Annotated in this window: 47 protein-coding genes and 1 riboswitch (2 of these 48 running past the window's edge); of the genes, 9 read left to right on the plus strand and 38 right to left on the minus strand. The window is 37.8% G+C overall.

What is annotated here, in order from left to right; translation table 11 throughout:
* The 10 genes from CRS_RS16695 to CRS_RS16740 form a co-directional block, all read right to left on the minus strand.
* Positions 1-812, minus strand: partial view of a M28 family peptidase gene (locus tag CRS_RS16695; protein ID WP_142725152.1) — the 5' portion only. Its footprint begins 175 nt before the window's first position; only the first 812 of its 987 coding nucleotides appear in the window; its start codon is at positions 810-812; its stop codon lies off the left edge, out of view.
* A 42-nt stretch (positions 813-854) separates the two neighbouring features.
* Complete coding sequence (scpA, locus tag CRS_RS16700) at positions 855-2,975, minus strand: methylmalonyl-CoA mutase (protein ID WP_142725153.1); 2,121 nt, start codon at positions 2,973-2,975, stop codon at positions 855-857.
* A gap of 138 nt (positions 2,976-3,113) precedes the next feature.
* Positions 3,114-6,128, minus strand: a complete 3,015-nt coding sequence (locus CRS_RS16705; RefSeq protein WP_142725154.1) for a reprolysin-like metallopeptidase — start codon at positions 6,126-6,128, stop codon at positions 3,114-3,116.
* Between the two features lie 136 nt (positions 6,129-6,264).
* Positions 6,265-8,367, minus strand: coding sequence for a prolyl oligopeptidase family serine peptidase (locus CRS_RS16710; protein WP_142725155.1), 2,103 nt, complete (start codon positions 8,365-8,367; stop codon positions 6,265-6,267).
* Positions 8,368-8,461: 94 nt separating this feature from the next.
* Entirely contained in the window at positions 8,462-9,139 is a 678-nt protein-coding gene (locus tag CRS_RS16715; RefSeq protein WP_142725156.1) for a hypothetical protein, read from the minus strand.
* Between the two features lie 76 nt (positions 9,140-9,215).
* Complete coding sequence (gene prfA / locus CRS_RS16720) at positions 9,216-10,301, minus strand: peptide chain release factor 1 (RefSeq protein ID WP_002983952.1); 1,086 nt, start codon at positions 10,299-10,301, stop codon at positions 9,216-9,218.
* A gap of 147 nt (positions 10,302-10,448) precedes the next feature.
* A complete protein-coding gene (locus CRS_RS16725) occupies positions 10,449-11,759 on the minus strand; it encodes an APC family permease (protein ID WP_142725157.1) in 1,311 nt (436 codons plus the stop codon).
* A gap of 7 nt (positions 11,760-11,766) precedes the next feature.
* Positions 11,767-14,211, minus strand: a complete 2,445-nt coding sequence (locus tag CRS_RS16730; RefSeq protein WP_142725158.1) for a TonB-dependent siderophore receptor — start codon at positions 14,209-14,211, stop codon at positions 11,767-11,769.
* A gap of 88 nt (positions 14,212-14,299) precedes the next feature.
* Positions 14,300-14,405, minus strand: a riboswitch (SAM riboswitch).
* A 90-nt stretch (positions 14,406-14,495) separates the two neighbouring features.
* Positions 14,496-17,333 (minus strand): alpha-amylase family glycosyl hydrolase, encoded by a 2,838-nt coding sequence (locus CRS_RS16735; RefSeq protein WP_142725159.1) that lies wholly within the window; start codon positions 17,331-17,333, stop codon positions 14,496-14,498.
* Between the two features lie 189 nt (positions 17,334-17,522).
* Positions 17,523-19,601 (minus strand): T9SS type A sorting domain-containing protein, encoded by a 2,079-nt coding sequence (locus CRS_RS16740; protein WP_142725160.1) that lies wholly within the window; start codon positions 19,599-19,601, stop codon positions 17,523-17,525.
* Between the two features lie 152 nt (positions 19,602-19,753).
* Between CRS_RS16740 and CRS_RS16745 the strand changes: the two genes are divergently transcribed.
* Positions 19,754-20,626, plus strand: a complete 873-nt coding sequence (locus tag CRS_RS16745) for a helix-turn-helix domain-containing protein (protein ID WP_142725161.1) — start codon at positions 19,754-19,756, stop codon at positions 20,624-20,626.
* Positions 20,627-20,718: 92 nt separating this feature from the next.
* On the opposite strand, the gene CRS_RS16750 is transcribed toward CRS_RS16745, so the two are convergent.
* Positions 20,719-21,003 carry a hypothetical protein gene (locus CRS_RS16750; protein ID WP_172617096.1) on the minus strand — a complete coding sequence of 95 codons (285 nt, stop codon included), beginning with the start codon at positions 21,001-21,003 and terminating at the stop codon, positions 20,719-20,721.
* 93 nt (positions 21,004-21,096) lie between these two features.
* The gene (locus tag CRS_RS16755; protein WP_142725162.1) at positions 21,097-22,704 is read right to left on the minus strand and encodes a fumarate hydratase; all 1,608 of its coding nucleotides are present in this window, start codon (positions 22,702-22,704) and stop codon (positions 21,097-21,099) included.
* 224 nt (positions 22,705-22,928) lie between these two features.
* On the opposite strand from CRS_RS16755, the gene fumC reads away from it, so the two are divergent.
* Complete coding sequence (fumC, locus tag CRS_RS16760; protein WP_142725163.1) at positions 22,929-24,323, plus strand: class II fumarate hydratase; 1,395 nt, start codon at positions 22,929-22,931, stop codon at positions 24,321-24,323.
* Positions 24,324-24,397: 74 nt separating this feature from the next.
* Here fumC and CRS_RS16765 read toward each other — a convergent pair whose 3' ends face one another.
* The 12 genes from CRS_RS16765 to CRS_RS16820 all read right to left on the minus strand — a co-directional run bounded on the left by CRS_RS16765 (position 24,398) and on the right by CRS_RS16820 (position 36,361).
* Entirely contained in the window at positions 24,398-25,438 is a 1,041-nt protein-coding gene (locus CRS_RS16765; RefSeq protein ID WP_142725164.1) for a porin family protein, read from the minus strand.
* Positions 25,439-25,467: 29 nt separating this feature from the next.
* A complete protein-coding gene (locus tag CRS_RS16770) occupies positions 25,468-26,076 on the minus strand; it encodes a hypothetical protein (protein WP_142725165.1) in 609 nt (202 codons plus the stop codon).
* A complete protein-coding gene (locus CRS_RS16775; RefSeq protein WP_142725166.1) occupies positions 26,063-26,623 on the minus strand; it encodes an RNA polymerase sigma factor in 561 nt (186 codons plus the stop codon). Before CRS_RS16775 ends, CRS_RS16770 begins: the two co-directional genes overlap by 14 nt.
* Positions 26,624-26,981: 358 nt before the next feature.
* Entirely contained in the window at positions 26,982-27,920 is a 939-nt protein-coding gene (locus CRS_RS16780) for a Dyp-type peroxidase (RefSeq protein WP_142725167.1), read from the minus strand.
* Positions 27,921-27,938: 18 nt separating this feature from the next.
* Complete coding sequence (locus tag CRS_RS16785) at positions 27,939-28,655, minus strand: ABC transporter ATP-binding protein (RefSeq protein ID WP_142725168.1); 717 nt, start codon at positions 28,653-28,655, stop codon at positions 27,939-27,941.
* A 3-nt stretch (positions 28,656-28,658) separates the two neighbouring features.
* Positions 28,659-30,125, minus strand: coding sequence for a DUF5687 family protein (locus CRS_RS16790; protein WP_142725169.1), 1,467 nt, complete (start codon positions 30,123-30,125; stop codon positions 28,659-28,661).
* Between the two features lie 75 nt (positions 30,126-30,200).
* A complete protein-coding gene (locus CRS_RS16795) occupies positions 30,201-31,850 on the minus strand; it encodes a DNA repair protein RecN (RefSeq protein WP_142725170.1) in 1,650 nt (549 codons plus the stop codon).
* Between the two features lie 146 nt (positions 31,851-31,996).
* Positions 31,997-32,902, minus strand: coding sequence for a DUF4835 family protein (locus tag CRS_RS16800; protein WP_142725171.1), 906 nt, complete (start codon positions 32,900-32,902; stop codon positions 31,997-31,999).
* A gap of 36 nt (positions 32,903-32,938) precedes the next feature.
* The gene (coaBC, locus tag CRS_RS16805) at positions 32,939-34,144 is read right to left on the minus strand and encodes a bifunctional phosphopantothenoylcysteine decarboxylase/phosphopantothenate--cysteine ligase CoaBC (protein WP_142725172.1); all 1,206 of its coding nucleotides are present in this window, start codon (positions 34,142-34,144) and stop codon (positions 32,939-32,941) included.
* A 122-nt stretch (positions 34,145-34,266) separates the two neighbouring features.
* Positions 34,267-34,590 (minus strand): DNA-directed RNA polymerase subunit omega, encoded by a 324-nt coding sequence (locus CRS_RS16810; protein ID WP_027378789.1) that lies wholly within the window; start codon positions 34,588-34,590, stop codon positions 34,267-34,269.
* Positions 34,591-34,632: 42 nt separating this feature from the next.
* Positions 34,633-35,628, minus strand: a complete 996-nt coding sequence (locus CRS_RS16815; protein ID WP_142725173.1) for an outer membrane protein assembly factor BamD — start codon at positions 35,626-35,628, stop codon at positions 34,633-34,635.
* 103 nt (positions 35,629-35,731) lie between these two features.
* Positions 35,732-36,361, minus strand: coding sequence for a TetR/AcrR family transcriptional regulator (locus CRS_RS16820; protein ID WP_142725174.1), 630 nt, complete (start codon positions 36,359-36,361; stop codon positions 35,732-35,734).
* 97 nt (positions 36,362-36,458) lie between these two features.
* Between CRS_RS16820 and CRS_RS16825 the strand changes: the two genes are divergently transcribed.
* The 4 genes from CRS_RS16825 (at position 36,459) to CRS_RS16840 (ending at position 39,062) form a co-directional block, all read left to right on the plus strand.
* On the plus strand, positions 36,459-37,085 hold the full coding sequence (locus CRS_RS16825; RefSeq protein ID WP_142725175.1) for a TatD family hydrolase: 627 nt from the start codon (positions 36,459-36,461) through the stop codon (positions 37,083-37,085).
* Positions 37,078-37,803 (plus strand): ThiF family adenylyltransferase, encoded by a 726-nt coding sequence (locus CRS_RS16830; RefSeq protein WP_142725176.1) that lies wholly within the window; start codon positions 37,078-37,080, stop codon positions 37,801-37,803. Before CRS_RS16825 ends, CRS_RS16830 begins: the two co-directional genes overlap by 8 nt.
* Positions 37,803-38,174 carry a ribonuclease P protein component gene (gene rnpA / locus CRS_RS16835; RefSeq protein ID WP_142725177.1) on the plus strand — a complete coding sequence of 124 codons (372 nt, stop codon included), beginning with the start codon at positions 37,803-37,805 and terminating at the stop codon, positions 38,172-38,174. The genes CRS_RS16830 and rnpA overlap by 1 nt, the downstream gene beginning before the upstream one ends.
* A 279-nt stretch (positions 38,175-38,453) precedes the next feature.
* A complete protein-coding gene (locus CRS_RS16840; protein ID WP_142725178.1) occupies positions 38,454-39,062 on the plus strand; it encodes a DUF4126 domain-containing protein in 609 nt (202 codons plus the stop codon).
* A 37-nt stretch (positions 39,063-39,099) separates the two neighbouring features.
* Here the strand turns inward: CRS_RS16840 and CRS_RS16845 are convergent, their stop codons facing one another.
* The 13 genes from CRS_RS16845 to CRS_RS16905 all read right to left on the minus strand — a co-directional run bounded on the left by CRS_RS16845 (position 39,100) and on the right by CRS_RS16905 (position 54,168).
* Positions 39,100-41,079, minus strand: a complete 1,980-nt coding sequence (locus CRS_RS16845; protein ID WP_142725179.1) for a hypothetical protein — start codon at positions 41,077-41,079, stop codon at positions 39,100-39,102.
* A gap of 1 nt (position 41,080) precedes the next feature.
* Positions 41,081-41,632 carry an LptE family protein gene (locus CRS_RS16850; protein WP_142725180.1) on the minus strand — a complete coding sequence of 184 codons (552 nt, stop codon included), beginning with the start codon at positions 41,630-41,632 and terminating at the stop codon, positions 41,081-41,083.
* Positions 41,622-42,326 (minus strand): hypothetical protein, encoded by a 705-nt coding sequence (locus CRS_RS16855; protein ID WP_142725181.1) that lies wholly within the window; start codon positions 42,324-42,326, stop codon positions 41,622-41,624. The genes CRS_RS16850 and CRS_RS16855 overlap by 11 nt, the downstream gene beginning before the upstream one ends.
* 13 nt (positions 42,327-42,339) lie before the next feature.
* Positions 42,340-43,632, minus strand: a complete 1,293-nt coding sequence (locus tag CRS_RS16860) for a sigma-54-dependent Fis family transcriptional regulator (protein ID WP_142725182.1) — start codon at positions 43,630-43,632, stop codon at positions 42,340-42,342.
* Positions 43,633-43,668: 36 nt separating this feature from the next.
* Positions 43,669-44,466 carry a tetratricopeptide repeat protein gene (locus tag CRS_RS16865; RefSeq protein WP_142725183.1) on the minus strand — a complete coding sequence of 266 codons (798 nt, stop codon included), beginning with the start codon at positions 44,464-44,466 and terminating at the stop codon, positions 43,669-43,671.
* Complete coding sequence (locus CRS_RS16870) at positions 44,438-44,887, minus strand: hypothetical protein (protein WP_142725184.1); 450 nt, start codon at positions 44,885-44,887, stop codon at positions 44,438-44,440. The genes CRS_RS16865 and CRS_RS16870 overlap by 29 nt, the downstream gene beginning before the upstream one ends.
* Before the next feature lie 78 nt (positions 44,888-44,965).
* Positions 44,966-46,402: a tRNA (N6-isopentenyl adenosine(37)-C2)-methylthiotransferase MiaB gene (gene miaB / locus CRS_RS16875; protein ID WP_142725185.1), complete on the minus strand. Its 1,437-nt coding sequence runs from the start codon at positions 46,400-46,402 to the stop codon at positions 44,966-44,968.
* Between the two features lie 83 nt (positions 46,403-46,485).
* Positions 46,486-47,211 carry a hypothetical protein gene (locus CRS_RS16880; protein ID WP_142725186.1) on the minus strand — a complete coding sequence of 242 codons (726 nt, stop codon included), beginning with the start codon at positions 47,209-47,211 and terminating at the stop codon, positions 46,486-46,488.
* Between the two features lie 17 nt (positions 47,212-47,228).
* Positions 47,229-47,675, minus strand: a complete 447-nt coding sequence (locus tag CRS_RS16885) for a hypothetical protein (protein ID WP_142725187.1) — start codon at positions 47,673-47,675, stop codon at positions 47,229-47,231.
* Between the two features lie 163 nt (positions 47,676-47,838).
* Positions 47,839-49,572 (minus strand): thiamine pyrophosphate-dependent enzyme, encoded by a 1,734-nt coding sequence (locus CRS_RS16890; RefSeq protein WP_142725188.1) that lies wholly within the window; start codon positions 49,570-49,572, stop codon positions 47,839-47,841.
* A gap of 240 nt (positions 49,573-49,812) precedes the next feature.
* Positions 49,813-51,015, minus strand: coding sequence for a diaminopimelate decarboxylase (gene lysA / locus CRS_RS16895; RefSeq protein ID WP_172617097.1), 1,203 nt, complete (start codon positions 51,013-51,015; stop codon positions 49,813-49,815).
* A gap of 259 nt (positions 51,016-51,274) precedes the next feature.
* A complete protein-coding gene (locus CRS_RS16900; protein ID WP_142725190.1) occupies positions 51,275-52,498 on the minus strand; it encodes a PolC-type DNA polymerase III in 1,224 nt (407 codons plus the stop codon).
* Positions 52,499-52,641: 143 nt separating this feature from the next.
* Positions 52,642-54,168 carry a helicase HerA-like domain-containing protein gene (locus CRS_RS16905; protein ID WP_142725191.1) on the minus strand — a complete coding sequence of 509 codons (1,527 nt, stop codon included), beginning with the start codon at positions 54,166-54,168 and terminating at the stop codon, positions 52,642-52,644.
* A gap of 343 nt (positions 54,169-54,511) precedes the next feature.
* Between CRS_RS16905 and CRS_RS16910 the strand changes: the two genes are divergently transcribed.
* Together CRS_RS16910 and CRS_RS16915 are read left to right on the plus strand one after the other, a co-directional pair.
* Positions 54,512-55,921, plus strand: a complete 1,410-nt coding sequence (locus CRS_RS16910) for a rhodanese-like domain-containing protein (RefSeq protein ID WP_142725192.1) — start codon at positions 54,512-54,514, stop codon at positions 55,919-55,921.
* Between the two features lie 19 nt (positions 55,922-55,940).
* Positions 55,941-56,240 carry a co-chaperone YbbN gene (locus tag CRS_RS16915; protein WP_142725193.1) on the plus strand — a complete coding sequence of 100 codons (300 nt, stop codon included), beginning with the start codon at positions 55,941-55,943 and terminating at the stop codon, positions 56,238-56,240.
* Positions 56,241-56,285: 45 nt separating this feature from the next.
* Here CRS_RS16915 and CRS_RS16920 read toward each other — a convergent pair whose 3' ends face one another.
* Positions 56,286-57,038, minus strand: a complete 753-nt coding sequence (locus tag CRS_RS16920) for a nitrilase family protein (protein WP_142725194.1) — start codon at positions 57,036-57,038, stop codon at positions 56,286-56,288.
* Between the two features lie 221 nt (positions 57,039-57,259).
* On the opposite strand from CRS_RS16920, the gene CRS_RS16925 reads away from it, so the two are divergent.
* Positions 57,260-57,671: the 5' portion of a DUF6646 family protein gene (locus CRS_RS16925; RefSeq protein ID WP_142725195.1), read on the plus strand. 29 nt of this gene lie beyond the right edge of the window; 412 of the gene's 441 nt are visible here — the first part of the coding sequence; the start codon lies at positions 57,260-57,262; its stop codon lies beyond the right edge, outside the window.

A 57,671-nucleotide genomic window follows, 5' to 3' on the forward strand; every position in this document is an offset into this window, starting at 1 on the left:
AAATCCATTCCTGCCACAAATTTGGGGGCTGAGAAAGTTTCTGTTTTTATCTGTTCTGACCCTTTAAAATTTTCAATGAAATTTTTTACAAACGGACCTGCGCCACTGAATTTTTTGACCAAAGTAATAAAATCTCCTTTATCGCCATAGAACCAAGAAAGAAACCCTATAGGAAAACCCTGAGAACCTTTTTCGTCACGGAAATAACCTATCATTTCTACACTGCCCATTCCATACACGTCGATCTTGTTATCCTTTAAATATTTTGCATGGACATAGCTTCCCATATTTTCTGTTCTGAAATAAGGTGGTTCTTCCAACGTGTACGCAACTAGATCTACCCTGTACTTCAGCTTCTGCCCTTTCAGCATTCTTGCCAGTTCCAGGAGGGCAGTAACTCCGGTTGCGTTGTCGTCTGCTCCCTGCTGGTCTCCGCAAACATCATAATGCGCTCCAATAATAATCCTTTTGGTATTTTCTGTCCCGAAGGAAGTAATGACGTTTTTGTAGACTTTTCCGTCTACTTTATATTCCTGAAAAGAGGTACTGTCACCATAAGCAGCAAAGGTTTGATGAATGTAGTCTGCAACGGCATTAAGCTGATCAATATTTTTATGATTCCTGAATTGTGGAGTTTGGGTAAGTGCTGTTAAATGCTTTTTTACCAAAACGGTGTCTGCTACAACCGGAGAGCTTTGTGCTGATAGATTATTCTTCCCCGAACCTACCAGAAAGAAACATATAACAATAAATAAGCCTACGAGAAGAAGTATTTTTTTCCTCGTAGGCTTTATAATTTTTTTCAGATTCATAGTTATGTTTTAATTTCCGTGCTGAAATTAAAACTTTTCTATTTATTTCTCTAAAAATCTTTCCAGAATTTCTACGGCACATTTCGGAAGATTGGTTCCAGGTCCGAAAATAAAGTCTGCACCGTTAGCATACAGGAATTCATAATCCTGCTGTGGAATTACACCTCCTACAACAATGGTAATATCATCTGCTCCCAATTTGGATAATTCTTCCACAACCTGCGGCACCAATGTTTTGTGTCCTGCAGCCAATGAAGATACTCCTAAAATGTGGATATCATTTTCTACAGCCTGTTTAGCTACTTCCTCCGGTGTCTGGAACAACGGAGCCACATCTACGTCAAATCCCATATCTGCAAATGCTGTTGCTACCACTTTAGCTCCCCTGTCGTGCCCATCCTGTCCCATTTTAGCAACCATTAATCTTGGACGGCGTCCTTCCTCTTCTTCAAATTTCTGAGTCAGATGAAGAGCTTTTTCAAAATATTCGTTTTTACCGGCATTCATTGCGTATACCCCAGAGATTGTTTTAATATTAGCTTTGTATCTTCCAAAGGTTTCTTCCATAGCATCACTCATCTCACCAAGAGTAACTCTCCTTCTTGCCGCTTCGATGCATAATGCCAGAAGATTTCCTTTTCCTGTTTTTGCGCTTTCACGGATCTCATTCAGGATCTGCTCAACGGCTTCAGGATCTCTTTCTGTTTTAATCGTATTCAGCCTTTCGATCTGTTTTCTTCGAACTTCTGTGTTGTCAATATCTAAAATTTCTATCTGGTCCTGCTTCAGTGAGGATTTGAATGAATTCACACCGATAATAAACTCTTCTCCGCTATCAATTTTAGCCTGTTTTTTAGCGGCAGCTTCCTCAATTCTCATTTTCGGAATTCCGGCTTCGATAGCCTTGGTCATTCCTCCTTCCTGTTCTACCTCATCGATGTATCTCATTGCTTCTTCAATCATCTGCTGGGTAAGGCTTTCTACAAGATTACTTCCGCCCATAGGATCTACCACATCACATATTCCGCTTTCCTGCTGAAGAATGATCTGTGTATTTCTTGCAATCTTTGCCGAATAGTCTGTAGGTAGCGCAATAGCTTCATCCAGGGCATTGGTATGGAGGGACTGCGTTCCTCCTAATGCTGAAGATAAAGCTTCAATAGCTGTTCTTGTAATATTATTAAAAGGTTCCTGCTCTGTCAGAGACCATCCTGAAGTCTGAGAGTGTGTTCTCAATGCCAGAGATTTTGGATTCTGAGGATTAAACTGTTTCAAAAGAGTTGCCCAGATGTATCTTGCAGCACGCATTTTAGCTATTTCCATGAAATGGTTCATCCCGATTGCCCAGAAGAATGATAACCTTGGTGCGAAATCATCAACATTCATTCCTGCTTTGATTCCGGTTCTCACATATTCAAGACCGTCTGCCAGAGTGTAAGCCATTTCGAGCACTGGAGTAGCACCAGCTTCCTGCATATGGTATCCGGAAATAGAGATAGAATTGAATTTTGGAATGTTTTGCGAAGTATATTCAAAAATATCTGCAATGATCTTCATGGAAGGTGCCGGCGGATAAATATAGGTATTCCTTACCATGAATTCTTTCAGAATATCATTTTGAATGGTTCCTGAAAGCTGCTCCTGCTTTACACCCTGCTCTTCTGCAGCTACGATGTAGAAAGACAAAATAGGAAGTACAGCACCATTCATGGTCATAGATACTGAAATCTGGTCTAACGGAATTTCATTGAAAAGAATTTTCATGTCTTCCACTGAATCAATGGCAACCCCCGCTTTTCCTACGTCTCCTACCACTCTTGAGTGATCAGAGTCATACCCTCTGTGCGTTGCTAAATCAAATGCGACTGAAAGTCCTTTCTGACCGGCAGCAAGGTTTCTTCTGTAAAAAGCATTGGATTCTTCAGCAGTAGAAAATCCGGCATATTGGCGGATCGTCCAGGGTTTCTGTACATACATCGTAGAATATGGTCCTCTCAGATAGGGCTCAATTCCCGGAGAAGTCTGCGTTAAGGATTCATCTTTAACATCTTTTTTCTCATAGGATGATTTGAGTTCAAGCCCGTCTTTTTCAAAGTTATAAATCTCTTTTTCATGAGGTGATACACTAAAATCCGGTTTTTTCACAGAAATTGTCTTTCGCATTCCAATTATTTTTGTCCCCGTAAAGTTAATTTTTTTGAACGAAACATGAAACTTCTGTTAACATGCTGTTTTTCTATGTTTTAGTAAAAGAGAAAGGCCGGGCAAATGCCCGGCCCTTCTTATTGGTAAATAGTCTGCTTATTTTTTGATAAGCTTCGTATTGTAGGTATTTTTGTCATCTTTTATCGTGATCACATACATACCTTTGATTAATGAAGCAACATTGATTCTTTGTCCGTCAATCTGTCCTTCCTGAGCTAATCTTCCGTCAGCAGTATAGATTTTATAATCTGCTTTTCCTTTAAGATTCTTCACTTCTACGAAAGTATCCGCTGGATTCGGGTAAATTGAAATTTCAGATGATTTTACATCTTTTGTTTCATCCACAGCAAGATTATCTGTTATCTTCACAGAAAAATCTTTGAATGACCCCTGAGAGATAACCCCACCTCCCTGTACAGGAACTGATGGACTTCCACATGGACCGGTAGCAGCATTAAAGAAAGTATTTGCTACTCTCATCCTCAATAATTTATCTCCTGTATATGCAGTAGTAGGAACAGTAAATACAATCGTTCCTGTATATTGACCGCTTGAAGGAGGAATAGTTGTTTTAGAGCCTATTTTCTCTGAAGCTTCAAAAACTCCATTTCTGTTAAAGTCGATCCAAACTTCCATTCTGTCATTATACCCTGCTGTATTACCAACATTGAAATAAGATAACGTATACTGTGTTCCTTTTGTTAAATTAACTATTTTCGTTGCGTCTTCAGTAAAATCCTGATACGTACTGAAAATCGTTTTATATGTTAATTGAGAATAAGCCAGGTTAGCTAAGTTTAACTGGGCTAAGCCACTGTTAAAGCTGAAACTTGCAAAGCTATTTCCACCTGTTGTCATTAAACAATAATCTGAACCAGTTCTCAAACCTTTTGTTTTGAATGTATAAGTAGAAGAGAATGCTCCAGGTACTGTATTCACTACTGCAGCTACCTGAACTTCATAGTTTGTTTCATCTTCAAGAGAATTCAATAATATAAAATTAGTGGTACTTGTAGCATTTGTCCAGTTTGTTTCCCCCAATTTTCTATATTTAACAGCATAAGTAGCCCCTGGGACACTATTCCATCCGATAGTAGCAGATGTTTTTAAGATTTCTGTTGCTATTGAACCCACTCCTGTTGGAGCATCTGTCGTTGAAGTTGGAGCAGCTCCCACTATAATTTTAGGAGATACAGCATAGAATACATTACCAATAGCTGAAATTCTCAATTTAATAGGACCTGTTAATCCAGAAGGCATTTGTGCTGTATAACTTCCTGTATTAGGAGTAGAAGCTACAAGTTCAGTCCATGTTGATCCATTGACAAGATCTGTCGTATATTCGATCTTTACATTAGCTACATTATAAGGTGCAGTATTGGTATTAGCTACATCCCATGAAATTGTATTGGCTGCATTATTATATAATGTTTTGCTATCAATAAGACCATTAAATTTGAAAGGACCGTCATTTGTAACTGTTACAGTAGTTTCAGCGGATACAAGCATTGGCGTAGTAGCATTCTCATCTCTAACTGTTACTGCATATTTAAGTACTCTTGGAATATAAGAAACTGTTTCCCATTTAGTCTTATCAGTTAAAGATCCTCCCATTACTATTGGAAGGCTTGGGAAATACCTCCTTCCACTTGCAGTACCAAAATAAGATCTTGTTAAAGCTCCCTGAGCATTATATCCCCAACCGCTGTCTCCTGAGATTGAATTATAAGAGTCAACACTGTCATATTGTTCCCATGTATATTTAACAGGATCATTATCTGTAGCTGTAGCATCAAGATAATACGCTGTTCCTTTTGGAATACTGTAGGTAGGAAGAAGTGAAATTACAGGAGCTGTATTCGTAGTTATATTTTCTGAGGTTCCACATCCAGGCTTGCTGTCTAAACTATTAAGAACCTGATTAATAGAGGAGTAATGAAAATAAGCATCAGTATAAGCCTGAACATTATCTCCGGTAATTCCGGCATATCCCATGATAGTAGTTCCCCCTCCCGGTTCTATATTTACTCCGGAACCTTCTGAAACGTGCGAAAAAGTATGGTTGCCTCCCAACTGATGTCCCATTTCATGAGCCACATAATCTATATCAAAAGAGTCTCCAACCGGGTTTGTATTCTGTGTGAATGCAGATCCTTTTGCTAATGAAGTTGTAGTGGCGGGATCAACACATGTAGAGCCTATTGAACCAGCATTACCGTTACCTCCTGCAGCATTGAAAACATGCCCCATATCGTAATTAGCATTTCCTACCGTGTTTGTTAAAGTTTGCTGAAGCTGTAAATTTAAGTTTCCTGTGTAAGGATCTGTTGCAGGGTCAAGGAATATGATATTAGGTAAATCCTGAATGATCAGCTTAATGGCAAAATCTTTTTGAAAAATACCATTCACACGGGTCATCGTAGCATTCATCTGAATAACGGTGTTTGTGATTCCTCCAGCCGGATCAAATTTCTTTGTATATTCTCCTGTGGTAGACAGTGCTAATCTATAAGTTCTGAATTTGGTACTTGCCGGTCTGTTCGTAATTCCTACATTAGAAAGACTTTTTTTTCCGTTGAATTCTAATGATTTTATATCCTTAAAGTTCTTTTCTTCTGTAGTACATTCGAATCCATGATCTCCAGCAGCTCTTTCAGTTTTATAAAAAACCCCATAAACCTGTTTATCTGCGGTAATGGGTTCTATGAACTGAAATTTGCCATCTTTGATAATCATAGACTGCAACTCAGTAGGTGCAGTACTGAACCTTACATACTTACCCGGATCATCAACTCCTACCCCAACATAAGATCCTAGCTGGTACCTGTCCGCCATTGATTTTTCAACAACGGGATCACTGTATACTGCAAACTTTTCAATTTTCCCTTCTGCGGTAGGTAAAGAAACAATAACAGCCTGTGCACCTTTTCCTGTTTCTACAGCATTTTTTAAAACATCTCTTAAAGACTGTAAATCCAACCTATAAGAATACTGTACCTGTACCTCTTTTCTGATTTCAGATGTTTTTTGTGAGGCTGGCAGCCACCTCTGTGCATTGAAACTGGAAAACCCAGCCGCCAGTGCACAAACCAGTAAAATTCTTTTTTTCATAATTACTTAATTAATTTAGAATTAATAAACTTTAAATATCCGCCATAAAAATAAGAATTATAAACACAATAGAGCAAAAAAAACGACTAATTTTAAATAAAAAAAGCCGTTTTTTTGAATATTATATTTTTTATTTTTATTTTTTTATTCCCATCTCATACAATGCAAATGATATAAGATCTGCATTTTCACTGATCACCTGATCTGTTGATCTTCCAGCTCCGTGGCCTGCATTCTTTTCAATTCTCAGCAAAATAGGATTCTTACATGCCTGCTTTTCCTGCAGCTCTGCTCCAAACTTAAATGAGTGAGCCGGCACTACCCTGTCATCATGATCACTGGTGATGATCATTGTTGACGGATAACAAGTTCCTGCTTTTACATTGTGTACCGGAGAATAAGATTTAAGGTATTCGAACATTTCTTTGCTGTCTTCTGCAGTACCATAGTCGTAAGACCATCCTGCTCCGGCAGTAAATTTATTATACCTCAACATATCCAGAACTCCTACTCCCGGAAAGGCTACTCTCGCAAGGTCCGGCCTCATTGTCATTGTTGCTCCTACCAGCAATCCTCCGTTTGACCTTCCTGAAAGTGCCATATATTGTTTTGAAGTATAGCCTTTATTTTGAAGGTACTCTCCGGCTGCGATAAAGTCTTCAAAAACATTTTTCTTCTGCTGTTTTGTTCCTGCATCGTGCCATTTCTTACCATATTCTCCTCCTCCACGGATGTTTGGAACAGCATAAATACCACCATTTTCCATCCAGATAGCGTTGACTACAGAGAATGACGGCTGAAGGCTGATGTTGAAACCTCCATAAGAGTAAAGAATAGTAGGATTTTTACCGTCCAGTTTAGTTCCTTTCTTATAGTTGATCATCATAGGAACTTTTGTACCATCTTTTGAAGTATAGAATACCTGTTCCGAAACATAATCATCCGGGTTAAACTTCACTTTTGGTTTCTGATAAACTTCAGATTTTCCTGAATCTACATTGAATTTATAAGTAGTTCCCGGGGTAATATAATTACTGAAAGAGTAATAAACATCTTTCTCTTTCTCTTTTCCTCCGAATCCTGAGATATTTCCTTTACCGGGAAGTGTAATTTCTCTGACCAGTTTTCCTGTCTTATCAAATTGCTTCACCTGGTCTATCGCATCAATCATATAGGTTGCAAAGAAATACCCTCCACCAGAAGAAATCCCCAATACATTTTCAGTCTGCGGAATCACATCCTTCCATGTGGCAGGAGCTGGATTGCTTATCGTTGTTTTTACAAGACGCATATTAGGAGCATCTTTATCAGTAAAAATAAAGAGATCATCTCCCTGTGTATCAACAATACTGGCATTGATATCAAACCCATTGACAATCTGCACAAAGTCTCCTCCTTTTTTAAGGTCTTTGATATACAATTCATTTCCGTTTGTAGCATTAGCCGCAGAAATGATAAGGTATCTCTGATCTTCAGAAACTCCGGCGCTTAGATACCTTCTTGGTGTTTTATCTCCTCCGAAAATCAATTGATCTTCAGATTGTTTTGTACCCAGTTTATGGAAGTATACTTTATGCTTATCCGTCATTCCGGAAAGTACAGTTCCTTCTTTCGGTTTGTCATAGCTTGAATAATAGAATCCTTCATCCCACTGCCATGAAATCCCACTGAATTTTACATCCACGATTGTCTCATCGATCTGTTTTTTGGTAATTGCATCAATGATAATGATCTTATTCCAGTCACTTCCTCCTTCAGAAATAGAATACGCTGCAAGATTTCCTTTTTTGTTGAATGACAGATTGGAAAGAGAAGTAGTTCCTTTTTCTGAAAATTTATTAGGATCTAAAAACACTTCCGTTGCATTGGTTTTGCTATGGGTTCTGTATAACACAGACTGAGCCTGCAAACCATCATTTTTATAATAATAGGTATAGTCTCCTTCCTTGAAAGGTGCTGAAATTTTCTCGTAATTCCAGATGTCTTTCAACTGGCTTTTAATTTTATCCCTGAACGGAATTTTAGAAAGATAATTCTGGCTGTAGGCAACTTCTTCATCTACCCATTTTTTTGTAGCTTCAGAATCATTTTCCAGATCTCTGAAAGGATCAGAAACGGCAGTTCCGAAATAGGTATCTGTCTGGCTTCCTTTTAATGCTTTAGGATAATTCATTTTCTGAGAATAAAAAGATGCTGAAAATAACACTCCAGCAGTTAACAATATAGGTTTAAAATTCATACTGATCGGTTTTTCTCAAAAATACGTAAAGTATGTGAAATAAAAAAAGTCCCTTTAAATCGGGACTTTCTATTCTTTATAAGCATGGCTTCAGTTATTCATTTGCTCCGAAACTTTCAAAGTAGAAATCGGTAAGGTTGGAAACAATTTCATCCGGACTGCCATTCCAATAATATATTTTACCGCCTTCCTTCAGCTCATATAGATTAAAATTCTGATCGGTGATTACTGTTTTATCAGCATTTTTAAAATCCTGAGCTGCCTGAATCAAATATTTTTTCAGATCTTCAGCCTTTACTTTCTTCATATCTCCTTTAGGTCCGGATGTCAGCTTTGCCGGTACCTGAAAGCTTACGGTATAGCTTATTTCTGCAATTTTTTCCCCTTCGAGATATTCATTAGGAACAACTTTTACATTTTTAACGGTCAATTTTCCATTCTTAAAATTCCCGAACATGGCAATGAAATAGTCTTCCGCTTCTTTTTTACATGCTGAAGCAGTCGCTTTAGGAAAAGCAGAAAGGAAATTCTCAACACTGCCGTTTATCATTTCCTGTGAAGTTTCTTTAAAATCTACCTGATATGCATTCTGCCCTTCTACAGTAGGTTTTAAATAATCATTTAGCTTATTCAATGCTGTTTCATCATTATTGACGAAAGTTCCGAAGAACAGTTCAAACGCTTCTTTAGGTTTCTTAACCTCAGTCTGAGCACTGAGAAGCTGTCCCATCATAGTAAGAAGCAACACTAAAATAATTCTGTAGTTTTTCATAGTTTATATTGTATTTAGTATTTGAAAAAATACAGCCCCTGAAAAATCAGAGGCTGTGTTTTATTTATTTCGATTGTTAGTAATTTTCTTCTTCCCCCTTCATCTTTTCTGCATTTTCTGCCATGATTACGGCATCAATCATTTCAGAAATATCTCCATTCATATAAGCATCAAGGTTATACATGGACTTATTGATTCTGTGGTCTGTCACTCTACCTTGCGGGTAGTTGTATGTTTTAATTTTTGCTGAACGGTCTCCTGTAGATACCATTGTTTTTCTCTGAGCGGCGATATCTCCCTGAACTTCCTGAAGTTTGATGTCATATAGTTTAGCACGAAGCATTTCCATTGCCAGTTCGCGGTTAGCCAGCTGAGAACGAGCCTGCTGACACACTACTACAAGTCCTGAAGGCTTGTGGGTAAGCTGAACTTTCGTTTCAACCTTGTTTACGTTCTGCCCTCCAGCACCACCTGAACGTGAAGTCTGCATTTCAATATCTGCAGGATTAATCTCTACATCCACTTCTTCAGCTTCCGGTAAAACCGCTACCGTAATTGCAGAAGTATGTACTCTTCCCTGAGATTCCGTTTCAGGGACACGCTGTACACGGTGAACGCCGGATTCGAACTTCATAATCCCATAAACACCCTCACCTTCTACCTTCATGATCAATTCCTTATACCCTTTTGCCGCTTCATTAGAGTCTGTTACTTCATGTCTCCATCCTTTTGCCTTGAAATACATGGTATACATTCTGTAGATATCTTCCACGAAAATAGCAGCTTCATCACCACCTGTTCCCGCACGTAATTCTACGATAACGTTTTTGTCATCAGCAGGATCTTTAGGGATCAGCAATACTTTCAGCTCTTCTTCCAGTCCCGGGATTTTAGCCTGGGCTTCCAGCTTTTCTTCTTTAGCAAGATCTACCAGATCTCTGTCTGAACCATCTGCGATGATTTCTTCAGATTCTGCGATACTATCTAAAGCACCTTTGTACTGATCGTAAACTCTTACAATTTTCCCCAAATCACTATATTCTTTGTTCAAAGAAGAATATCTTTTTTGGTCTGAAATGACATCAGGCTGTATAATAAGGTCTGCAACCTCATTATATCTTTGTTTTATAGCTTCTAATTTTGGAATTAATGATTTAGACATTGTAGAAATTTTGTGGGTGCAAAGATAAGAATTATTAATTCAAAATTAAAATTCCGAATCAGCATAAATTTTTGAGCATTAGGGGGAAAGGAGATGAAACGGCAAAAAGGCTGAATATCCAATTTGTTAATTCCCCTTTCTGCATCATTAGGATTGAGTCTGAGATCCTTTAGAAAGTCTTCTGTCAATCAGATATAAAATAATTCCTACTGCGATAATTCCCAGTCCGATCAGGCTTTCTTTAGGATTATGAATGAATGTAAAATAAAGAATATACATACTGAACAACAGAAAAACTGCCGGAAAAATGTGGAAAGCATTCGACTTAAAGATTTTTCTGTCTTTTTTCTTCAGAAAGAATACGGTAGAAATAGCCAAGCTTGCAAAAAGCTGTAAAATAAAGGCTGTATAGACAAAAATTTCTTTAAAACTGCCGGTTAGAATAATAATAGCTGCAATGACGGCATGGGCGAAAATAGCTCTTACCGGAATTCCCTTTGCATTGCCCACTGACAATGGTTTCCAAATGGATGTATGTTTTGCAAAAGCCTGTGTTAATCTTGATCCTACCCACAGATAACCACTGATGGTTGCAATAAGCTGCAGAGCAATAAAAATATTGACGATCTTTCCAAAAGCAGGTCCCAGCATGTTGACAGCCGCTTCTCCCATCACATCTTCTTTTCCTGCCAATTGACTTACAGGAGCATGTTTCAGCATAATATAATTCACCAGAATATAGCTTACCGTCACAAAAACAGTTCCTATAATCAAGGATTTTGGAAGGTTTCTCTGAACTTCTTTTATCTCTCCTGCAATATAAGATGCAGAGTTCCAGCCTGTATAGGAATAGGTGACAAATACCAGCGATGTAGCAAATGCCGGAAGCATAATCTCATTCTTCCAGCTGTCACTGAAATTCAGGCTGTTGCCGATTTGTGGTGAATCTGCAAGCCCAACTCCCAGAATAATCAGGATAACAATAAAAGCTATTTTAATGAAAGTGAAAAAGTTATGAAACCGGCTGGATGTTTTCAGGCTGAATGATAATGTAACTGCAACCAGAAAAATGGCAGCAATCGCAAAACTGTTTCCGAAAGAATAATCGAATACAGAAAGATATTTTGACATAGCCAAGGCTGCCAAAGCTACAGGAGAAGAAAATCCTATGATCAGCGAAATCCAGCTTATAAGGTACCCAAACAACGGATGATAAGTTTCTTTAAGATAGATAAAATCACCTCCGTTTCCTTTAAAATGTGAGCCCAATTCAGCATAGCAAAAAGCCCCGAACAGAGCAAGGACTCCTCCAATGATCCATAGCAGGAAAATACTGTAGGTATTGGTAATATCGGATAGCTGAAACCCCAGGGTGGTAAAAATCCCTGTCCCGATCATATTGGAAACAACAATAGCTGTGGCTGTTTTCCAGCCTATCTGATGTGAGGTGGTACTCATTTAATGATTAAAAATTAAAATTAAGTCTTCCGAAGAAATAATTCCCCAGCGTTCCCATCTGAACCGGCGCATATTTAAATACTCCATAATATGAATTTTCATAAATCTGACGATCCGGGAAAACATCGAATACATTATTGGCTCCTACCGTAAAATTGATACTCTTAGTGATATTATAACCAACACTGATATCTGTAACTACCTTTGGTGAGAATTCCTGCACTCCTCCAAATGGATAGCCGTCTCTTATTACTTTACCAAAATAGGTATTTCTCACGAGAAAATTAAACTTCCCGATTCCATAATTTAGCCCTAATGAAGCTTTTGTTTTGGGAGACAGTGTTTCAATGATATTGATCTGATCCGGTCCAAAAAATTCATTCTGAGGGGTTCCCAGGTTTTCCGGAAAATGGAAATTTGTGATTTTCGTTTCTGTATAGTTTCCGGCAAGATTGATATTTAATTTTCCATTGCCAAGAATCCAGTCATAGGTTACTACGACATCTACTCCTTTCGTTTCGGTATCAATAGCATTGGCAAAGAATCTTCCGCTTTCTACCTCATTTCCCTGTCCTACTACCGCTGGATCTGACAATCTTGGGTCTGTTATATTTCCAGTAATAACGATTCTGTCTTTTACTTTAATGATATATCCATCTACGGTTATCAACAGTCCTTTTACAGGGTTTAAAGTAAATCCGGCACTTCCGTTTACAGAGGTTTCCTGCTTAAGTTTATCAAATCCAAGAATTTCAGCGGCTTTGCTGTCATTACTAAAAATTCCTTTTGTAACAATCTTCTCGCCGGAAGTAGAAATATCCGCATAAGAGTTATTAAAATACTGCTGCTGAAGGGAAGGAGCCCTAAATCCTGTTCCCACTGCTGCTCTTACTGCATAATTTTTTATAAACTCATATCGTACAGCCAGTTTTCCATTCAGAGTATTTCCGAAATCTGAATAATTTTCAAATCTCGCAGCAGCATCAATATTCAGTTTTTTATCCAGATCATAAGAAACATCTGCATATACAGCTGTAGAACGCCTGTCTTTTTTCAATGCATTATTTGGAGAAAACCCGATAAAGGATTGAGATCCGCCCGCACCCAACACCGTTGCTCCTTCAGTGGCAATGTTTCCATTGATGTCATATTGGGAATAAGAAGCTTCATCACCGGCTTTGATCTGGTATTGTTCAAACCTGAATTCTCCTCCGAATGCGATGTTGAAACGGCTTATATTTTTGGAAACATCGAGGTTAACCGTATTTTGAAGAAAGCTGTGCGCGCCGGCGTAAAAACGTGTGGGTGATTTTGCCCCAAGTGAAGCATTATTGGTATTGTTTACATTATAATTGAAAGTATTACTTCCAAAGGTATTGCTAAGATCAAAAAGCCAGTCATTGGCATTATATTTTGCTCCCACAGCATAAGAAACATCATAGATCTGAGATGCCAGTGTGGGCTGAAAACCATTCGGGTAAATGGATGAAACGACATTAGATGTTTCGCTCGGAAGCCTTCTGAAACCAAAACCTCTTCCTTCTTTGATGCTGAAACCTCCGAAAGAATACAGTTTGAAGTTATCGTTGAAAGGATATTCCGAATTGAAAAATAACTGCCCCTGTCTGATCTGAGCATCCCCGATCTGAAAATTAAAATCGTCGCGGGTCAATCCTCTTTTTTGAATTTCGGCATCATCCGCAGCTCTGGCCGCATCGGGATCATCTGCAAATGCATAAGCAAAATTATTCCCAAAAATATCCAGGTCATGATTTTGTGTTCTTGTTGTCTTTCCTCTGTGGCTTAACTGCAGTGAAAGGTTAATATAACCGTCTTTCTTTCCTAATGAAGTTCCGTAGTTGGCTCCTGCCTGATAAGTATCACCATCGTTTCTTCCGCTTAATCCGTAAGTAAGGCTTGCCGAAGCTCCGGCATTTTTCTTAAGAATAATATTGATCACCCCTGCAATGGCATCAGATCCATATTGTGCAGCAGCTCCATCTCTTAAAACTTCTATTCTGTCAATTGCAATCACGGGAATAGTACTTAGGTCTGTTCCTACAGATCCATTCCCTACTGTATTCTGGTAGTTTACCAAAGAAGTAGAATGTCTTCTTTTTCCGTTAAGCAAAACCAAGACCTGATCAGGTCCCATGCCTCTCAGGGTTACGGGATCAATATGCTCTGTACCATCTGAAGCAGACTGCCTCACGGCATTAAACGATGGAATCACATAATTCAGAAGATCCTGAGCTGTCATCTGTGGAGCGCTTCTCTGGATTTTGTCAATATTAATCACATCTACCGGAACTGGTGTCTCCAGCTTTGTTCTTTTGACATTACGGTTTCCAACGATGACAATATCCTCAATCTGTTTTCCTTTCTCCTCGCTCTCCTGAGCAGCCACCAAAATTACTCCAAGCAGCAATACGGCTGTACTTAATTTTTTCATTTTTTTGCCAATTAATCATTTACTCCAACGGATTCTTCCGCAGACACACAAGACTTCAAGAAATGGAATTCATATAGAGTATTGATCTCACTTATCTCCCCCTTTGGGTTGGAATTAGCACCTTTACACTTCTGGAACCGTGCAGGTTGCTAAGGTTTCACGGGGCCAAATCCCTCCACCTTTCTTGATAAATCTACCGCAAAAGTAGACTATTTTTTTGAACTTACAAAAAAAGACAAATCTGCTGATCCGCAAATTTGCCTTTTTACTGTATTGTATTTATTTTATAGAATAATCATCTTTTGAATTACCATTCCTGTGTCTGATTTCAGCTGTACCAGATAGGTTCCTGCCGGATAATTGATTTTCACTTCGCGGATGCCATTTTCCTTTTCCAGTTTGAATGAACTCAACCTTTTACCAGTCATATCAAAAATGGAAATCTCTCCGTTTTTTGCTTGGTTGTAAATTAATTTAGCTGCCCCGTTCCGAATCGGATTATCTGCAATCAGAAGAGATAGCTTGTTAGCGGCATTGGTACCCGCTGTTGATAAAGCACCTGCATAATTACCGAAGATTCTGAACTCTCCCGGCTGCAGAGTGATTGGTGTTATTATAGAAACCACATTCAAAATACTGTCATCCATCAGATTCTGCCATTGACCCGTGTAAGGAAAATAAGGAATAACATTTTGTACAGAAGTAGCATAATTGGCCAATACCACTATATTTTTTATCCCTGTGGTAATAGCTGTATCATATAAATAAATCCTGGTGATCAGTCCGTTTGGATCATTTGCAAGATTATTGGATTCTATGCTGTAAGTTTTGGTTTTGAAAATCTGATGAGCATTTCTGATCGCGATAATTTTAGCCCATGTATCATACACAGCCTTTCTGTTCACATTGGTATCATATCCTAAAGTGAATGCAACAGGTTTTTCATCCGTTCTGCAACTACTGTTGATGGAGCCGTCCGCACATCTGTTGATGCTGAATTCATAACCTAATTCTCCAAACTGCCAGATCATTTTAGGCCCCGGAATGGTAAAGAAGGTTGCACCGAAAGTTTTCATTCTGTCAAGAGCTGTATTCAGGTTTTTAACATCATAACTTCCATTTACTGCACCGTAGGCAAGATTTTTAAACATCAGTCTTTCCTCATCATGGCTTTCTCCATAGCCTACAGCACTCATATTCGTAAAGCCGTGAAGGCTGTGATTCATACGGTCGTAGTTGCTGTTCTCCTTATATCCCATCGTATTCTGATTATAAGGGTCTGTCTGTTTATTCCAAAGCATAACACCTTTTCCTTCTGCTATTCTGTAGTTAGCCCATTGTTGTTCTTCTGCATCTGTTCCCAGATGTTCAAAGATCATGTAAGAATTTGGATCAATAGCCCATTGTCTGTCTGCATAGTGTTTCATAATATCCACTCTGTCCTGCTGATAAGCATTCGTACAGGCGTCATCATTTGCAGAGCAGCTTTGAGTGAATCCTTTGGTTAAATCCCAGCGGAATCCGTCTATATGATATTCAGTAAGCCATTGCTGAAGACATCTTTCAACGTAATATTGCGTTGAAGGACTGGTATGGTTAAAATCATTGAATACATTGTATGAATGCTTTGGAACCTGATTAAAGTAAGGATTATCCGGGGCTACATCGCCATAGCCATCACCATCCGGATCTATGTTCCAGAGCCTTACCAAAGGTGAACGTCCTGTAGCGTGGTTGAATGCCACATCGAGAATCACCGCAATCCCGTTCTGATGGCAGAGGTCTACAAATTCTTTGAATTTTTCGGGAGTTCCATAAGCTTTGTCCAATGCATAATGGAAAGAAGTATTATATCCCCATGAAAGGTTTCCGTCAAATTCCATGATGGGAAGCAGTTCTATCGCATTGATTTTTAAATTCTTTAAATAAGAAATTTTACTGATTAATGACTGCCAGTTCTTTTCCTGAGTAAAGTCTCTCAATAATAATTCATAGACAACCAGATTTTCTTTGGCCGGTCTTTGAAAATTGGCAACCTGCCAGTTATAAGCAGTCTGCCCTGTTTTAAATGTTGAAACTTCAAAACCCTGTCCGGCAGGAAATGCAGACAAGTTCGGGTAGGTAGCAGCAGAAATCCACTGATCATCATAAGAAGATAAAATTTGTGGTGAATAAGGGTCTGCTACTTTTCTCAGATCATTTGTCCTGTATTGGAAGGTGTAGAGCTGCTGAGGAGTCAAACCAATCAGTTCAATCCAGTACAGATCAGGATTAGCTGTATCTCTTTTCATTAAATACGTATCATTCACCATCCAGTTATTGAAGCTTCCGATGACATGGACAAAGTTTTTACCAGGAGCATATAAGGCCAGTCCTACTTTGGTCTGATCTGTCGGATGATAGTTGATTCCCTGTCTGATCCAGTTGGGTATTGCTTCAGAAACTACGTTTCTCGGGACTTGTAAAATAAATGTTGCAGCCTTAGAATTGGATCCCTGTGTGGCAACCAGCTCCATATTGGTATCCTGAGTAACGGTATAACTGTAGGAATAAGATTGTGAAGGCGTTGTTGCAGCATTGATAACAGTTCCGTTGGCTTTCAACTGAAATGTTGCGTTGACGTTGGTTGTCGCGGTGATATTGATAGAATTCCCTACCGGAACAGAGGTCAGGCTATTTGCCAGAGGATTGGTAAGGCTTAAGCTTAAAGTACCCACATTGACAAAAATATCAGGAGAAGTCTGATGTGATCCTGTTTTATCTTTTAATAAAAACCCAAACCTGCCGATTCCTGTTCTCCCAAAGAAAGCAGTTGGAGTAAAAGTAAGTGAATAGCTGTCTGTTGCAGCATTATAATTCAGCTTATTCAAATCGTTGGAACTGTTCCAGCTTCCATTGGTAGGACAATCCTGACTGTTCTGATAATTGGTATCAAACGACCAGCTCCAGATATAAATGGCGTTATTGGAAACTCCCCAGGCAGATTCGTCAATCTGATCTCCCGGAACGGTAAGCGTAATAGCATCAGATTCATTGAACGGATTGGGAGAAATCGTATAATTAATCTGCCCAAACACACCCATTGTAATCAGCAGAAAAACAACGGAATAAAATTTTCTCATGTCTTATTTTTTATCGAATATAGGATTAATTTTTGTTCATATTGACTATTTTTATTCAGTTCCCGGTAATATTGCCGTTTTCAGAAGAAAATAAATAAAAAAGACTCATGAAATTTTCATGAGCCTTCCAATAAAAGTAATTGTAATGAACTATTTTTTATAGGGCGAATATCTTACCATTCAATTGGATTAATCTTTTATAATCTTTTTAGAAACGATCTGTCCGTTCTTTAATTTTAATTCTACGATGTATAATCCTGAAGCAAATTCAGTCATGTTGATCTGATTGTCCGAAAATTGCACATTCATTCTTTGTCCTACCGCATTGATAATATTTACTTTGTCAATCCCTGAATCAGATTTAACCATAAGAATTCCTTTTGTAGGGTTAGGATAGATTCCCACCACATCATTTTTAAGTTTAATTTCTGATGTGCTCAAAGAAGATGTAGGTTTGATGCATCTTACTGATGATCCCTGTCCTCTCATGGCACCAGCCGACGGATTCGCAATTGTTGATCCGATATACAGATATTTTCCTCCTAAGCTTGACGTATCAGAGCTCCAGAAATATCCTCTTTGTCCTACAAAAGTAAAGTCACCATTACCTGAGCTTCTATATCCACCTGCCGGTAATTTAAGACTACTGTTATAAGCAGTTGCCGGATTGGAGATACCTTCAGCCCCTACTAAAGCTGACCAGTCTGCCTGAGAGGGCATTTTCCAATCTGCACCTATTGCTTTACAAGGATCTGCTCCGACCGATGCATTAACATCAGCAACAGAGACACCAGTCCATGTATCTCCGCTTGCAAAACCAGCCCACCAAGCCGGAGAGCCCGCAATATACCCCCCTCCTGTAGCGCCTGTCCCTTCAGGAGTATTCGGTGATGGAGCCTGTACTACCTGAGAGTTTCTCAGCTGGTGGCCATCATCCCATCTTCCCCACTGGAAGAGATCTCCATATGAATTGGCATCAGCTGCTGATGAAGCAACCTGTGTACTTCCCAGGTTCTGCTGAAGCCATATTTTTCCATCTGCTCCTCTTACGGTGGTATAAGCAACCTGCTGGCCGCGATACATAAAACTTACACAGCCTATATCACCTGTATTATTTCCGGGGTCTGTATTGCTGCATGTTTGTGGATTTAGGTTCAGAGAAATTCTTTTAACTTTTGTTGTATCATCGGAATACGCCAGAACCAGGTAATTTTGTGACTTATCTATGGCCAGATCGTTGTATTTTGCTTCACCATCTGAAACAAAGTCTCCCCCAAAAGGAATCCAGTTTTGTGAATCGTCTAACTTATAAACGGTATTTCTAAGGAAATTATCATTTTCAAAACGGCTGGCTACCACATATGGTGTTCCAGATCCGGTTACCGCCAGAGCAATGTGCTGAACTTTCCCATCTGAAAAGTTAGCATTTCCAACCTGGATCCAGGAGTTCCCGTCAAATTTTTTAACATTCAGTTTTTTTCCTTCTCCTGAATTTGAAACATAAGCTACATAAATCGTATTGGTTCCGTCCAAAGCGATATCAGCATTGTACTGCTCACCTGATGAAGCAGCATCTACAGCTCCTCCTCCTACCAGACTCCAATCTTGTAATGGGCCTGCATCTGTACTGTTCTGATAAACCTTTAAACCTCCGGAAACATTACATGTATAGATCATGTTATTGGTTCCGATAACCATTTCAGCAAATTCAGCACCTCCTGAAAATCCTGAATTTCCAACCTGCTCCCAGGCACCTCCAAAATATCGTTTTACTGTTCCGGAACCATAAGATCCATAAGTAAATATAATATTATCTGAAGATACTGCAGAAGCCTGGTAGTTCACAGCACTATCTGTAGCGTTAGGAAGCTGAGACCATAAAGATCCTGTAAACAGACGTACTTCCATTCCGGACCCAGGATAACTCAGCTGATTGGTATAATAAATACTGTTTCCGTTCGGGCTTACAGATAATGAATTGTAAGTGGCTATTCCAGTAGTTACTCCGGCAGTTCCACCCAAATAAGACCAGGAACTTCCGTTAAATTTCTGAACAGAACCCTTGGCTACAGAAACATCATAATAAGACAGATAGTAATTCCCCGAGTTATCAATAACAAGATTATTATAACCACTTCCCCCAGCAGATACATTCTGAACACCTCCTACATTCTCCCATTGCTGAGCACACAGAGAGCCTCCTGCGATGGTGAGCAGCGCTAATCCCTTACTGATTTTTTGTATTGCAAAATGTAAATCTCTAAACATACAAAATATTATTTTTAATTATTCTAAATTTAATTTAATTTTGCGCAAAAGTACCTCAGATTATTAATCCCAGGTTATCATTTTCGAACTTTTGATTATCCTACAGGGGATTTTACATTAAGTAGTTGTATCATAGCTGTAAAATATGCTGTATGAAAAAACCATTTAAAAGTGGACTGCTGTTCAGCTCCGAAGACATCAAAATCATTATGCAGGAAGACCTGTGTCCTGACCAATCTTTAAGATCTCATATACTGGAGGGAAAATCAAGCTTTAATCTTATTTTCCTGCTGAGTGATGATATCAGTTTAGAGGCTCCTGATTGCGGAACGAAGTTTTTATTCAGAAAAAACCAGTACATCTTGCATTATTCTCCAAAGGAAAGCACGGCTGAACTTTGGACAGAAAAAATAGAAATCCTGAAATATCTTCAGATTCAGATGAGTTATCAGTATATTTCTAACCTGATCAATCCGGAACTTAATCGTGAGAATGCTGAAATTCTTGAAAATATGGTCCTCAATCGTTTTCTATTCCTTCATAAAAACACGCCCCCTGAAATGACGGTTGAAATGCATATGATTGTAATGGAAATTGTGAGCAATACCAAGCGGGGAATCATGCAGAAATTATTGATTGAAGCCAAAATCATCAAGCTTCTTATTTTGGTATTTGAGCAGTTCAATGAGAAAAATATATTGGAATCCGTTCCACAGACTCCTGAAATGATCAGAAAATTCATTGATGAGAATTATCACAGGAATATAAAAGCGGAAGAGATTGGAAAATATATTGGGATGAATCAAAACATTATCAGAAAAGAATTCAAAGCCCGATACCATACAACAATCGCTCATTATATCTCAGAACTCAGGATGCTGAAAGCTAAAAAGTTAATCACCAATAAAGAAATAATGATCAAAGAAATCGCAATAGAATGCGGTTACGAATATCTGCAGAATTTTACAAGGGCATTCAAAAAGAAGTTTGGCATATCTCCTGAACGTCTGAGGAATAATAAATAAGAAAACCGCTTAAAAAATTAAGCGGTTTATATATGTTGTTTTGCTTTGATATTACTTTTTCAGAATTCAGGTGAAAAAGCAATGACAATCAATTAATGATGATGTCCGTGATCGTGAATGAAAGGTCCGTTTCCTTTAGGCTCGTTATAGATCACCTCTACCCCTTCCTGCTCAGTAATAAGCTTTCTTCTGATGTCTTCAGGATCAAAAGGCTTTACTTTTCCGAAATACTCTTTCAAACCTTCAGTTAGCCACATTGGGATTACTAATCCGAAGAACATAAAAATACACCAGAACCCTACTAAGAACATAGTAATGAAGAAAATAGTCCATAGGAACTGGTAGAACGGCCAAAATGCTGATAAAATCGTTATCATTCTCTTAAAGATTTTAGGCAAAAATAGAACTTTTTTCCTTTTTACACAAAAGATCAGCGTTCTATTTTGTTATTTATTTTAATTTTAAACTAATTAATGGGCAAGATCTGCGAAGAAATCGTTGCCTTTATCATCGGTAATGATGAATGCTGGGAAGTCTTTTACTTCGATTTTTCTTACTGCTTCCATCCCTAATTCAGGGAAGTCAACCACATCTACTGATACGATATTGTCTTTAGCAAGAATAGCAGCCGGTCCTCCGATAGATCCAAGGTAGAAACCTCCGTATTTGTTGCAGGCATTGGTAACATCTTTACTTCTGTTTCCTTTTGCCAGCATGATCATACTTCCGCCATGGCTCTGGAATTCATCTACATAAACATCCATTCTTCCCGCAGTAGTAGGTCCGAAACTTCCGGAAGCCATTCCTTCCGGAGTTTTTGCAGGTCCTGCATAATAGATCGGGTGGTTTTTAAAATATTCAGGCATTGGTTTCCCGCTGTCGATAATTTCTTTGATTTTTGCGTGAGCGATATCTCTTGCTACGATCAGTGTCCCGTTCAGTTTTAATCTTGTTTTGATCGGATACTTAGAAAGTTCAGCAAGAATTTCCGGCATTGGTTTATTCAGATTGATCTCCACTGCTTCTTCCAGATGTGGAGGCGTCTCTGGTAAGAATCTTTTCGGGTCCTGCTCCAGCTGCTCAAGGAAGATTCCATCTTTTGTAATTTTACCTTTGATATTTCTGTCTGCAGAACAGGAAACTCCCATTCCTACAGGGCAGGATGCAGCGTGTCTCGGAAGTCTGATCACTCTTACGTCATGCGTTAGATATTTTCCTCCGAACTGAGCTCCGATGGCACTTTCCTGGCAGATTTTCTGAACTTTAGCTTCCCATTCAAGATCTCTGAATGCCTGTCCGGCCTCATTTCCTTCTGTCGGAAGATTATCGTAATATTTTGCTGATGCTTTTTTAACAGCCGCAAGGTTGGCTTCTGCTGAAGTACCTCCGATTACCAACGCTAAGTGATAAGGCGGGCAGGCAGCTGTTCCCAGATCTGAAATCTTATCTTTGATGAATTCCTCAAGAGATTTTTCGTTCAATAAAGATTTCGTTTTTTGATATAGGAATGTTTTGTTGGCAGAACCTCCTCCTTTTGTTAAGAATAAAAATTCGTAATAATCTCCTTTTTTAGCATAGATATCAATCTGTGCAGGAAGGTTAGATCCTGAATTCTTCTCATCAAACATCGTCAAAGGAACAACCTGAGAATATCTTAAATTTCTTTTCTGATAGGTATTGAAAATCCCTTTACTCAGGTATTCACCATCATCTACTCCTGTATATACATTTTCTCCTTTTTTTCCCATTACAATAGCAGTACCGGTATCCTGGCACGAAGGAAGAGCTCCCTCAACAGCTACTGCAGCATTCTGCAAAAGGTTGTACGCAACGAATCTGTCATTATCGGTAGCTTCAGGATCATCAATGATTCTTCTAAGGCTTTCCAGGTGAGAAGAACGAAGCATGAAAGAAACATCTGCCATTGCTTCTTCTGCCAGTAATTCCAATCCTTTAGGATCTACTGTTAAAATTTCTCTGTCACCCAGTTTTTCAACCTTTACATAGTCTGATGTAAGCTTCTTGTACACCGTATCATCTTTCTGAATAGGATACGGATCCTGATATCTAAAATCCATTCAATTTTTGTTTGTACAAAAATACGCCTCCTTAAAAAAAATATGAGTAAAATCAGTCACTTAAATTGATATTTATAATGATTATAAATTGTAGGTTTCTGAGTTTATAAGTACCTTTATAGAAGCTAAATAAACAAAGCAAAAACATTATTTATTTCATTAAACATGAATAATGTCAACATTTTTTTGACTTAAAAATAAAGATCATACAAATTTCAACCACTATGAATTACAGAATAGAAAAAGACACCATGGGAGAAGTGCAGGTACCTGCAGATAAATTCTGGGGTGCACAGACAGAACGTTCCAGAAACAATTTTAAAATAGGACCTGAAAGCTCAATGCCGCATGAAATCATTGAAGCTTTTGCTTATTTGAAAAAAGCAGCAGCTTATGCCAATACCGATCTGGGAGTACTTCCTGCTGAGAAAAGAGATATGATCGCCAAAGTGTGTGATGAGATACTGGAAGGAAAACTGAATGACCAGTTCCCATTGGTGATCTGGCAGACAGGCTCCGGAACACAGTCGAATATGAACGTCAATGAAGTCATTTCGAACAGGGCTCATGTAAATAACGGAGGGACATTGGGTGAGAAGTCTGAAATTCATCCGAATGATGATGTCAACAAATCCCAGTCTTCCAATGATACCTATCCTACAGCCATGCACATCGCTGCTTATACAAAAGTAGTGGAAGCAACCATTCCTGCAGTGGAAAAATTAAAGAATACGCTGGCAGAAAAATCGAAAGCTTTCAAAGATATTGTCAAAATCGGAAGGACTCACCTGATGGATGCTACACCGCTTACACTTGGACAGGAATTCTCCGGATATGTAGCTCAGCTGGAATTCGGATTGAGAGCTTTAAAGAATACATTACCTCATCTTTCTGAGCTGGCATTGGGAGGAACAGCGGTAGGAACCGGCTTAAATACACCTAACGGATATGATGTAAAGGTGGCCGAATATATTGCTCAATTCACAAAGCATCCTTTTATTACGGCTGAAAATAAATTTGAAGCGCTTGCTGCTCACGATGCCATTGTGGAAAGCCACGGTGCATTAAAGCAGCTGGCTGTGTCTCTATTTAAAATCGCTCAGGATATCAGGCTAATGGCTTCTGGACCGCGTTCAGGAATCGGAGAGATTCACATTCCTGAGAATGAACCGGGTTCATCCATTATGCCTGGAAAAGTAAACCCTACTCAGAACGAAGCAATGACCATGGTTTGTGCTCAGGTTTTAGGAAATGATACTACCATTTCTTTTGCCGGAACTCAGGGGAATTATGAACTGAATGTTTTCAAACCGGTGATGGCGTACAATTTCTTACAGTCTGCCCAATTGATTGCTGATGCATGTCTTTCTTTCAATGAGCACTGTGCTGTAGGTATTGAACCGAATTATGAGAGAATTAAAGAGCTTGTAGACAAATCTCTAATGCTTGTGACAGCTTTAAATACCCATATCGGATATGAAAATGCTGCAAAAATTGCCAAAACAGCCCATAAAAATGGTACTACATTAAAAGAAGAAGCCGTCAATCTTGGATTATTAACCGCTGAACAGTTTGACGAATGGGTAAAACCTGAAGATATGGTTGGAAGTTTAAAATAATGATTTTATAACTGATACAATGCAAAACTCCGGGATCCTTTCCCGGAGTTTTGCGTTTTGCAATCAAAGTGTATTTAATCTAATCCGATGGCTAAGCCGAATATCAGCGCTTTATCATTATTAAAATAACCATCTTTAAAGAAGTTGCTGAAATCTTTCTTTACAAACAGGCTGAAGCTGTTATAGGAAACAGTAAACTGTGCTCCGTATACAAAAGGATTTACCTGATAGTTTCCCCGGTCTCTTCTTTCCCCATCATTATCTTTTACAATATTGTTGGTAGACATTTTTACGCCGCCATACACATTTGCCCCTATTTTAAATCCCGTATAATAACTACGGTACTGAATATCCATTCCTGCATTTTTAAGCTTGGAGAAATTATACTGTATTCCAAGAGGGACCATAATATATCCTGTTCTCAGCTTGCTTTTATCCAGGTTTTCATTAGCGTGGGCCAAAGCAACTCCCTGATCTGTATTTTTTGCAAAATACATATTATTATCTGTTCTGACTGTTCTCCATGAAAATCCCAATCCTGAAGTAATTGCCCATGGACTTGTTCTGCTGAGCTGATAATTCAGTTTCAGACCAAACTCCAGATTATTGGCATATCCGATATTTTTATCCAGTTCGTTATCCTGAGAACTGTTTGTCAATGTCATAATTCCGTAAGAGAAATATCCTGTAAAGCTCCTGCTTGGGCGGAATTTTTTTAACAGCTTTTCCTTGAGTTCTTCCTGCGAAGTCACATCAGTGTTCAAAAGGGAATACCTTACCTGCTTCTGAATCACATCATCCAGATCAAATCCCAGTTCTTCAATTCTTTTATCCATTTTCCCGGAATAACGGTCTGCTATCTGGGCCTTTTCTCTGTCAAATTCAGCTTTATCCAGATTTCTGGCCTGTAAAACCTTAAGCTCTTCTTCCATCAGTTTTTTTTCTTCCTGAATAATCGCATTGATTTTAGCGGCATATTCTTCCACTTTTTCTTTAACAATCGGGCTTACCTCAGTATCTTTTTTAGAAGACAGATTAATATTCAGTTTCTTTTGTGCATGGAACGATGCCGAAATAGAGCATAGCAATCCCATTACGATTAATTTCTTGATCATATTATTAATTTTTTATTTTTTCGGATAAATTATCTGGCATTCAGATCAATAGTAGTAGCCACATTACTCCCATCCTTGGTTTTTTCAATGACATCTTTATGTTCTACTGAAAAAAGAAGCGTGGATGGGTCTACATATTTCTTCTTTTTAACCGGAGTTTTTAAAGAATCGGCTTTTGCCATGAGTTTAGGATTAGAAATCTGGGTAATATCAAGTTTCTTTAAAGGAACAGTTTCTTTGGGAATGAGATTATCATGTCCTATTGCCACTGGAGAAATCACTTCTCCTTTATCTGGCGCAAGAGTTTTCTTTACCTCCTTTTTATTATTCTCTACCACCAGTGGAACATTATGCTGAACCGGATCTTTTTTGATTTCTTCTATAGTATTTTTTTCTGTTTTCTCTGCAACGACAGGCTGAATTTCTGAAGGCTGATTAAGAAAAAACAGAACAGCTCCCAAGCTTAATGTCAACATTAAGCATGCTGCCACTAAAAGCCAGTTTACCTTTGATTTGGAGCAATCATTACTGTTATGATGAAACTCAATTTCAGACCACAGATCTCTTGAAGGAGCAATTTCTCTCTCCTCAATCTGTTTTTTAATCTGAAATTCAATATGATCTTTAAACGTTTTCATTTTTCACTTTTTTTTGTTGTTGAAAGTAGATCTTTCTTAATTTTTCTTTTGCTCTGAACAGCTGTGTTTTGCTGACAGCAACTGAAATCTGCAAAGTCTCAGCAATTTCCTGATGAGAATATCCTTCCAGCACATACAGGTTAAAAACCATTCTGTAGGCATCAGGAAGCTGATCCAAAAGTTCCTGCGCATTAAAATCACAATCAACCTCGGATTCCTGAATGTCTTCATGAAACGATTGATTGATCTCATCCAGATAAAATACCGTTTTATGGCTTTTGATAAAATTCAGGCATTCATTGACAACAATTCTTCTTGCCCAGCTTTCCAGATTTGATTCTCCCCTGAAGCTTTCTATATGCTTAAAAATCTTACAGAATGCTTTAATAAGACAATCCTCCGCCTGATACAAATCGCTTACATAGCTTTTGCTTACACTCAGAAATTTCCTTACATTCTGTTCATAGAAAATCTTCTGTGCAGCCGGATCCTGTTTTTTCAGGAGGCTTAACAAATCATTCTTTTTATTTCCGAACAAAAGTTTCATGCTTATACTGTTTCTATACTAAAGACAATGAAAACAAAAAAAGGTTACAATTTTGATAAAAAATTTTATTTATAAATTTTAAAACTTTTCAGAATAGTTTAATTCGAATGATAAATAACGCAAAAAATTCATTTTCAAGGTGTATAATTTTAACACAGGTAAAGTTTACCAGATGAAATCTGCCCTGAAGCGTATGCTTAATTGCCGTCTTTGGCGGAAATTTCTTTGCTTCCTCAAAATGCACAGAAGTAAAATACATCTTCTCTGCGTTTTAACGATTCTGCCTTATTGATTGTAACAAAAAAGTTCACCTGCCCACTTTATTAAAAAAGCTGTCTGAATTAGACAGCTTTGCACTTTATCCTGAGAATTCATCAAGCATGTTTCTGGTAGGAACAAAGAAAAGCGTTCCGGTAACCGCTGTGCTGAAATCTAAAATTCTGTCATAATTTCCCGGTGGATCACCTATAAACATATTGGTCAGCATCTTTCTGGTTGTCGTAAATGTGCTTGCATAGGAAATAAAATAGGTTCCAAAATCATTGGTAGAGGGACTTCCGAAAGGCATATTATCTCTGACGATTTTCAATTCCTCTCCATTTTCACCTTCGATGTTGGCCAAAGCAATATGAGAATTTGCCGGTTTCACATCATCAGACATTTCAATATCATTTTCTTTAGATCTTCCGATTACTTTTTCCTGATCTTCTGTTGAAAGGCTTTTCCATGCATCCATATTATGAAGATATTTCTGAACGAAAAGATAACTCCCTCCTTTATACTGAAGGTCTTCATTTCCGATTTTTGCAAAATAATCACGGTCATCTCCATGCGGATTTTCCGTTCCGTCTACAAAACCAAGAATAGAGCGGGCATCCCAGTATTTGAATCCGTGAATCTCCAGAATGCTTTCTGCAACAGAACCCAGCAATTTGGATATTTCAACAGCCATATCAAAAATCAGACTTTTGTTATCTGCCCGTAAATGAAAGTGAAGGTCTCCGGGAGTAGAAACAGCAGTATGCTTTATACCTTTTATCTCTTCAAAGTCAACCAATTCCTTCGGCGGAGGGGTTGGAAGCTGCAGTTTCTTCCATGCTTCAGCACCAATTCCCATTACACAGCTTGCCCTGCTGTCCGGAAACCTGTTAAAAACCGAATTATTAAGGTTAAGTACCAATGCACATAACTGCTGAAATACATCTTTAAGCTTTGGATCCTCACGAAGTTTCCAGACCATAAAAATGGTATTGCTGTTAGGATAATCTGTGACGTTTTGTGATTCAATCGTATTCATACCTCTTTTTTTGTGGTATTAAATATCCGAAATTGCAACCTGATCTGCAAAATATTGCTCCAGATCTTTCAGGGTCTCGGGATTGGTCTGGATATCTTTTACCAGAAGACCTTTGTTCACGACAACAATTCTGTTACAGACTTCTGTTGTGTGCGAAAGATCATGGCTGGATATCAGGAATGTAACGCCATCCTGTTTTGATAATTCCTTAATCAGATTTTTAAGTTTAATCTGTGTAGATGGATCAAGGTTCGCAAAAGGCTCGTCAAGAATAATAATCTCGGGATTTCCAATAATCGCCCCCACAATTCCCACTTTTTTCTGATTTCCTTTTGAAAGATCACGAATGTATTTCCCGGATTTAAGGATCTCGCCGTTGAAAAAATCATGAAAAGGCTTCAGGAACTCATCTACAGAAGCTTTATTCTGACCTCTCAGCTCTCCGATAAAGTAAAAGTACTCTTCGGGTGTAAGGTAACCAATAAGAAAGGTATCGTCTACAAAGGCTGAAACTTTATTTTTCCAGGCTTCAGATTCATTGACTTTGATTCCATCGATACTTACAAATCCTGTAGTAGCCTGAATCAAATCCAGCATCAGACTGAAAAGCGTTGTTTTCCCGGCTCCGTTATTTCCCACAAGGCCAAATGTCTCTCCATTTGGAATTTCAAGATGTTCGATATTAAGAACAGCTGCTGTTCCGTATGTTTTGGATAAATTTTGTATGTTGATCATGACTTAAGCTTTATTTTTAAATGCATCAAGTGTGCTGTATTTTTCTTTTTTATAATGTTTTACGATGATATCGAAAATCTTTTCTCTCATAAAAAATCCGATAACTCCAATAAAGGCAATGCTTATCACTCCTCCTGTAATTCCTGTGAAATACTTTGCTAATGCAAATACACCCATGGGAAGAAGCATTTTTGGAATCAATAAGAGTATAGCCACCATATTAAAACTTCCTTTCTGCCCCAGTCTTTTCTCTTTAGAATTCAGATCAATCTGGGTTTTGTTGAAAGCTCCGGACCATAAGGTAAATTGAGAATTCACTCCAATATTGTATAATCCTGCCGCAAAAAATGTAATATATACCTCCCAGCCAAAGTATGCATAGCAAAGCGCTGCAATTATTGAAACTCCTGTCACAATATTCATCAGCCACCATTTTGCCTTTAAATATTCTTTATAGGGAACATTCAGCGTCATCATCAAAGGATAATATGAACTGTCAAAAGCAGGAACTCTTTGCCCAAAAAGAAACTGGAAGCCTCCCGTTACAAATAGGCCCATAAACATCATCATTGCCGGAGTTTTATACAGCGAAGAAGTAAACATCAGCAATCCATAGAACAGAAACATAAAGCTGCCCAGCAAAATACCTTTGGTCACTTTATTACGTCTCAGCATTTTAACATCATTATTGATAAATGTTCCGATAACGCCATACTTATTCAGGAAAGCAATGTTCTCTGTTTTTCCCACTGCTTTCTTAGCTTCAAGCCCCTGATCCAGATAAAATTCCTGACGAAGATAACGGAAACAAATCCACCACAACAAAACAAACAGAACAACAGGGATCAGTGCAAAGTAAGGTTTTTCATAGAAGCTGAAGAAAACAGATTCTGAGTAAGCCAGAACCGGAATGATTTTATAATATCCCAGACTTCCGATGATCACAAAGCAAACTCCTATGATAATGGCTAATGTCTCTTTCCCGTTGAAGAAAATATTGATAAAATTGTTCAGATAGAGTAATGCAATCACTCCAATAAGCCATACCAGTATTCCTACAATCTCATATCCATTGAATAACGCAATCAGTGAAAATGTGATAAAGAATAAGGAAGTCAGCCAGCTGAACGCGGAAAGGAAGGTTTTAGCCAGCATATAATTGACCAGTGTATTCTTTCTGATATTCATGGTAAGAAACGGTTTAATATTCTGTGTGGGGACTTCCTGCCAGAGATATTTAATTACCAGATCTATAATCCAGCCAACAATCATGAATTTTGATACTATCTTCAAAGGGTTTTGGTGCATCTCTTCCTGCACATAGAAAAAGGCAATAAACGCTCCGCCTATAAGACATCCAATAAAGTAAAGAATTCCTATGAAACGGAGAATTTTCATGGTCAGATTAATCCCTAAAGATGTACCACGAAAAAAGCTTTTGATTTCAAGCCTAAGGAACTTTAGAAACATATGTTAGTTTTTTTACATTAGTCAATATAATGTAAAATATGTTACATTTTTTTAAGAAAAAGTGTAATTTTATAATTATCCGATAAGTTCTTTTGCCTGGGCTAAAGCAGCTTCTGTAATTTTACTTCCGGAAAGCAGCTGGGCAATTTCATTCAGCTTTTCTTCGCTGTTCAAAGGAATAATAGTAGATTGAGTTCTGCCGGAAATATCCTGTTTCACCACCTTATAATTATCATTTCCTTTAGCAGCCACCTGTGCAAGGTGTGAAATAACGATCAGTTGCATATCTTCAGACATTTCACGCATAAGGTTTCCGATCTCTTCCGCTACTTTCCCGGAAACTCCGGTATCGATTTCGTCAAGAATCAAAGTGGGCAGCTCATCGCTTTCTGCAATGATTTTTTTTACCGCAAGCATTACTCTTGATCTTTCTCCTCCGGAAATAGCAGTCTGAATCGGTTTTAAAGGGAAGCCGGAATTGGCCTGAAACAGCAGCTGGATATTTTCTTTTCCAAACTGGTTGAACTCATCAGCATCCTGTAATTCTATATCCACTTTTGCTTTTTCCAACCCTAATTTCTTGAGAAGGCTTTCTGCTTTTTTGATAAAAACAGGAACATTTTTGTGCCTGTTCTTTGAAAGTTTTGCTGCAAGACCCTGAAGTGTTTTTTCTTTTTGGGAAATGTTTTCCTCTGTTTCTTCAATCTGTGACTCCAGCTCAGAAGCTCCTTTCTGATCTCCTGCCAGTTGATTCCTGATCTCGATCAGCTCATTCAGATCTGAAACGTTGTGCTTTAAGAATAAAGCATTTATTTTATTATTAAGATCCGTAAGATATATTAGATTCTCAGGATTAATTTCAACCTTTTCTGCCTGATGTTCCAATTCGGAAATAATGTCTTTAAGCTCTACAAAAGAGGTTTCAAGCCTTTCATCAAGCTCTGCAAAACCGGCAGAAACTCCGGAAATTCTGGAAAGCTTATTGGTAGCCTCATTAAAGAAGGACAGGATTCCTATTTCTTCCTGATGAAACCTAGATAAGATCTGGCTTATATTTTCGGAGATCATCCCGGCATTTTCCTGAACAGAAAGCTGATTCTGAATATCTTCATAATCAACATCATCAAGTTTCAGTTCTTCCAGTTCGTTAAGTAAGAATTCTTTATAATCGCTTTCTTTATTAGTTTCTGAAAGTTGGGTTTTCAGCTTTTTCAGCTGCAGTTTAAGGTTTTGAAAGTCAGAAAATTCCTGCTGATATTCTTCGATAATCTTTTTATTATCAGACAGCCCGTCAATAATTTTAAACTGATATTCTGATGTAAAGAGATTGGATGTTTCAAACTGGGAATGGATATCTATCAGCTGTGAGGAAAGTTCTCTGAGAATATCCAGCGTCACCGGCACATCATTAATAAATGCACGGGATTTCCCTGAAGGAAGGATCTCTCTTCGGATAATGGTCTGATGCTCATAGTCCAGGTCATTTTCAATAAAGAATTTCTTAAACTGATTGTTGAGAGAAAATTCGGTTTCCACTACGCTTTTTTCATCAGCTTTAGCGATAGATTTTACATCTGCTCTTTCTCCTAAAATAAGTCTCAGAGCACCTAGAATAATAGATTTACCCGCCCCGGTTTCTCCGGTAATAACCTGTAAACCATTTTTCAGTGATACTTCAAGGGTATCAATCAGGGCAAAATTTTTAATGTAAATTCTCGAAAGCATTGGTAATCCGGGTTATGGTCCAGTTTGAATTTGAATTGTAAAAATAAGTTTTTTTTTAATGAATTGAGAAAATGTTTTTAGGCTTTCTCTTCAATTTTATAATTGTTTTTTGTTTTACAATCCAAGTGATTTTATTGATCACAGCTTTACACCTTCCATTTATTCCACTTATTGTCAATATTTTTCGGGGAGAGAATAATCATCGTCTGTTTAAGATCATTCAGAATCAGGCCTCCGTTATTTCCGGAATTGAAAATATTAAAGATTTCATCACTTTTGGTGTCCATAAACAGGTTAAAGAAAAAAGCCTGCTGGAAGCTGTTTTCGTACATTTTGAGCTGCATCAGCGCATCAAAAATCACTTTTTTCCCAGCCGTCTGATCCTGATTAAAAAGATTATCCAGGCCTGCTCTGTGATAGGTATAGATTGTAGACCTTAACTGACTCCAGTTAGGGTTCATAATTTCGTTAATCAAAATAGAACGGCTTCTTGGCTCATTAATGGTATTCCAGCCTTCATAGTTTCTGTTTTGAGAATTCTGGGCAATCTGCTGTGCCTTTGCATACCATTGAGATCCTCCCATAGACTGGAAACTATCTGCATCGACTCCTAAAATAAGATAGATATAGAAACTGATCACATCAGTAAGATTTTTTCCTGAGAACTGTCTTTCATTAAATATAAGACTCTCATTTTCAATATACTCAAAAGCAAAACGCTGGTCCTGAAGATTCAGTAAAGGAGATTCATAAGAAGTATTAAAAACCGGGCGAACAGCCTGAATAACAATAGATCCTTTGAACTTATTGACATCTCTTTCTGCAATTACAATGGAAAAACCACATTTTATTTTTTCAAAATTCTGAAGTTTTTTACCCGTCCAGCTGGTATTATTGATAAAATCCCTGAGGCTTTTTTCCAGCGCTTTATAGGCCTGCTGATTACTTCCTCCCAACTGTTGGGAGTTTACCTGCACTGTTGCCAGCAACTCCTGGGAAAAACTTTGGGTATATATAAAAAGCAGAAAAAATAAACTTATAATTCTTTTCATTGTCTACTAAAAATTGAGAACGGAAATTTATTAAAATTATTTTAAAAGTTGATTCTCAACAAAATTGAGAATATCTTTCGCTACATCATCCTTTGATTTCAGATCGAATTCCTTTTTCTCCGATTTGGTGAATATTTTGATTTTATTGGTATTATTTTTAAAACCGGCGCCTTCATCACGTAAAGAATTGAGAACTATCATATCCAGATTTTTCTTTTCCAGTTTTCCTTTTGCATTTTCTTCTTCATTTTGGGTTTCCAGAGCAAATCCTACCAAAAACTGGTGGGTCTTTCTTTCTCCCATTGTTTTAAGAATATCAGGATTTTTAACCAATTCAATGGTCAGGTTTTCATCATTCTTTTTGATTTTTTCTTTAGCGACATCTTTGGGAGCATAGTCTGCTACAGCTGCACTGGCAATACCAATATCTATTCTGTCATAGAATTCAAATACTTTGGCCAGCATCTCTTTGGCTGAAGTCACCTGATAAAGCTGAACATTTGGATCATTAATTGTCTGAAATGTTGGTCCTGAGATCAGAATTACTTTTGCGCCTCTTTTTGAAGCTTCTTCTGCCAGAGAAAATCCCATTTTGCCTGATGAATGGTTTCCGATGAACCTTACCGGATCTATGGCTTCATAAGTGGGGCCTGCTGTAATTAAAACAGTTTTACCCTCAAGGCTTTTCAGGTGAGTATCCGAGCTGAAATATTTTTCAACCGTATTAAAGATGGTTGCCGGCTCTGCCATTCTTCCCTGCCCTATAAGTCCGCTTGCCAGCTCACCGTTTTCTGCAGGAATAATAAAATGTCCAAAACTCTCTGCCAGTTCCAGATTCTTTTTGGTAGAAGGATGTGCATACATATCAAGATCCATTGCCGGAGCTATGAATACCGGACATTTCGCAGACATATAGGTTGCAATAACCAGATTATCACACATTCCATGGGTCATTTTCGATAAAGTGCCCGCTGTGCAGGGAGCAACAATCATCACATCTGCCCATAACGCCATTTCCACATGACTGTTCCATGTTCCGTTATCACTATAAAAATCTGAATACACGGGTTTTTTAGATAAAGTAGACAGGCTCAGTTTGGTTACAAAATGTTCAGCATCAGGAGTCATAATAACCTGTACTTCTGCTCCTTTTTTCACAAAGTCCCTGATGAGAAAATGAATTTTGTAGGCAGCAATTCCCCCAGAAACAGCGATAAGTATCTTTTTACCGGAAACACTCATTTAGTTCTAATTTTTGAAATACTAAAGTACTTATTTTTTCCCACACAATCAGGCTTTAAAACAACAAAGGTCATAAAAGAACAGAATTCCTTTATGACCTTGATTTATTAAAACACAGATGATTATTTTCTCTCTTCTGTTTTTCTGAAATAAATATCTTCGTTTAACCATTCTTCAATAGCAATTGAAGTTGGCTTTGGAAGCTTTTCGTAATGTTTAGAGATCTCAATCTGTTCTCTGTTTTCGAAAACCTCTTCTAATGTAGAATTGTGAACGGCAAATTCATCCAATTTGTTGTGAAGCTCCGTACGGATCTCCGCATTGATCTGCTCTGCTCTCTTTCCCATGATAACAATAGCTTCATAGATTGAACCTACTTTATCTTCAATCTTATCTTTATCGTAAGTAATTGTATTTACTTCTGCTTTTGTATCTTTTACACTCATTTTGAGAAAATTATTTTTATTTTAAGATGGCAAATTTACGAATTATCTTTGAATTTTGAAAGTCGCTGCAGGAGGAGGGGTCTTAAGTGCTGCACTGTCCCTCTGTAGCTGCATTGCTTTCTTTTCATTGCTGATCTGATCTTTAATCTGCTGGTCGGTTTTGTCTTTATCAGCAAGTTTTTCAGCCTCTTTCTTCTGTCTTGCAGTTAAGGCTGCCATTCTTGCTTCTGTTTGTTTTTTAACAATGACAAAGTTCTGTTTTTCCTTTTCCAGTTTTTCTCTAATATCAGCTGCAGTCTTGGAATATTCCGTATTAGGAAGTTCTTTTTCTACCAGTTTTGTATAGGTAAGCGCACTTTCAATACGCTCATCTTTAAGATTATATACTGATTTCATTGCCAGTTCGTAACGTGACTTCATGATATAATCATAGATTTTAGAACGGAGTTTAGTACTTGGAAAATCTTCCAAAACATTTTCCAAAGCTACATTGGCAGCTTTGTAATCTCCCATTTTGAAGTACTGTCTTCCGTTTTCATAAGCTTTGAATTCAAGCTTGTAAGACAGTTCATCGATTAGCTGGCTGATATTTTTAGACCTTTCAGAATTCGGGTAATTGTTCAGGAAGTCCTGAAGTTCATTGATGGCCAATTCTGTACTTGACTGATCCAGGTTATAATCCATAGAACCTTCATAATAGCACAATGCAGACATATAGGCTGCCTCTTCTGCTCTTGGATCTTTTGGAAAACTTACTGCGAAATTTTTAAACTGATGACCTGCCAGCTTATAACTTTTGTCATAATAGTTGGCATAAGCTGTGTTGAAACCTACGTTCGGGAAATCATCTGTTCCTGCCACAAGATTGGCAAGTCTGTCGTAAAGAGCCAATGCATTTTTCCACTTTTTCTTAGCAAAGTTTTCATTAGCGGCCTTCAAGATAAAATCTTTATCAGCACTCCTCATTGCTCTTTCCTGCTGGCTTACACAAGATGTAACTACCGCTACAGCAAAAAGACCTAAAATATATTTTTTCATATAAAAAATTCAACAGTTTTCGGATTATACAGCCGATTTACTAATTTGCAAAAATATAACTTTTTTGTCAATAGATTTTTTTTTATGAATATTTAACGTAATTTTAGTCTGCAGCGTATCCCAAAATTGCAAAAACACTTAATAAAAGATTCATTCTCACCTTTTTCTCTGCTTCTTTTGTATAGGTTTCCTCATTCTTACTTGGGACATACAGCTCATAAAAGTTTTTATTTCTGATGACAAATAAAGTGGATCCGATAATCATAGTAAGGATATCTTCAGGTTTGGGAGTAAAAGTAAAAACTCCGGAAGCAACTCCTTTTTTAATGACTTCGTCCAGTTTTTTTACAAATAACTGATAGAAATCAAGCAATTCATCCTTCAGATTTTCTGTGTGGCGAAGTTCCTGTGTCACAAAACCATGGAAATAGTTATACTTGAAAAGTTGAGAAACGATATATTTAATCATTTCCCGAAGCTGCATTTCCGGTTTCCCATCTTTGATGGTATCCGCAAATTCTGAAAAATTCTCTCTGGTCTTCAGCACCCTGTACTGGTAGAGATATGACATCATCTTCTCTTTAGAACCGAAGTAATAAGAAATCATAGCAACATTGATATTTGCTTTGGAGCAGATATCCCTCACAGAAGTTCCTTCGTATCCTTTTTTTGCAATCAGTTCTTCTGCAATATCAAGTATGTGAATCTGTTTTTCTGTAAATTTTTTTTTCATGAGGTGCACTTTGAGTAAAGTTAAGAAATTTTTAACACATTTATAAACGATCGTTTAATAATTTTAGATTAAATCTGAAAATTACTTACTTTTGAATATGGATTTTTTTGATTTTCACCACCATAAGAAATATATCAGAAACGGAATTTATAATCTGGAAATTAACCAAATTCCTCCAGATTGTCCTTATTCTATAGGAATTCATCCCCATGATATTGATATTACGGATATTGAAAAGCAATTTTCATGGATGAAAGACATGATATTTCAAAATTGTTTTGCCATCGGTGAATGCGGTTTGGATTCTTTGGTTTCTATTGATCAGAAAATTCAGGAGGAAGTTTTTTTACGGCAGATCAGAATAGCCAATGAAATAAAAAAGCCTATGATTATTCATTGTGTGAGAAAATTTTATGAGGTCATATCTTTAAAAAAGAAAGCCGACCAGCCCATGATTATCCATGGTTTTAATAAAAAGCATCAAATTGCTGAAGATCTTCTTGCCAATAATTTTTATCTGAGTTTTGGAAAAGCTGTTTTGTATAATTTATCTTTGCAGGATATTTTGAAAAAAGCTCCATTAGACAAAATCTTTTTAGAAACTGACAATGAAGATTTTAATATCGAAGAATTGTACCATAAGGCTTCAGAAATAAAGAAAATTTCTTTGGAACATCTTAATGAACAAATTTTAGAAAACTTACACACAATAAAAAATGGATAAATACTGGCTGGAAAGAACTGAACTTTTGATAAAGGAAGATGGATTGGATAAACTGACTAAGGCCAATGTACTAGTAGTTGGCTTAGGCGGCGTAGGTTCTTTTGCTGCAGAATTTCTGGCAAGAGCCGGTGTTGGTAATATGACTATTGTGGATGGCGATACAGTAGATATTACGAATATCAACAGACAGCTTCCCGCACTGCACTCCACGGTTGGAAAGCATAAAGTAGAAGTTGTAGCAGAAAGACTGCTTGATATCAACCCGGAACTTCATTTAACGAAAATCAACGAATTCCTGAATCCGGAAAGAATGGATGAAGTACTCGATTCAGGAAAATTCAATTATGTACTGGACTGTATTGACAGTGTAACGCCGAAGATCTGTTTAATAAAAGCAGCCAGAAAAAGAAAGATTAAAATAGTAAGTTCAATGGGAGCCGGAGGGAAAACCGATCCGAGCATGGTAATGGTAAGAGATATCAGTAAAACCCATAACTGCTTTCTTGCAAAACAGGTAAGAAAAAGGCTGAAAAAAGAAAAAATCAATAAAGGATTCAGGTGTGTATTCTCCAATGAGATTCAGAAGGAGGAAAGTCTTAAAATGACCGACGGAAGCAACTTCAAAAAATCGTTCTATGGCACCATCAGCTTTATTCCTGCCATTTTCGGGCTATATGCCGCTGCTGAAGTGATCAATTATTTAGTGAAAAAAGATTAATGCAGAATTCCAAATATCCCAGAGCGGAAAAGCTCAAAAAAAATACGGAAATCAGTTTGCTTTTTGAGAAAGGCAAATGGAGAACCAGTGGAAATCTGAGAGTCATTATTCTGAAAGACAAGCCTGGCATTTCTGTGGAAACCTCAAGATTTGGAGTTTCTGTTTCGAAAAGATATTTTAAAAGAGCAGTTCACAGAAACCGTATCAAAAGGCTGCTTAGAGAATGTTACCGTCTTAACAAGGAATTATTTAAGCAGGCTTTCGGAGATAAAACAATAGCCATGCTATTCTGGGCTTCCCCACAGATGCCACCGAAATTTCAGGATGTAGAAGCTCAGTTCATCAAACTTTGTGAAGGGCAGAAAAAGTAATCTGCTTTCATCAGAATAGCCTGACTAACATTGATAAAGTTCTGTGGAAGATTTCATTTCACAGATTATGTGAATCATGCATGTTTTATTTTTCCGCGGATAACACAGAGAAACACAGAGGATTGTGCAGGTGCTTTATTTTGATTCCGCAATAAACCAAGAATCGAAAACAGTAAAGTTCGTCCCTTACATCACAGAACCCCCGGGCTTAGAAATCGGCAGCATTTAATATCATATAGTTTTTGTAATTTAGAGAAAACAATAAATCTGAAAATTAATATGTTAGATAATGTTCCCTACTTTTCTTATATCATCAGTGCATTTATTGGCATTGGACTGGCTGCAGCTACCGGCTTCCGGGTGTTTCTCCCTATGTTTATCGTAAGCCTTGCCTCTTATTTCAACTGGATTCCTATGAATGAGCATTTTGCATGGCTTGCGGGTCTGCCTACCCTTATTACAACAGGAATAGCTACCGTTGTTGAGATTCTGGCTTATTATATTCCTTTCGTTGATCATTTACTGGATACCGTATCAATTCCAATGGCTACGGTTGCCGGATCTATATTATTTGCCAGCCAGTTTACAGAGCTTGGAACCTTTCCACAATGGGCATTGGCTTTAATTGCCGGTGGGGGCACAGCCGCAACCATCAGTTCCGGATTTGCCGGAATAAGGGCTGCTTCTACAGCTACTACAGGAGGATTGGGAAATTCTGTCGTAGGAACAACCGAAACGGCAGGAGCAGGTCTTATGTCTGTACTGGCTATGGCGGCTCCGTTTATGGCAGCAATTTTCGCAATAATCATATTAATTATTGTTATTGTCTTTGGACGAAGGGCCTGGAAAAAGCTAAGAGGAAGCAAAAATGATCCTCCCAATTTATAAAAAAGAAGAAGGTACTGTTTCGCAGTACCTTCTTCTTTTAACTTTTACTTCTGAAGTCCTTAATATCCTGTATTTTAGATTCAAAATATTCTTTTTTCTCGGGACTTTTTTTGATTAATATTTCAAACGCTTTTATCGCTTTGGTATACAATTTCTGTTCAAAATAGAGATTAGCCAATGTCTCTGTCATCAAGTGAGAGATATCATCATTTTTTTCTTTAACCACATAAGTACTTTCTTCTTTTAACTGACTGATCCTAGGATTGTTTTCAATAAAAGTTTCAATAGCCTTTTCTTTAATTACAGCTTTTTCCTTTTCAACTTCCCCTGTTCTGTCAATCTTAAGCCAGCTTTGCCATGTATTAATAAAACCAGGAACATTACTGTCTGCAGATGACTGAGTTGTATGTTTCATAGTAACCTCCTGCCCTTTTTCCACAGGTTCTTCTTTATTTTCCTTCTGCTTTTCTTCAACCTTAAGTGTAGAAATATCGGTTCCGAAGAAAGAAACATTCATTACAGGAACATCCTCTTTTAAAGCTTCCTTATCTTCTTCTTCAATTGATTCAACCGGTGCAGAGTTTTCTGTGGGCTGCAGAACTTCTTCTGGGGCTATTTCTTTGGAGTTTTCAGTAACCTCAGAGAGCTGAGGCTCTTCAACAGCCGCTTCAGATTCTGCAGCAGGAGCTGCTTCAACTACCTGAGTTTTCATTTCAGGAGCTGATACTTTTTCAGACTTGCTGATTAAGGAATCCGGTAAATTAGACTCTACGCTCATCGGCTTCCAGGTAGACTGAACTTCAGTAGCCTCTTTTTCTTCTACAGCTTCAGCTTTAGACTCTTCTACAGGCAAATGATCTTCAACAATTTCTTTCTGTTCTGATTCTTCTTTAGTTTCCTCAGGTTTCTCTTCGCTTGTTGACCAAAAATGAAAACTTTGTGTTTCAGCAAAGCTGATTCCGTGATCTTCCACGACTTCAGGCTCTGTTTCTTCCGGAGCAGTTTTAGTCTCCTTCATTTTTTTCTCAACCTGTTCGATCAGCCGTCTCATTTCTTCCTCATGCTTATTAACATTAGGCTGGGAAACTTCAGTCCTGTCTCCAATCTCTTCATTGTTTGCCTGGATTTTAACATCCGGCATGAAAGAATCTGTTCCAAGGAAACTTACTTCTGCATCAGATACTTCTTTCACAGAATCTTCGTTTTCAGCAGCAGGTAAGATATCATTATCCGCTGTTTCTATATTTATAGGCTCTTGCGCTATTTCTTCATGAATATTTACCTCAGGTAATAAAGGATCAACCTCATGGAAGCTTGTGTTTTCTTCTTCAGCTACCTCTTCTTCTGTTCCTGAGGAAATCTCATTTTCATGAATGATAATTTCCGGTGTAAACTCTTCTCCTGCTTTTTCCTCTGTTTCAGTTTGTATTGATTCTGCTTCCTGCTGAACCGGCTCGTCAACTATTGTCTCTGCCTTTTGAGTTACCAGAGTTCCTGATTCAATGGTAGATTCAAGATCTATAGTCTCAGAATTCTGCTCATCAAGGAAATTTTCTTCACCTTCAAATAAAATCCTGTTTCGCTCTCCGTTTATGTAAACATATTTAACTTCCTGTAAAACGGATAAAGCACAAGTATTGTCCGGCTCATCTGATGAATTTTCCAACGAAACCTCCTCTTCTCTTTTAATTGGAAAAGATTTGGTTTTAAGAGCTAATGGAGCAGGTTTTTCACTTGTTTTAGAAAGTGCTTTTTCACCTGCGATTTCCGGTTTGGATTCCTGCCTGATTTTTCCGTTGATCAGCTGGTACAAAATCTTTTTATCGGTAGTATAGGCTGCTGTTGTCGAAAGCTCTTTCTGATAATTTTCTTTTTCATACAGGTGAACCCCATACAAATGGAGCGCCCTGATATTCTGAATATAAGGAAAAGTGTGAATCTCTTCTTTCAAAAGACCCAGGTCTTCCAATTGAATATTTTTCGGATTTTTTATTAATTCTAAAACTCTCGGATTCATCTTACCAATTCGCTACAATGTCGTTAAATATCTTATTAATAATTCTGTCTGTCACCAGCTTTACCTGTTGGTCTTCGATCTGACTGAGTGATACATCACTGTTGAACGCTGCCTCATCGGAATAGGTTCTGTCAAAACTTGATTCCGGATGAATTTTATTTTCATAATGTACCTTTACGGTAATGGTCAGCTTATTCTGTCCCTGTTGAACCACTCCTCCCGAAGGGTTTGTCTGGGTATTGGAGCTGATGGTAGTAGGGGTAATGGAATAATCTGTAATCTCACCTTCAATCAGGATATCAGGGTTTTCTTTTGTCCCCTTCAATGTTGTTCTCTGAAGAAATCTGTTTTGTATTGCCGTAGAGAACTGTTGTGATAAGGCAGGGTTTACCAGCGGTGCATTATTAGGAAATTCATTGATCTGAACTGTTTTTTCATCTGTAAGAGATGACCCCGTAAAGCTGTAGCATGAATGTAAAACACCTAGCAACGCAAAAAGCATTCCTGTTAGCAATGATTGTTTCAGGCTGATATGTTTATTTTTAAAATTCATTTTTAGATCCGATTTCCGTAATTTCATCATACTCAATTTGTTGAATAGCATCTTCAAAAGCAAAATAATTTGCTGTATATAAAAATGGTAAAGTAAGAAAAATTCCAATTCCACATGCAAGAATTCCAACCTGTGCCAGAATACTTACGATCAATGAGAAAAGAAAAATTGAAAGCAGATTTCCTTGGCTCATTATTTTTGAAATATTCCAGGCCTCTTTTATTTCTTTTACTCCCTTAAGGCTAATTAACGGAACAATATAAAACCCCTTCAATACGAAGTAATATATCGCCGCAATCATTAAGAAAAAGTAAGGAAACATAAAAGTTACCACCATTGGATTGGGCTCATTACCCTCTGACAACGCACCTGATAGGCCCAGCACAGCAAAAAAAGGAATGTAAAGCGCTAAAACTCCACCAAAAACAATTAACTGCAGCATAAAGTAAGGCATAAAATCTTTAAAATCAAAGATATCTCCAGGACTTGCTGTCTGATTTTGACTAAGCTTCTGAAGATACTTATATAAATTACCCATCGCTAACAGTCCGCAGAAAGGGATAATGGACATGATAAAGCATATTAAGAACGCTATAAAAATATTCCCGAAATCTTTCTTTAAAAGTTCAAAACCTTTATTAATATATTCTCCGAGTTTAAAATTGATCGGTTTAGGCACTAAATTTACTTTCATTATTTATGTGGTGCTAATCTTCCAGATTATATTGTTTTATTTTTCTGTATAAGGTTCTTTGTGAGATCCCTAATTCATCCGCAGCTCGATTCCTACGTCCCTTATGTTTTTCTAAAGCTTTGATAATCAAATCTTTTTCATTGTTCTGAAGAGAAAGAGACTCTGGTCTGTTTTCTTCCACCTCGATATCTTCAATATCTTCATAGCTGTCTTCAGGTGTTGAAATGATTGTCGGGGTCTGAACCGCCGGTGTATCATTATTATTTTCAAAATACAGTAAAGATCCTGAATTTACCTGTGACTGGTTATCAGAAGAAGTATAAATCCTGTTGATCAGGTTTTTCTCATGGTTGCTCAGATCTGCTGTTCCTCTGTTTTTGATCAGTTCCGAAGTTAATGATTTTAAATCATTAATATCATTTCTCATATCAAACAGAATTTTATACATGATTTCCCTTTCACTTCCGAAATCATTCTGTTTGGGAGTATTCTGATTATTTACGACCATGGGAAGGTGCGTCTCCATGGGAATATATTCTGCAAGCTTTTCTGCTGTGATACTTCGGTTTCTTTCCACAACGGTCATCTGTTCCACTAAATTTCTTAGCTGACGGACATTTCCAGGAAAAGAATAGCTTTCTATATAGTGAACTGCACTTTGCTCCAGCTCCAGCTCCGGCATTCTGTATTTTTCCGCAAAATCTATTGCAAACTTCCTGAATAACAAATGGATATCCCCTTTCCTTTCTCTTAAAGGCGGCATATCAATCTGAACAGTATTCAGACGATAATACAAATCCTCACGGAATCTCCCGTCATGGATGGCCTTCATCATATTAACGTTGGTAGCGGCCACAATTCTAACATTGGTTTTCTGAACCTGTGAAGAACCCACTTTCATAAATTCACCACTTTCCAAAACCCTTAAAAGACGTACCTGGGTCTGCAGGGGAAGCTCTCCCACCTCATCCAGAAAGATGGTTCCTCCGTCTGCCACTTCAAAATATCCTTTTCTTGTAGCTGTTGCTCCTGTAAAAGCTCCTTTTTCGTGTCCGAAAAGCTCAGAATCTATGGTTCCTTCCGGAATTGCACCACAGTTTACCACAATATAAGGCTGATGTTTTCTTCTGGATTCTGAATGAATGATTTTCGGAATAAATTCTTTTCCTACCCCACTTTCTCCAATCACCAGTACAGAAATATCTGTAGGGGCAACCTGGATAGATTTCTCCAGGGCACGATTGAGTGCAGGAAAGTTTCCGATAATTCCGAAACGGTTTTTTATGTTTTGTAGCTCGTTGCTCATAAGTAAATTTTTGATTATTGATTTAATGTTAATCTTCTACAGTTCTTCAATCTGTTGTCTGTAGACTTTGTTAAAATGATGAGTATAGACATCTTTCATCGTCTTTCCTTCATCATACGTTTGTAAGGCTAACTTTTTTAAATCCAAATAATCTTTGTTTCTGATCTTAGAAACTTTACTCTTAAAGTATATATTCTCGGCAAAGTCGTATTCTTTGCTTTGTTTTTCAAAATTTTCCAGGGCCCTGTCATATCTTCCCAGCTCGAAATAAGTAACTCCCAGCTGGTAATGATCAAACATTCCCTTCACATAACCTCTGGTAGCCAGAAGCATTTCTATAATCCCGGCGGCTTTTTCTTTCTGCCCTAACGCACTGTAGGACATGGCTCTTACCACATCCAGATTATAGTCCCCGTTCTGAGACCTTCCCAGATCTCCGGATTCATATTTTTTTAAATCTTCTAAATCCTGAATAGCCCCCTGATAGTCTCTTAAAAACTGAAACTTACTCCATCCTCTATATCCAAGATACATTTTAGGGTCCAAAGCAACTGCTTTGTCAATTAAAATCTTCCAGGTTACAAAATCTCCATTCTTAAGATATGGAACTGCTTTCTCTATATAAGCATGGGAGAAATCGGGGCACAGGTCAATCGCTTTATCAAAGCCTTCCTGGGATTCGGCAAACCCTTGTAAATCTGAAGCCCAGTTGTATAGCTCGCATGCTTTTTTGCAGTTCTCCCCCTCTACTGCATTACAGTTAACCTGTGCAATAGTATTGGTGTACACTATAAGTAGCAAAAAGCTAAGGTAATACCTCTGAAACTTTTCCATTTTCAATTTTATAGGTTAAATACTGATAATAATCTACTTTTAAACCTTTTATCTCTTTAGGCATCCAGCCATTAAGTGATTTTGTAAATTGCAACAGCCTGTTCTCCAACTCTGCATCCAGCTCAGAATCTTTCAGATCCATGGTCATATGCTGTACTCTGAACAAGCCTGTCTTTCCTTCACAATTTACTAAAAATCTTACGGTAATATAACCGTTGATACACTTTTCTGAATATATATTCTCTTTTTTAAGTTTTTCAGTGATCGCGATCTTTTCTCCTTTGTAACTAAACTGCTTGGCGCCCTGGTAATACTGAAAGCTGAAATGTCCCCATTTTTCTGAGCCACATTTTTTAAAATCAGCATCATCCAGCTTTTTATCAAACTCAGTATCACCTACAGTAGCCGGATATTTTTTCACCTTGTTTTCTGTCTGGCAGCAAACCATAACAAAGGAAAACAGGGCCAAAAGATAAACCGCCTTGATCAAAACTTAATTTTATTCTGTGGTTCTCCCTAAAAGTGTGCCTTGTGTATTGTCATACACAAAAACATTCACCATGTCACCAATTTTCTGTCCTTCCAGTTTATCGAAAACGCATACGGCATTTTGAGAGTTTCTCCCTTTCCATTGGTTTTCATTCTTTTTTGAAGTTCCTTCAATCAGTATCTGATGAACTCTTCCAACATAGGATTTCATTCTTTGTTTGGAAAGTTCTCCCTGAAGAGCAATAACCTCAGCAAGGCGTCTCTGCTTCACATCAGCAGGAATATTATCTTCCATTTTTTTATGAGCTGGAGTTCCGGGTCTTTCCGAGTAAGCAAACATATAACCGTAATCATATTCCACTTCTCTCATCAGGCTTAAGGTATCCTGATGGTCTTCTTCTGTTTCATTACAGAAACCGACAATCATGTCTTGAGAAAAGGCTACTTCAGGAACAATTTCTTTTGCTTTTCTGATCAGATCAAGGTATTCCTCACGGGTATGCTGTCTGTTCATGGCTGCCAGCATATTGTTGCTGCCGCTTTGTACAGGAAGGTGTACATATTTGCATATATTCTCGTGTTTTGCCATCATCCTGAATACATCAAGACTCATATCCTGAGGATTTGAAGTGGAGAATCTGATTCTCAGTTCAGGAACAGCTTTGGCCACCTGATCAAGTAATTGTGCAAAATTAACTGCCGTTGCTTTCTGCATTTCAGACGCTTTGGCAAAATCTTTTTTAGGGCCTCCACCATACCACAGGTAAGAGTCTACGTTTTGTCCTAAAAGGGTAATTTCTTTATATCCGTTATTGGCAAGATCTCTACATTCTTCAATAATAGAGTGTGGATCACGGCTTCTTTCTCTTCCTCTGGTAAAAGGGACTACACAGAACGTGCACATATTATCACAGCCTCTTGTAATGGTAACAAAAGCAGTAACGCCGTTTCCTCCTAAACGAACAGGATTGATGTCTGCATAAGTTTCTTCTTTGGACAGGATTACGTTGATTGCATCTCTTCCATCATCAGTTTCTTTTAAAAGATTAGGTAAATCTCTATAAGCATCCGGGCCTACGACAAGGTCAACCAACTGCTCTTCCTCTAAGAATTTGGTTTTCAGCCTTTCCGCCATACATCCCAAAACTCCCACCGTCATATTCGGTTTCTCTTTTTTAAGATTTTTGAATTGGGAAAGACGCATTCTTACCGTTTGCTCTGCTTTTTCACGGATGGAACATGTATTTAATAGAATCAGGTCAGCCTCTTCCACTTTCATTGTTGTATTATATCCCTGTTCATTAAGAATGGATGCAACAATCTCAGAGTCAGAGAAGTTCATCTGACAACCATAACTTTCCAAAAACAGTTTTTTAGAATTTTCCGGTCTTTCGGCAATAGCAAAAGCTTCGCCCTGCTTTGTTTCGTCTATATATTTTTCCTGCACGATAATCAATTTAGAGTCCGTAGTATCCAATTACGAACAAATAAGTCTGCAAAGATACAAAATATTGTGACAGAATGTCAGGATTATCTTTCAGTAAATGTTATTGAAAACTGTACAGGAAATGAAATCCTCTCAACAATAGGAATATCTTTATAGAAAGCTGGTATCCATGTCTTTTTCATCCTTGTAAGAGTTCTCATAAAATCATTATTGAAATTTTGGTTATAAACCTCAGGATAAATTCTGGGATTAATAATATGTCCGTTTTTACTGATATAAAATTCCAGATTTACCTTTCCGTTAAGCTGATAATCTTCAAAAATCATCATAAAATTGTCATGGAACAATGTATGAAAAGCTTTTGATCCTTCAGGGTATTTGGTATGCGTTACAAATTTGTTGGCGTCATAACCCGGTTGATAATTGCTCATCAAATCTTTTGGGTATAAAATAAATTCGGTAATAGCTCCAATTTTCCAGCCTTTTGCTTCTGCCGGCTTCCATTTTTTAAGATTTCTAAGAACTTCCCGTGACAGATCATATGCACATTTGTTTCTTGCAATATTAGCAGTATCCTGATCTTTAATAAATTTAACTTCAGATCTTTCGGTAATGATAATTCTAGGCTGGTAAATTTCTTTATCATCACATTCCTTTAATTTACTATTGATCAGAAATTCGTGAACATCTTTGTAAAAATTAACCATTCCTCCTTCATAAAAGGTCTGTTTATCAGGATATTCATCAAGTATCTGAGCTTTATACAGAGATACAAAAGCCAGAAAAAAGATAAAAAAAGTTTTTTTCATTATTGTGTTTAAATTATTTAATCGATATCAGCTGACATTGAAGAGAAGTTCATTTTAACCTTAATCTGTGAAGCCACAGGCTGTCCGTTACAGGAAGCCGGAGTCCAGTTTTTTTTGATTCTTCTTACTACATACTGCATGTCGTCAAAGAAAACTTCGCTGTTGGCCACTTTAGGCATTCCTTTCACATCAATTACTTTTCCTTTGGCATCAAGCACCAGCGTAAAAGTAAAGTCACCTGTAAGGGCATAGAAATCAGAATTCAGATAGGCATACATATATTTATTCAGAATATCTTTGTAAGCAGCAACACCTCCTTCATAAGCTGCCGGTTTGAAATCATTACATTTCACGGCAATCTGCATAAAAGGTTCTTTAATGTCTATTTTCAGAACATTTTTATTGCTTTCTCTGATAAAAGAATCATCGCGTTCTTCCTGATCCTGCGCGAATGAAAAATTCATTACACATAATGCTAAAAATAAAAATATAGCTCTCATAGTTTTATTTACTAATAATAAACAAAGGTAAATATTTAGCTTATTTATAAAAAAGAAAAACTTCACACAAAGCATGAAGTTTTTAAACAGGGGATCTAAAACCCATAATATTTTTTAATTTTTAATTTTACAGCAATCCTTTAAGATGTTTGTAATTGGTTTTTACCGTTTCAAAAACCTCATCCATTTTACCCCCCAGCATCAGTTGTGCCATAGATTTGGTCATTCCCATGATCTGGTCAAATTCAATCTTCGGAGGAAGGGCCAGAGCGTTGGGATTTGTAAAAATATTCAGAAGATAAGGTCCATTATGATCCAGGCATTCTTTGATCGCTCCTTCCACCTCTTCCGGCAGGTGCACATTTTTGCCGGGATAGCCCATTGCATGAGCCACCATTGCAAAGTCAGGATTGATCATATCCGTTTCATTATCCGGCATTCCTCCTACTTCCATTTCCAGCTTTACCATTCCCAGGGTTCTGTTGTTGAAAACAATCAGTTTTATCGGTAATTTGTACTGAAAAATAGTTGCCATATCACCTAATAGCATCGATAAACCACCATCGCCACACATCGCTATAATCTGCTTTTCAGGATGGGCCAAAGCAGCTCCAATCGCCATCGGCATAGCATTGGCCATTGACCCGTGGTTAAATGACCCCAGCATTTTCCTCTGTCCGGTTCCGGTAATAAACCGGGCTCCCCACACACAGCACATTCCGGTGTCCACAGTGAAAATAGCATCATTTTTTGCCAGCCTGTCCAGTGTATGTGCCACATATTCCGGTTGGATTGCATTCTCTTTTCCAAAATCTTTTACATATTCCAGTTGACTTTCTTTCACTTTATCATAAAATGCAAGCTGCTCATTCAGGAAATGGACATCTGTTTTTTCTTCCAGCAGAGGAAGTAATACTTTTATGGTTTCTTTGACATCGCCGGTAAGGCCCAATTCCAGTTTTGCTCTTCTTCCCAATCTTTCGGGACTTTCATCAATCTGTACAATTTTATTTTTTACAGGCATGAATTTCTGATACGGAAAATCTGTACCCAAAAGTATCACCAGGTCTGCTTCATGCATAGCATGATAAGCGGAAGGAAACCCTAACAGACCTGTCAGCCCCACCTCATTTGGATTATTTGGCTGAATGGCCATTTTCCCACGGAACGAATATCCTACAGGTGCTTTCAGAAGCTTTGATAATGTAATCACCTCTTCACTTGCTTTAGCCGCACCGATTCCGCAATATAATGTTACTTTTTTACTGCTGTTTATAAGAGATGACAAGCTTTTTAACTCGCCATCCGAAGGTCTTATGACAGGATTGGTCTTAAAGATCTGTGCTGAAGTTGTTGCTTCTTCCGCTTCCAGCTCTGACACATCTCCCGGAAGACCTATCACAGCAACTCCTTTTTTGGAAATAGCGTGCTGAATAGCCGTCTGAACAGTTCTCTGTACCTGTTCCGGCCTTGTAATCATTTGATTATAATAACTGCAGTCGTCAAACAATTTTATTGTATTGGTTTCCTGAAAGTAATCCATTCCCATTTCGTCACTGGGAATTGTAGAAGCAATTACCAGCATTGGAACATGCGAACGATGTGCCTCATAAACTCCATTGATCAGATGAACATGCCCCGGCCCACAGCTTCCCGCGCATACAGCCAGCCCATCCAACTCTGCCTCTGCAGCGGCAGCATATGCTCCTACCTCTTCATGACGTACATGAATCCATTGGATACTGCTCTTTTTAACGGCAATATTCAGATGGTTGAGACTGTCGCCGGTTACTGCATAAATTCTTTTCACATTGGCATTTTCGAGCATTTCAACAATCTGCTCTGCTATATTTTTGGCCATAATCAATATGTTTTGGTGGTTGTTCTTTTATGAAAATAGAATTGTGATAGCTTAAAAAACCCTTATCACTATCAAATTTAGTTAATAAAGTTGAAACTCCGGCCCGCTTTCAATGTTAAAAACTTGTAATTTAATTTTGAATTCTCTGCCCATTTAAACTTCCCAGGTTTTAAATACAAAAGAAATTTAAAACAAAACAGCCACCCAAAAAGGCGGCTGTTTATATAATACGTTTCAGATTTACATGACGATTTCGATCTGATTTCTCAGCAGATCTTCAAATTCATCTCTTTTACGGATCAGGTGAGCTTTACCATCTAGGAATAACACTTCAGCAGGCTTTAATCTTGAATTGAAGTTTGAACTCATTTCAAAACCATAAGCTCCCGCATTATGGAAGGCAAGAATATCCCCTTCTCTTACTTCATTCAGTTTTCTGTCCCAGGCGAATGTGTCTGTTTCGCAGATATTTCCTACTACCGTATAAATTCTTTCTGCTCCTTTTGGATTGGACAGGTTTTCAATCATATGATAAGAATCATAAAACATTGGACGGATCAGGTGATTAAATCCTGAGTTCACCCCAACAAATACAGTAGCTGTAGTCTGCTTGATTACATTAGCTTTAACCAATAAATAGCCGCTTTTTCCTACTAAGAATTTCCCCGGTTCAAACCATAGTTCGAATTTTTTTCCGGTAGACTTCGAGAACTCAGAAATTACTTTTTCTACTTTTTTTCCCAATGTTCTTACATCAGTTTCTTCTTCACTATCCTGATAAGGGATTTTGAAACCACTTCCCATATCCAGGTATTTCAGGTTCGGGAAATGCTCGGAAAGTTCCAGCATGATATCCAGGGCCTGCAGAAACACATCCGGATCTTTGATTTCGCTTCCTGTATGCATATGAAGCCCTTCAACATTAAGATTGGTACTCTTCATCACTCTTTCAATGTGACGAAGCTGGTGAATTGAGATCCCAAACTTACTGTCTATATGGCCGGTTGAAATTTTATAGTTACCTCCTGCAAAAATATGCGGGTTGATTCTTACAAAAATAGGATAAGAATTTCCGAATTTATTTCCAAACTGCTCTAGAATAGAGATGTTATCAATATTGATATGAACTCCAAAAGTCATTGCTTCCTCTATTTCAGCCAAGTCAACACAATTTGGAGTAAACAATATCCTTTCTTTCGAAAACCCTGCCTTTAATCCAAGTTTAACTTCATTAATAGATACACAATCCAAAGAAGCACCCAGGTTCTTGACATACTTAAGGATATTGATGTTTGTCAATGCCTTCGCTGCATAGAAGAACTTTGTATGTTTTAAAAAAGAAGAGGTAAGTTTTTCGTATTGAACTTTGATGGACTCAGCATCATAAACATACACTGGTGTGCCAAACTCATTGGCAATCTTTAATAATTCTTTTGAATTCATAATTTCATTTTAACATAAAAAAAGGCAGATTCTTCGAAAAAGAGCCTGCCACATTGATTATTTTTTATGCAAGACAAGTCTTTTAAATATTCCAAACCTTAGAGAACTTTACAGCCCCCTTTTTTCCAGTTTTATTTTGTTTAAAATTTTGCATTGCTCGTATTTATTTTTTGCAAAAATACTATTTATTTTTTTATTCTAAAAAAATGATTTGAAAGGCACTTCTTCTGAAGAAAGCGGCAAAGTGCTAATTGCTATATCATTTTGGCAGCGGCAAGGTTTCAAAGTCACCGCGAAGCAGCGCCAGCTGCAATTCGTTATTCAAATCAGCAGATGATAGCTGGAGATCAATTTTCAGTTTAGCCAGCTTACTCAGAGTCTGAATCTGTGTAAACAGCTCATAAAAACCAAAAGAAACCACTTTCCCGTTTTCAACAATTAAAAATAATTTTTCACCCAGCTTTCTTCCTTGTCCCAGCCAAAGCTCATTTCTTTTTCTGAATTCTATTTTCTGCTTCAATATAGAAAAATCATTAAACTCTTCCTGAGAACCAATAAACTGAACGGCTTTTGTTCCCTGGGTAAATGATCTGAATTTTAAGACAGGCTTCTCTGTTTTGTTGAGTTTGTTTTTCTCCACAACATACTTATTGTTTCTGAAATATAAACCGAAAGGAAGAACTTCTTTCTTTTTAATATTCTTGGAGTTTAGAATCAGTTTGGCAATGATATCCGTTCCGGTAAGCTCAAAATTAATCTGCTCAACATCTTTCTGAATCTGTTCCCATTTTTTTGATTTGGAATTGAACACTTTTTTAGAAAACTTATTGATATCCTGAACATAATCGGAAAACATAATGCGTCCTGCTTCATCCTGAAAGTACACAAATCCCTTACCATTAGGAAGATCCTGAGTGAGTTCTTTTATTTTATTGATATAAGTCTTGGCATTGGACTCTTCATGCTGCTTCTGAATAATCTCATTTTCAGTATCTTTTGAAACCAGAAGTTTAAAAAGTTCCAACGTGGCCCTGGCATCCCCTTCCGCTCTGTGATGGTTAGTCAAAGGAATCCCAAGAGACTTCACCAGTTTGCCCAATGAGTAACTTACCTCATCAGGAATCAGTTTTTTCGCTAATGGAATTGTATCTAAAGTATTGATTTTAAAATCATAACCAAGCCTTTTGAATGACTGACGCAACATCCTGTAATCAAAGTCGATGTTATGGCCTACCAATGTTGTATTTTGAGTTATTTCGATAACTCTTTTGGCAATTTCATGGAATTTCGGAGCAGTTTTGACCATTTTTGGGGTAATACTGGTCAGCTTCTGAACAAAAGGGGTAATATCACCTTCCGGATTTACCAGAGATATAAACTGGTCAGTGATTTTCTGACCATCATATCTGTAGATGGCGATATCTATAATGCATTCATTTCTATAACCTGCACCATTACTTTCTATATCTATAATTGAATACATTGAATGTGTGTTAACTGCTGTTTGTCGTTTATATTGAAAGCCTATGGTTTCCCCAATAAACCCTGCTTTATTATTAATGTTATAATGATAACCTGCTAAAATAACAAAAAAAATAGCAAAATATAGCAGGTCATCCTTCAAAATTATCTTCTTCTGCCCCCCAGGCCAAACATTCCGAGAATTGCTTTTGCCCCTTCTCTCATTAATGTATTGGTAAAAGTACGGCCTGCTTTACTCTGCAGTACCTGTTCAAACATTCCAGGCTCTTCTTTCACCGGTTTTGTTTTTTGAGTTGGCGCAGGGTTTTGAGCTGCCAGTTCCATTCTGTTGGTCAGCATTTCGTAAGCAGATTCTCTGTCAACAGCCTGCTCGTATTTGGCAACCAATGCTGATCTGGAGGTCAGGTCAGAGATTTCCGCATCACTCAGAACATCCATTCTGGATTCCGGGGAGATCAGATACGTATGCACTAAGGGTGTAGGAATCCCTTTTTCATCCAATGCAGTCACAAATGCTTCCCCAATTCCTAAATTCTGGATCAGGCTGGAAGCATTATAATATTCTGTTGTAGGATAATTTTCAACAGCCTTTGTAATCTCTTTTTTATCTTTTGCTGTAAAACCTCTCAGTGCATGCTGTATTTTCAGTCCCAATTGAGAAAGCACATTTTCAGGTACATCTCCAGGAATCTGGGTAATGAAATAGATTCCCACCCCTTTGGAGCGGATCAGTTTCACCATGGTTTCAATTTGTGAAAGCAGCGCCTTGGATGCCTCATCAAAAATCAGGTGCGCTTCATCAATGAATAATACCAGTTTTGGTTTTCCACTGTCCCCTTCTTCCGGGAAAGTCATGTAAATTTCGGCAAAAAGCGAAAGCATGAACGTGGAGAAAAGCTGTGGTTTATTCTGAATATCTGATACTCGTAAAATATTGACAACCCCTTTTCCATCTCTCGTTTCCAGTAAATCCTGAACATCAAAACTTAATTCTCCAAAGAAATCTGCTGCTCCCTGCTGCTCCAAAGCAACAATAGATCTTAAAATTGTTCCGAGAGATGCCGGTGCTATAGATCCGTAATTGGCAGCAAGCTCAGCTTTTCCCTGCGCATTATCTGTCACGTATTGTAATACCTTCTTCAAATCATTCAGATCAATCAAAGGAAGTCCTTTATCATCACAGTATTTGAAGACAATAGACATAATGCTTTGCTGAGTGTCATTAAGCTCAAGAATTTTGCTTAATAAAACAGGACCGAATTCTGTAACAGTGGCTCTTAATTTCACACCTTTTCCTCCGGAAATGCTCATCAATTCTACAGGAAAGCCTTGTGGGTTGTAGGGCAGCTGTGTTTTGGCATATCTTTCTTCAATAATGGGGTTCATTTGCCCTGCCTCTGCAATCCCGGAGAAATCTCCTTTGATATCAAGAACAAGAGAGGGAATTCCTGCGTGAGAAAGCTGTTCTGCAAACACCTGTAATGTTTTCGTTTTACCAGTTCCTGTAGCTCCTGCGATAAGACCATGACGGTTGATTGTTTTCAAAGGAATTGTTACGTTTACTTCCGGAACCACTTCTCCATCCAACATTCCTTTTCCTAATATAATATGTTCTCCTTTAGGAGTATATCTAGTGTTTAATTCTTCAATAAATTGTGCTTTGTCTGCCATCTGATTTGTTTTTTCAACTTATAAATATAAAATTTTTTGGAAAATATTCAGGATATTTTCTAATTAACTCTATCTGCTTTTTCTGAAAAAAGCCTTATCTGCACAAGCAAATTTGAAACCATCGGTATTATATTTTACTAACAGCTTCATTTTTATAAAGAAACATGATATAAAACAGTATTCTCAAATGAACATTATGTAAGGCATTCTTTTTGCTGAGAAAACTACTATATACTAAACATATGTTTAATAAAGTATTGAAAGAAACTATCAATGGAATTTAACATTTCATTTAGAATTCATCTAATACTTCGTATCTTTAACTCATTAAAAAAAGACCCCAATGAAAATTGAACAAATATATACGGGCTGTCTGGCTCAGGGTGCCTATTATATTGTATCAGAAAATGAAGCAGTCATTATTGATCCTTTAAGAGAAGTAAAGCCTTACCTGGATCGTCTGGAAAAAGACAATGTCACTTTAAAATATATTTTTGAAACCCACTTCCATGCTGATTTTGTATCGGGACATTTGGATTTAAGTAAGAAAACAGGTGCCCCTATTGTATATGGCCCTACTGCGGCTCCTGAATTTGAGGCTATTATTGCAGAGGACAATCAGATTTTTGAAATTGGAAAAGTAAAAATAAAAGTTCTGCACACTCCGGGACATACCATGGAGAGCAGTACTTATCTTTTAATAGATGAAAATGGTGTAGAAACTGCAATCTTTACAGGTGACACCCTGTTTTTAGGCGATGTCGGAAGACCGGACCTTGCCCAGAAAGCAACCAATCTTACCCAGGAAGACCTGGCGGGTATTTTGTATGACAGTCTGCAGAACAAAATCATGCCACTGAATGACAGTATCACGGTTTATCCGGCCCATGGGGCAGGTTCTGCCTGCGGAAAAAATATGCAGAAAGAAACAGTTGATATTTTAGGTAACCAAAAGAAGACTAATTACGCTCTTAATCAACCGGACAAAGCATCTTTCATCAGAGAAGTTCTGGATGGTTTAACAGCTCCTCCTAAATATTTCGGAATGAATGTCGCGTTAAACAAAGGAGGATATGAAAGTCTTGATGTAGTTATGAACAAAGGGCTGCAGCCTGTTGCACCGGAAGATTTCGAAGCGGTGGCAGAAGAAACAGGAGCTTTAATTTTAGATACAAGAGGAGCTGCAGATTTCCATAAAGGTTTTATCCCCAACTCTATCAATATAGGATTAAAAGGAGATTTCGCCCCATGGGTAGGAACTCTGATCGTTGATGTGAAACATCCTCTGCTGTTGGTAACCGATGAAGGTACTGAAGAGGAAGTCATTACAAGACTCAGCAGAGTAGGATTTGATCATGTAGTAGGCTATCTGAAAGGAGGATTTGAGAGCTGGAAAAATGCAGGAAAGGAAACTGATGAGATTAGAAGAATTTCTCCATCTGAATTTGCAGAACAGTTCACCACAGATGCTACTGTAATTGATGTGCGAAAACTGACTGAGTATTCTGCAGAGCATATTGACAACGCATACAACAAACCGTTGGATACCATCAGTGACTGGGCACGAACTATTGATGATTCCGAACACTTCTTTCTTCACTGTGCAGGCGGATACAGAAGCATGATCGCTGCAAGCATCCTTAACTCGCACGGAATCAGAAATTTTACTGAAATAGAAGGAGGTTTTAATGGAATCAAAAAGACAGAAAAATTCCCTACTTCGGATTTTGTATGCCAATCCAAAACATCTTAAGATCATAAAAAACTAAGCTATGTCACAAAAATTTCAGGAAATCATTGATTCCGAAAGGCCCGTACTTATTGACTTTTTCGCTACATGGTGCCAGCCTTGTAAAGTACAGTCTTCGGTATTAAATACAGTAAAGGAAAATATCGGCGAAGCCGCCAGAATCATAAAGGTAGATGTGGACCAATATCCCGCACTAGCTGCTCAATATGGTGTTCGCGGAGTTCCTACGCTTGCGATCTTCAAAAAAGGAGAACTCCTATGGAAGGAAAGTGGTGTTCATGACGTGAATACATTAACCAATCTTCTGCAACAGTATTCTTAAATAAAAAACAGGGCTGAGATTTATAAATTTCAGCCCTTATTTTTTTTACCATTGAACCGTAAAATGATCCCGGTCATTCAGAAACTGAAAATGCGATCTGAAATCTTTCAATTCGTCCCTGTTCAATTCCGCGGTTACGAGGTTTCCCTGCTTATTTGAGATTTCTTTTCCATCAGCAAAGAAACAGTGAGAACTTTCCTGATAAAACAGATCATTTCCATCCGTCCCGATTCTATTCAAACCAAATACAAAAGATAAATTTTCAATGGCTCTGGCTTTTAACAGGTGCTCCCATGCTCCTACCCTTTTCTCAGGCCAGTTGGCAACATATAAAACAGCGTCATAATCATCATTGTTTCTTGCAAAAACTGGGAAACGCAAATCATAGCACACCTGAAGCAGGAAACGTATTCCTTTATATTCAACGATTACCCTTTCTTTTCCTGGCGTATACACTTTGTCTTCTCCTGAAAAGGAGAATAAATGTCTTTTATTGTAAAAAGAAGTTTCACCATCAGGCTCTACAAAATACATTCTGTTATAAAAATTTCCGTTCTGTTCTACCGGAGCACTTCCACAGAACGCCGCATTCTTCTCCCTGGAGATTTTTTTCAAAAATTCCAGCGACTCCCCATTCCTGTCTGAAACTTCGGAAGCATCCATACAGAATCCCGTTGAAAACATCTCAGGGAGAAGGAACAGATCTGCCTCCACATTCTGAAGTTCTTTTTCTATGAGTTCAAAATTTTCACTTTTATTTTTCCAGATGATATCTAAATTAAGCCCTACAACTTTCATCTTTTATTTTTTTTTAATTATTGCAAATCTGAAGTATAAAAATACAGCTTTTATCATTACAAAAAGAGAATTAGGCGACCGAAAGGGAGTTTTACCCACAAAAAAGAAACTCAATTTCTTAATAAATTATTAAAGTCGGCTATTTTTATAAGGCTTACATTCTTTCGGTTTCATTTTTGATAGAGATATTTTTTATTAATATCCTTAAAAATTTAAAATTTATGAAGAAATTGTTTTTTATGGTGACGATCCTCTTTTTTGGCGCTATGGCTAATGCTCAGGCCTGGACAGGAAAAGGAGATCAGAAAATACAACTGGGGCTGAGTGCCTGGGGATATGGAACCGGAATAACGGGAACTTATGACTATGGACTCAATAAACTTATTTCAGTAGGAGCCGGTATTAACGGCTACTTTGACAATTATAAAGACAACGATAAGGATAATCGTGTTTTTGTTTTCGGGAGGCTGAACTTTCATTTACAGGACGCTTTGAATCTGCCTTCAAAGTGGGATATCTACCCTGGAGTAGATCTTGGGGTCCTTGGGAAAGACTTCGGAATTGGTGCTCACATCGGAGCACGCTATTTCTTCAACGAAAAAATTGGGGTATTTGCAGAAGTAGGTAATAATG

It is taken from the genome of Chryseobacterium sp. ON_d1, from assembly GCF_006829085.1.
Lineage (GTDB): Bacteria > Bacteroidota > Bacteroidia > Flavobacteriales > Weeksellaceae > Chryseobacterium.

Excerpts from the sequence above, each read along its gene's own strand:
- scpA (WP_142725153.1), bottom strand. The coding sequence starts at position 2,975 with ATGCGAAAGACAATTTCTGTGAAAAAACCGGATTTTAGTGTATCACCT.
- CRS_RS16705 (WP_142725154.1), bottom strand. The coding sequence starts at position 6,128 with ATGAAAAAAAGAATTTTACTGGTTTGTGCACTGGCGGCTGGGTTTTCC.
- CRS_RS16710 (WP_142725155.1), bottom strand. The coding sequence starts at position 8,367 with ATGAATTTTAAACCTATATTGTTAACTGCTGGAGTGTTATTTTCAGCA.
- CRS_RS16715 (WP_142725156.1), bottom strand. The coding sequence starts at position 9,139 with ATGAAAAACTACAGAATTATTTTAGTGTTGCTTCTTACTATGATGGGA.
- prfA (WP_002983952.1), bottom strand. The coding sequence starts at position 10,301 with ATGTCTAAATCATTAATTCCAAAATTAGAAGCTATAAAACAAAGATAT.
- CRS_RS16725 (WP_142725157.1), bottom strand. The coding sequence starts at position 11,759 with ATGAGTACCACCTCACATCAGATAGGCTGGAAAACAGCCACAGCTATT.
- CRS_RS16730 (WP_142725158.1), bottom strand. The coding sequence starts at position 14,211 with ATGAAAAAATTAAGTACAGCCGTATTGCTGCTTGGAGTAATTTTGGTG.
- CRS_RS16735 (WP_142725159.1), bottom strand. The coding sequence starts at position 17,333 with ATGAGAAAATTTTATTCCGTTGTTTTTCTGCTGATTACAATGGGTGTG.
- CRS_RS16740 (WP_142725160.1), bottom strand. The coding sequence starts at position 19,601 with ATGTTTAGAGATTTACATTTTGCAATACAAAAAATCAGTAAGGGATTA.
- CRS_RS16745 (WP_142725161.1), top strand. The coding sequence starts at position 19,754 with ATGAAAAAACCATTTAAAAGTGGACTGCTGTTCAGCTCCGAAGACATC.
- CRS_RS16750 (WP_172617096.1), bottom strand. The coding sequence starts at position 21,003 with ATGATAACGATTTTATCAGCATTTTGGCCGTTCTACCAGTTCCTATGG.
- CRS_RS16755 (WP_142725162.1), bottom strand. The coding sequence starts at position 22,704 with ATGGATTTTAGATATCAGGATCCGTATCCTATTCAGAAAGATGATACG.
- fumC (WP_142725163.1), top strand. The coding sequence starts at position 22,929 with ATGAATTACAGAATAGAAAAAGACACCATGGGAGAAGTGCAGGTACCT.
- CRS_RS16765 (WP_142725164.1), bottom strand. The coding sequence starts at position 25,438 with ATGATCAAGAAATTAATCGTAATGGGATTGCTATGCTCTATTTCGGCA.
- CRS_RS16770 (WP_142725165.1), bottom strand. The coding sequence starts at position 26,076 with ATGAAAACGTTTAAAGATCATATTGAATTTCAGATTAAAAAACAGATT.
- CRS_RS16775 (WP_142725166.1), bottom strand. The coding sequence starts at position 26,623 with ATGAAACTTTTGTTCGGAAATAAAAAGAATGATTTGTTAAGCCTCCTG.
- CRS_RS16780 (WP_142725167.1), bottom strand. The coding sequence starts at position 27,920 with ATGAATACGATTGAATCACAAAACGTCACAGATTATCCTAACAGCAAT.
- CRS_RS16785 (WP_142725168.1), bottom strand. The coding sequence starts at position 28,655 with ATGATCAACATACAAAATTTATCCAAAACATACGGAACAGCAGCTGTT.
- CRS_RS16790 (WP_142725169.1), bottom strand. The coding sequence starts at position 30,125 with ATGTTTCTAAAGTTCCTTAGGCTTGAAATCAAAAGCTTTTTTCGTGGT.
- CRS_RS16795 (WP_142725170.1), bottom strand. The coding sequence starts at position 31,850 with ATGCTTTCGAGAATTTACATTAAAAATTTTGCCCTGATTGATACCCTT.
- CRS_RS16800 (WP_142725171.1), bottom strand. The coding sequence starts at position 32,902 with ATGAAAAGAATTATAAGTTTATTTTTTCTGCTTTTTATATATACCCAA.
- coaBC (WP_142725172.1), bottom strand. The coding sequence starts at position 34,144 with ATGAGTGTTTCCGGTAAAAAGATACTTATCGCTGTTTCTGGGGGAATT.
- CRS_RS16810 (WP_027378789.1), bottom strand. The coding sequence starts at position 34,590 with ATGAGTGTAAAAGATACAAAAGCAGAAGTAAATACAATTACTTACGAT.
- CRS_RS16815 (WP_142725173.1), bottom strand. The coding sequence starts at position 35,628 with ATGAAAAAATATATTTTAGGTCTTTTTGCTGTAGCGGTAGTTACATCT.
- CRS_RS16820 (WP_142725174.1), bottom strand. The coding sequence starts at position 36,361 with ATGAAAAAAAAATTTACAGAAAAACAGATTCACATACTTGATATTGCA.
- CRS_RS16825 (WP_142725175.1), top strand. The coding sequence starts at position 36,459 with ATGGATTTTTTTGATTTTCACCACCATAAGAAATATATCAGAAACGGA.
- CRS_RS16830 (WP_142725176.1), top strand. The coding sequence starts at position 37,078 with ATGGATAAATACTGGCTGGAAAGAACTGAACTTTTGATAAAGGAAGAT.
- rnpA (WP_142725177.1), top strand. The coding sequence starts at position 37,803 with ATGCAGAATTCCAAATATCCCAGAGCGGAAAAGCTCAAAAAAAATACG.
- CRS_RS16840 (WP_142725178.1), top strand. The coding sequence starts at position 38,454 with ATGTTAGATAATGTTCCCTACTTTTCTTATATCATCAGTGCATTTATT.
- CRS_RS16845 (WP_142725179.1), bottom strand. The coding sequence starts at position 41,079 with ATGAATCCGAGAGTTTTAGAATTAATAAAAAATCCGAAAAATATTCAA.
- CRS_RS16850 (WP_142725180.1), bottom strand. The coding sequence starts at position 41,632 with ATGAATTTTAAAAATAAACATATCAGCCTGAAACAATCATTGCTAACA.
- CRS_RS16855 (WP_142725181.1), bottom strand. The coding sequence starts at position 42,326 with ATGAAAGTAAATTTAGTGCCTAAACCGATCAATTTTAAACTCGGAGAA.
- CRS_RS16860 (WP_142725182.1), bottom strand. The coding sequence starts at position 43,632 with ATGAGCAACGAGCTACAAAACATAAAAAACCGTTTCGGAATTATCGGA.
- CRS_RS16865 (WP_142725183.1), bottom strand. The coding sequence starts at position 44,466 with ATGGAAAAGTTTCAGAGGTATTACCTTAGCTTTTTGCTACTTATAGTG.
- CRS_RS16880 (WP_142725186.1), bottom strand. The coding sequence starts at position 47,211 with ATGAAAAAAACTTTTTTTATCTTTTTTCTGGCTTTTGTATCTCTGTAT.
- CRS_RS16885 (WP_142725187.1), bottom strand. The coding sequence starts at position 47,675 with ATGAATTTTTCATTCGCGCAGGATCAGGAAGAACGCGATGATTCTTTT.
- CRS_RS16890 (WP_142725188.1), bottom strand. The coding sequence starts at position 49,572 with ATGGCCAAAAATATAGCAGAGCAGATTGTTGAAATGCTCGAAAATGCC.
- lysA (WP_172617097.1), bottom strand. The coding sequence starts at position 51,015 with ATGAATTCAAAAGAATTATTAAAGATTGCCAATGAGTTTGGCACACCA.
- CRS_RS16900 (WP_142725190.1), bottom strand. The coding sequence starts at position 52,498 with ATGTATTCAATTATAGATATAGAAAGTAATGGTGCAGGTTATAGAAAT.
- CRS_RS16905 (WP_142725191.1), bottom strand. The coding sequence starts at position 54,168 with ATGGCAGACAAAGCACAATTTATTGAAGAATTAAACACTAGATATACT.
- CRS_RS16910 (WP_142725192.1), top strand. The coding sequence starts at position 54,512 with ATGAAAATTGAACAAATATATACGGGCTGTCTGGCTCAGGGTGCCTAT.
- CRS_RS16915 (WP_142725193.1), top strand. The coding sequence starts at position 55,941 with ATGTCACAAAAATTTCAGGAAATCATTGATTCCGAAAGGCCCGTACTT.
- CRS_RS16920 (WP_142725194.1), bottom strand. The coding sequence starts at position 57,038 with ATGAAAGTTGTAGGGCTTAATTTAGATATCATCTGGAAAAATAAAAGT.